This window comes from Methanosarcina sp. MSH10X1, assembly GCF_004099695.1.
Classification (GTDB): Archaea; Halobacteriota; Methanosarcinia; order Methanosarcinales; family Methanosarcinaceae; genus Methanosarcina.
Map to the genome: position 1 here is coordinate 230,686 of NZ_SCHL01000001.1, position 57,671 is coordinate 288,356.

The 57,671-nt window shown below is 40.0% G+C and carries 46 protein-coding genes, 1 pseudogene and 1 CRISPR repeat array (2 of these 48 only partly in view); of the genes and pseudogenes, 24 read left to right on the forward strand and 23 right to left on the reverse strand.

Going from position 1 to position 57,671, the window contains the following annotated elements; translation table 11 throughout:
* Window positions 1–801, forward strand: the 3' portion of a protein-coding gene (locus EQO05_RS00935) for a hypothetical protein (protein WP_128502876.1). The gene continues 165 nt to the left of window position 1, outside the view; the window shows 801 of its 966 coding nt (coding positions 166–966); its start codon lies beyond the left edge, outside the window; its stop codon occupies window positions 799–801.
* Between the two features lie 208 nt (window positions 802–1,009).
* On the opposite strand, the gene EQO05_RS00940 is transcribed toward EQO05_RS00935, so the two are convergent.
* Window positions 1,010–1,792, reverse strand: coding sequence for a hypothetical protein (locus EQO05_RS00940; RefSeq protein ID WP_128502878.1), 783 nt, complete (start codon window positions 1,790–1,792; stop codon window positions 1,010–1,012).
* A 374-nt stretch (window positions 1,793–2,166) separates the two neighbouring features.
* Here EQO05_RS00940 and EQO05_RS00945 point away from each other — a divergent pair, with 374 nt between their 5' ends.
* The gene (locus EQO05_RS00945; protein WP_128502880.1) at window positions 2,167–2,910 is read left to right on the forward strand and encodes a hypothetical protein; all 744 of its coding nucleotides are present in this window, start codon (window positions 2,167–2,169) and stop codon (window positions 2,908–2,910) included.
* Window positions 2,911–3,086: 176 nt separating this feature from the next.
* Here EQO05_RS00945 and EQO05_RS00950 read toward each other — a convergent pair whose 3' ends face one another.
* The 16 genes from EQO05_RS00950 to EQO05_RS01015 all read right to left on the reverse strand — a co-directional run bounded on the left by EQO05_RS00950 (window position 3,087) and on the right by EQO05_RS01015 (window position 19,409).
* Window positions 3,087–3,218 (reverse strand): AbrB/MazE/SpoVT family DNA-binding domain-containing protein, encoded by a 132-nt coding sequence (locus EQO05_RS00950; RefSeq protein ID WP_128502882.1) that lies wholly within the window; start codon window positions 3,216–3,218, stop codon window positions 3,087–3,089.
* 111 nt (window positions 3,219–3,329) lie between these two features.
* The gene (locus tag EQO05_RS00955) at window positions 3,330–3,584 is read right to left on the reverse strand and encodes a hypothetical protein (protein WP_128502884.1); all 255 of its coding nucleotides are present in this window, start codon (window positions 3,582–3,584) and stop codon (window positions 3,330–3,332) included.
* Between the two features lie 198 nt (window positions 3,585–3,782).
* Complete coding sequence (locus EQO05_RS00960) at window positions 3,783–4,397, reverse strand: hypothetical protein (RefSeq protein WP_128502886.1); 615 nt, start codon at window positions 4,395–4,397, stop codon at window positions 3,783–3,785.
* A 34-nt stretch (window positions 4,398–4,431) separates the two neighbouring features.
* Window positions 4,432–9,444, reverse strand: coding sequence for a hypothetical protein (locus EQO05_RS00965; protein ID WP_128502888.1), 5,013 nt, complete (start codon window positions 9,442–9,444; stop codon window positions 4,432–4,434).
* A gap of 164 nt (window positions 9,445–9,608) precedes the next feature.
* Window positions 9,609–9,884, reverse strand: coding sequence for a hypothetical protein (locus EQO05_RS00970; RefSeq protein ID WP_128502890.1), 276 nt, complete (start codon window positions 9,882–9,884; stop codon window positions 9,609–9,611).
* Window positions 9,885–10,077: 193 nt separating this feature from the next.
* Window positions 10,078–10,329: a hypothetical protein gene (locus tag EQO05_RS00975; protein ID WP_128502892.1), complete on the reverse strand. Its 252-nt coding sequence runs from the start codon at window positions 10,327–10,329 to the stop codon at window positions 10,078–10,080.
* Window positions 10,330–10,348: 19 nt separating this feature from the next.
* Window positions 10,349–10,921 (reverse strand): hypothetical protein, encoded by a 573-nt coding sequence (locus EQO05_RS00980; protein WP_128502893.1) that lies wholly within the window; start codon window positions 10,919–10,921, stop codon window positions 10,349–10,351.
* 30 nt (window positions 10,922–10,951) lie between these two features.
* Complete coding sequence (locus EQO05_RS00985) at window positions 10,952–11,176, reverse strand: hypothetical protein (protein WP_128502895.1); 225 nt, start codon at window positions 11,174–11,176, stop codon at window positions 10,952–10,954.
* 165 nt (window positions 11,177–11,341) lie between these two features.
* Window positions 11,342–11,632 (reverse strand): hypothetical protein, encoded by a 291-nt coding sequence (locus tag EQO05_RS00990; protein WP_128502897.1) that lies wholly within the window; start codon window positions 11,630–11,632, stop codon window positions 11,342–11,344.
* 73 nt (window positions 11,633–11,705) lie between these two features.
* Window positions 11,706–12,041 carry a hypothetical protein gene (locus EQO05_RS00995; protein WP_128502899.1) on the reverse strand — a complete coding sequence of 112 codons (336 nt, stop codon included), beginning with the start codon at window positions 12,039–12,041 and terminating at the stop codon, window positions 11,706–11,708.
* A 10-nt stretch (window positions 12,042–12,051) separates the two neighbouring features.
* Entirely contained in the window at window positions 12,052–12,225 is a 174-nt protein-coding gene (locus tag EQO05_RS15320; RefSeq protein WP_164888429.1) for a hypothetical protein, read from the reverse strand.
* 106 nt (window positions 12,226–12,331) lie between these two features.
* Entirely contained in the window at window positions 12,332–13,024 is a 693-nt protein-coding gene (locus tag EQO05_RS01000) for a hypothetical protein (RefSeq protein ID WP_128502901.1), read from the reverse strand.
* A gap of 699 nt (window positions 13,025–13,723) precedes the next feature.
* A complete protein-coding gene (locus EQO05_RS01005; RefSeq protein ID WP_128502903.1) occupies window positions 13,724–15,679 on the reverse strand; it encodes a DUF5906 domain-containing protein in 1,956 nt (651 codons plus the stop codon).
* Window positions 15,666–16,775: a bifunctional DNA primase/polymerase gene (locus EQO05_RS01010; protein WP_128502905.1), complete on the reverse strand. Its 1,110-nt coding sequence runs from the start codon at window positions 16,773–16,775 to the stop codon at window positions 15,666–15,668. Before EQO05_RS01010 ends, EQO05_RS01005 begins: the two co-directional genes overlap by 14 nt.
* Window positions 16,776–17,088: 313 nt before the next feature.
* On the reverse strand, window positions 17,089–17,250 hold the full coding sequence (locus EQO05_RS15325) for a hypothetical protein (RefSeq protein WP_164888430.1): 162 nt from the start codon (window positions 17,248–17,250) through the stop codon (window positions 17,089–17,091).
* Between the two features lie 323 nt (window positions 17,251–17,573).
* Window positions 17,574–18,007: direct repeats of the CRISPR family, unit length 37 nt; unit sequence GTTCTTATGGTAGTTGTAGGGTATGTAGCATAGCTAC.
* Between the two features lie 79 nt (window positions 18,008–18,086).
* A complete protein-coding gene (locus tag EQO05_RS01015; protein ID WP_128502907.1) occupies window positions 18,087–19,409 on the reverse strand; it encodes a tyrosine-type recombinase/integrase in 1,323 nt (440 codons plus the stop codon).
* Here EQO05_RS01015 and EQO05_RS01020 point away from each other — a divergent pair.
* The 4 genes from EQO05_RS01020 to EQO05_RS01035 all read left to right on the forward strand — a co-directional run bounded on the left by EQO05_RS01020 (window position 19,408) and on the right by EQO05_RS01035 (window position 22,144).
* Complete coding sequence (locus EQO05_RS01020) at window positions 19,408–20,136, forward strand: ion transporter (protein ID WP_128502909.1); 729 nt, start codon at window positions 19,408–19,410, stop codon at window positions 20,134–20,136. The genes EQO05_RS01015 and EQO05_RS01020 overlap by 2 nt on opposite strands.
* A 170-nt stretch (window positions 20,137–20,306) precedes the next feature.
* Complete coding sequence (locus EQO05_RS01025) at window positions 20,307–21,245, forward strand: D-aminoacyl-tRNA deacylase (RefSeq protein WP_128502911.1); 939 nt, start codon at window positions 20,307–20,309, stop codon at window positions 21,243–21,245.
* An 89-nt stretch (window positions 21,246–21,334) separates the two neighbouring features.
* Window positions 21,335–21,697, forward strand: coding sequence for a DUF3147 family protein (locus tag EQO05_RS01030; RefSeq protein ID WP_128502913.1), 363 nt, complete (start codon window positions 21,335–21,337; stop codon window positions 21,695–21,697).
* Window positions 21,698–21,748: 51 nt separating this feature from the next.
* Window positions 21,749–22,144: a DUF3147 family protein gene (locus tag EQO05_RS01035; RefSeq protein ID WP_128502915.1), complete on the forward strand. Its 396-nt coding sequence runs from the start codon at window positions 21,749–21,751 to the stop codon at window positions 22,142–22,144.
* Window positions 22,145–22,294: 150 nt separating this feature from the next.
* Here EQO05_RS01035 and EQO05_RS15330 read toward each other — a convergent pair whose 3' ends face one another.
* Entirely contained in the window at window positions 22,295–22,453 is a 159-nt protein-coding gene (locus EQO05_RS15330) for a hypothetical protein (protein ID WP_164888431.1), read from the reverse strand.
* Between the two features lie 260 nt (window positions 22,454–22,713).
* Here EQO05_RS15330 and EQO05_RS01040 point away from each other — a divergent pair, with 260 nt between their 5' ends.
* The 3 genes from EQO05_RS01040 (at window position 22,714) to EQO05_RS01050 (ending at window position 26,837) form a co-directional block, all read left to right on the forward strand.
* Window positions 22,714–23,133 (forward strand): MarR family winged helix-turn-helix transcriptional regulator, encoded by a 420-nt coding sequence (locus EQO05_RS01040; RefSeq protein ID WP_128502917.1) that lies wholly within the window; start codon window positions 22,714–22,716, stop codon window positions 23,131–23,133.
* 72 nt (window positions 23,134–23,205) lie between these two features.
* On the forward strand, window positions 23,206–25,593 hold the full coding sequence (gene lon, locus EQO05_RS01045) for an endopeptidase La (RefSeq protein WP_128503144.1): 2,388 nt from the start codon (window positions 23,206–23,208) through the stop codon (window positions 25,591–25,593).
* A gap of 569 nt (window positions 25,594–26,162) precedes the next feature.
* A complete protein-coding gene (locus tag EQO05_RS01050) occupies window positions 26,163–26,837 on the forward strand; it encodes a flavodoxin family protein (protein ID WP_128502919.1) in 675 nt (224 codons plus the stop codon).
* Window positions 26,838–26,897: 60 nt separating this feature from the next.
* On the opposite strand, the gene EQO05_RS01055 is transcribed toward EQO05_RS01050, so the two are convergent.
* Complete coding sequence (locus EQO05_RS01055) at window positions 26,898–27,848, reverse strand: hypothetical protein (RefSeq protein WP_128502920.1); 951 nt, start codon at window positions 27,846–27,848, stop codon at window positions 26,898–26,900.
* Window positions 27,849–28,145: 297 nt separating this feature from the next.
* Window positions 28,146–29,372: a multidrug effflux MFS transporter gene (locus EQO05_RS01060; RefSeq protein WP_128502922.1), complete on the reverse strand. Its 1,227-nt coding sequence runs from the start codon at window positions 29,370–29,372 to the stop codon at window positions 28,146–28,148.
* 249 nt (window positions 29,373–29,621) lie between these two features.
* Here EQO05_RS01060 and EQO05_RS01065 point away from each other — a divergent pair, with 249 nt between their 5' ends.
* Window positions 29,622–30,401: an alpha/beta fold hydrolase gene (locus EQO05_RS01065; RefSeq protein ID WP_128502924.1), complete on the forward strand. Its 780-nt coding sequence runs from the start codon at window positions 29,622–29,624 to the stop codon at window positions 30,399–30,401.
* Window positions 30,402–30,518: 117 nt separating this feature from the next.
* The gene (locus tag EQO05_RS01070; protein WP_240664256.1) at window positions 30,519–31,142 is read left to right on the forward strand and encodes a LysE family translocator; all 624 of its coding nucleotides are present in this window, start codon (window positions 30,519–30,521) and stop codon (window positions 31,140–31,142) included.
* Between the two features lie 51 nt (window positions 31,143–31,193).
* Here the strand turns inward: EQO05_RS01070 and EQO05_RS01075 are convergent, their stop codons facing one another.
* A complete protein-coding gene (locus EQO05_RS01075) occupies window positions 31,194–31,508 on the reverse strand; it encodes a DUF3303 domain-containing protein (protein ID WP_128502928.1) in 315 nt (104 codons plus the stop codon).
* A gap of 339 nt (window positions 31,509–31,847) precedes the next feature.
* On the opposite strand from EQO05_RS01075, the gene EQO05_RS01080 reads away from it, so the two are divergent.
* The 5 genes from EQO05_RS01080 (at window position 31,848) to EQO05_RS01095 (ending at window position 37,271) form a co-directional block, all read left to right on the forward strand.
* Window positions 31,848–32,441 (forward strand): undecaprenyl-diphosphatase, encoded by a 594-nt coding sequence (locus tag EQO05_RS01080; RefSeq protein WP_128503146.1) that lies wholly within the window; start codon window positions 31,848–31,850, stop codon window positions 32,439–32,441.
* Window positions 32,442–32,598: 157 nt separating this feature from the next.
* The gene (locus EQO05_RS01085; RefSeq protein WP_370273515.1) at window positions 32,599–32,979 is read left to right on the forward strand and encodes a VOC family protein; all 381 of its coding nucleotides are present in this window, start codon (window positions 32,599–32,601) and stop codon (window positions 32,977–32,979) included.
* 684 nt (window positions 32,980–33,663) lie between these two features.
* A complete protein-coding gene (locus EQO05_RS15335) occupies window positions 33,664–33,834 on the forward strand; it encodes a hypothetical protein (protein WP_164888432.1) in 171 nt (56 codons plus the stop codon).
* A gap of 391 nt (window positions 33,835–34,225) precedes the next feature.
* Window positions 34,226–34,624: a transcriptional regulator protein gene (locus tag EQO05_RS01090; RefSeq protein WP_128502930.1), complete on the forward strand. Its 399-nt coding sequence runs from the start codon at window positions 34,226–34,228 to the stop codon at window positions 34,622–34,624.
* 1,591 nt (window positions 34,625–36,215) lie between these two features.
* On the forward strand, window positions 36,216–37,271 hold the full coding sequence (locus tag EQO05_RS01095; RefSeq protein ID WP_128502932.1) for a carbohydrate kinase: 1,056 nt from the start codon (window positions 36,216–36,218) through the stop codon (window positions 37,269–37,271).
* Between the two features lie 27 nt (window positions 37,272–37,298).
* Here the strand turns inward: EQO05_RS01095 and EQO05_RS01100 are convergent, their stop codons facing one another.
* Both EQO05_RS01100 and htpX read right to left on the reverse strand, forming a co-directional pair.
* Window positions 37,299–37,898 (reverse strand): hypothetical protein, encoded by a 600-nt coding sequence (locus EQO05_RS01100; protein WP_128502934.1) that lies wholly within the window; start codon window positions 37,896–37,898, stop codon window positions 37,299–37,301.
* 54 nt (window positions 37,899–37,952) lie between these two features.
* The gene (htpX, locus tag EQO05_RS01105) at window positions 37,953–38,837 is read right to left on the reverse strand and encodes a zinc metalloprotease HtpX (RefSeq protein WP_128502936.1); all 885 of its coding nucleotides are present in this window, start codon (window positions 38,835–38,837) and stop codon (window positions 37,953–37,955) included.
* 870 nt (window positions 38,838–39,707) lie between these two features.
* Here htpX and EQO05_RS01110 point away from each other — a divergent pair.
* The 8 genes and pseudogenes from EQO05_RS01110 to EQO05_RS01155 form a co-directional block, all read left to right on the forward strand.
* Window positions 39,708–40,511: an ABC transporter ATP-binding protein gene (locus EQO05_RS01110; protein WP_128502938.1), complete on the forward strand. Its 804-nt coding sequence runs from the start codon at window positions 39,708–39,710 to the stop codon at window positions 40,509–40,511.
* Window positions 40,508–41,260: an ABC transporter permease gene (locus EQO05_RS01115; RefSeq protein WP_128502940.1), complete on the forward strand. Its 753-nt coding sequence runs from the start codon at window positions 40,508–40,510 to the stop codon at window positions 41,258–41,260. The genes EQO05_RS01110 and EQO05_RS01115 overlap by 4 nt, the downstream gene beginning before the upstream one ends.
* 328 nt (window positions 41,261–41,588) lie before the next feature.
* Window positions 41,589–42,215, forward strand: a complete 627-nt coding sequence (locus tag EQO05_RS01120) for a LysE family translocator (protein ID WP_128502942.1) — start codon at window positions 41,589–41,591, stop codon at window positions 42,213–42,215.
* A gap of 1,304 nt (window positions 42,216–43,519) precedes the next feature.
* Entirely contained in the window at window positions 43,520–46,777 is a 3,258-nt protein-coding gene (locus EQO05_RS16185) for an MEDS domain-containing protein (RefSeq protein ID WP_205793646.1), read from the forward strand.
* A gap of 448 nt (window positions 46,778–47,225) precedes the next feature.
* Window positions 47,226–48,620, forward strand: coding sequence for a PAS domain-containing protein (locus tag EQO05_RS01140; RefSeq protein ID WP_255420817.1), 1,395 nt, complete (start codon window positions 47,226–47,228; stop codon window positions 48,618–48,620).
* A 1,969-nt stretch (window positions 48,621–50,589) separates the two neighbouring features.
* Window positions 50,590–51,315 (forward strand): annotated as a pseudogene (locus EQO05_RS15875) (sensor histidine kinase); the annotation flags it as partial.
* A gap of 308 nt (window positions 51,316–51,623) precedes the next feature.
* Complete coding sequence (locus EQO05_RS01150; RefSeq protein WP_128502947.1) at window positions 51,624–55,439, forward strand: PAS domain S-box protein; 3,816 nt, start codon at window positions 51,624–51,626, stop codon at window positions 55,437–55,439.
* Between the two features lie 882 nt (window positions 55,440–56,321).
* Window positions 56,322–57,671: the 5' portion of a PAS domain S-box protein gene (locus tag EQO05_RS01155; RefSeq protein WP_128502949.1), read on the forward strand. 573 nt of this gene lie beyond the right edge of the window; only the first 1,350 of its 1,923 coding nucleotides appear in the window; the start codon lies at window positions 56,322–56,324; the stop codon falls past the right edge of the window.

Genomic DNA, 57,671 nt, shown 5'->3' on the forward strand with positions numbered 1-57,671 from the left:
TTTGATAAAATAAGGTCAAAAAAGAGTGAATACGTAGAAATAGCACTCGAAGACTTATCCAAAAACTTAGAAGATCCAAAAGCTCAGAATGAGTTACAGCAGGGAATCCTGAAGTTGTTGACTGAAGATCAAAACCTAGCAAAGGAAATTGAATCCATTGTAATAAATTTGAATATAGAGAAAATTAATCAATTCACAGTGGGAAACCATAATACACCAATTAATTTCGAGAAGTGTAAAATTGAAGGTAATGTTTTTGAGAATAATTCAATCTATACTGATAATTCAAAGCATACACATTTTTCAGGAAATTATTGTACTTACGAAGGTCGAAAAGAAAATGATAATATCTTATTGAATATCTTTCTGTTCATACTAGAAAAATTAGCTCCCTTATTTATTGATCGTTATGGTAAATCAAAATCTATGTTTTTAGGACTTTTCATTGTTATCTTAGGGGGTTTTGTTGCTTTTTCCTCAATTCTGTCTACAGATGTTCCCGATTTTTTAATTGTACAAAATAATACTGGATATTATTTAGAGTTTTTAAAATTGTTTTTTAGTTACATTCTTATTTTGATAGGATCTATAATATTCCTTTCTATATTTGCAAGTGATCACACAAAATGTAAGATGTGTGGACGTGGCTTTGGTTATAAAGAAATAAGAAGACCGTTGATTGAAGAAATGATATGTTCTGATGGTACAAGGAAAAAAACAACAAGATACTATAAGTGCCAATATTGCGGTGCTGAAAAGGTAGAGCCTACTGAGGAACTAATACCAACTAATACAAGGTGATAAAGTTTGCAAATGATTGTCTAAATTGTTGATAGTTTGACCTTAAGTTTAAACCTATAAAAAAATTATTTTAGAATAATTAACCTTTTAAAAGCTAAAAATTTCTCTAAACCTTGTCTTAATTAAAGAGAATAGGACTAATTGGAAGTAAAGCAGAGATATAAAGTTAAAGTTCCTAAAGAGAATGGGAGAATTATCCCCCACTTTTTTAACTCTCTGGATATCCCATCTTTCCAGGGTGGTTTGTAAAAGTATTTGTTTCGATGGCATTAACAATACTCGTGTATGTTGCATCAGTCCATATTGTGTTGCTTGCAGGGACTGACTCCATAATTTCAGATTCAAATAATATCTGCTTTTTTGGTTCATATCCATAGACTTTGATTATAGTGCCTCGCCCTTCTGCTGCAGGGGTTTGAATTACAAGACAGTATTCATCCCTGTCTGGGTTATAATCAATGTAATTCTTCAGAATTACCGCTGCATCACTGGGGCTTAGTCCAACTAAAGGTTGACCTGTGTACACATATAATTTTTCACCGAAATTATCATCCGGCTGCATCTCAAAGTATGCACCATCCCATTTGCTTAAAAAAGCTTCAAGGTTTTCTATGCATTGTTCTTCACTTATCTTAGTAGGGGTTAATGACTCATCAGGCTCTTCTGTCCAGCTAGATGGATATACGAATCCTTTTTCACTGACACCCTCAGTTAACATATAATACTCAAATTGCTTCCCATCCGAGAACGTAAAAAGGTGTAGTTCTTCTCCATCACCAGTCCGGTGATCCTGGGCATATTCCTTCATCCATTCATCTTTATCCTGAGTGTAAGGGGTTGAAACAGTATATTCTACCAAAGGCTTTCCATCAGGGGTTTCACTGATATTCATTTCGGCTGGTGCTGGCTTATCTGTTGTATCAGAGCTACTGATACAACCCATTCCCAAGGTAATAAAAACAATAACAACTAAACAAATATATTTCCTCAACGTGATTCCACCTCTTTATAATTTGTAAATTACTTTTAATGAATAACATAAAACCTATTGAATCAATACAGGTAAATTTCTTTTAAGTTAGTAATTTGTTCATTATTTTTAAACATTTATTTTTAATTCCGCTTATAGTTGCAATTTTAAAATTTACTTTTAATTTGAGAAAAGAGAGATAAATGAAAGCTAAAAACAATACAAAAAGATAAAAAGTAAAAGTTAGTATTACTAAAGAGAATACCTTCCAATATACTCTTCTGAAAAACTAGGTCGATGAATAAATTTTCGTGTTGTTTTACTTTTTGGTGTAATGTGAACGATGTACAATCTATAATTTCTAAAAACTAAGTTATTAATAAATCAAGATAGTTTTGCTTTATACGGTAGGTGCTAAACTGGAAGATTGTAAAAAAGGATATGGTGACTATATAAAAGAAATGCAATCTTTAAAGGGATTCAAACTTCTCAACGATATGAGTCTATTAAAGGTTACACATGATATATTTTCTGGGAATTTTATAAATCTTTGTTACGTAGTAGATATATATGAAAACGACCTTGAACTTGCATTTCTAACTAATCATCAAAAACGTGATGAAATTAGCTTAGAGATTCTTCGTTTATTTCACAACTATACTGCCAGTTCTTTCACACTCATACGCCACAGTAGCAACTTTAAAAATAAATTAGATAATGAAAATATAAATGCGTTTTATGATAAAGAAGTTAAAAGACTTAATGATATTGAAGTAGTAACTTTCATGAAAGATTTAAGGAATTATGTTCAACACCGTTCATTCCCAATTACTTCTCAACGTTTTTCTGTTAAAATGATTGAAGGAACTGGTAGATATGAGATGGAACAAAAAATTTCATTAAATCTCCAAGAGTTATTAACATGGGATGGGTGGATATCAAAATCAAAAAAGTATTTGAAGAGTTTAAAAGACAATATTGAAATTAAACCTCTTTGTAAAGAGTACTATGAAAATATTGTTAAATTTAATATATCTTTTTTCGATAATGTAAATAAAGAATATGAAAGTGATATTAAAGAACTTAAAAAATTTCAAGAGCATCTAAATGAATTATATCCTCCACCGAGTAGAGTATAGAAATAAACATTGTTTTTCACTAAATAGAGGGTATAATTCAGAATCTATATTTTAATCTTTCAAAACATAGCAACATATTTTAAATAGTTTTAAAGCTTGTACTCTATATGCGCCTTCGGCTGGGCGCAAGTTTTACCGTTGGAGAGGGACTGTGCCAAGCTTTCTCTCTCCCTACCTCAATTAAAATCTATTTTTGACATTAAAATTGAATTTTCAATAAGTTCAATGTCCACTGTATCGCCTTTGTGCCATTTCAAGGGTTTAACAAAATTTTCAGGAATGACAATGAAGAGGTCACCGTCAATCATTTTTACCTCTGTTTTATACGTTGACATAGTGAACAGATCCTTTGAAAAAGGTTAAAGGGTGGTTTTAATGGTAACAGAAAAGAGTGTGTTAAGGGGTTGCCCCCTATCTATTCAGTTGTTAAAACTCTTCAACTGTCTCATAATTATGACTGCGGCTGCAATGATAACTACGGCAGAAATTATACCGAGTGAAGAGTTCCACATACTTTCGACACTTGCAATAGTTCCGTAAAATGCGCTAGTGTTGCTAAGAAGTCCAACGCCAATGATATTATCGAGAATAACTCCACCCACGATGTAAAGAATCGCTACTGAGATTACTGCTACAGCGTAATCCTGAATTTCTACTAATGCTCCACCAGACATGTTTTTCAAAACTCCCTGTTGTTTTTATTTTTCCATACCATTTTTCTTGAGCTTTTTCGCTCTGTATATATAATCTGTCTCAAAACTATTTAAATCTTTGTTTTAATATGCACAATGCACGTAAAATACATAAAATAGATCAAAAATAGGAAGGACTGTATAGAAAAACGGAAAGAAAAGAGAAAAGGGATAAAACCCTTACTGGAACTGTGCTGGCTCGTAAGGTGTCACATACTCCTTTTGATTTCCTACATTCCCGCTTCCATCCTCATCACCGGACCCGAAGAATGAATATGTGTTGTCCTTTTGTCTGAGAATAGGATGAATAAGATACAGCAAGCTTGAGAGGAAGCCTGGAATAAGAAGGACTATGTAATACATCTTCATTAACAAAGCACGCATTTCCAAAGAGTCCCACTGTGAGCTAACACTCATTAGTGCTTCTGATCTGTAAATTTCATTGAATATTAGGTCAGCCGTCAGTCCATAGGTATAAACCATATAAACAGACATCAGCACACCTATAACCAACAGCGATTCGTATTCAAAGAATAAGGTTGCTGTGACATCTCCACCTTTAGCCCTCTCATAACACCAAATAATTAAACCTAGCACAAAGATAATTGGTAGTGTTTTCCACAAATTCAACATTAGATTAAAATTTTCAATTGTATCTGCGGATAATAAACCACTGTCTATTTGGTCATTTACTATTGAAATTGGCATATCAACGGTATAAGTGCACACCCCATAGAACAGCCCGAACGATAAAATACCAAATGCAATTACAATTATAGCTATACTATCAGCCACGTTTTTCACTCCCCAAAATGTTTAAAAGAGGGTTTTAAGCCCTCTGAACTCGTTTTACAGCTTTCTTTATTGTTTTTCTTATCGGTTTTGCTGTTGATTTTCCAAACATGGTTTCAAGGTTTCCGAAAGCGTTTTGAATCTTTCTCTGGTATTTTGCAGCTCCTTTCGGATCTTTTCCCTTTGTTATCTGTTTCTGTGGCTTCCTACCTGGAGGTACAACATGTTTCTGTACCACAACAGGGTCAACCTTAAAGCTCTGAGGTGTAGAAGTAATTCCGGTGATTACAGTAACTTCTTTTATAATGTTTTTAATCACAGGATCTACTTTTTCAGGTGTTATAGTTGCAGACTTTACAACTGTTACTGGAACCTCTGGTAGACTCTGACCGCTTCTAACCTTTTCATGTATGATTGTGTAAGGCTTTACACTTGGTACTTTAGTATCATGTGTTCTAGTTATCTCCTTTATTCTTGGTTTTGTAGGTACATCAGGAAGTGTTTTTAATGTAGTACCTATACTGTTTATTACCTGCTCAACTTGTTTAATACTCCTGAACCCTGCAATAGTTGAGGGTACTACAGGTAAACTCTTAACACGCTCTTTGTTATCAGTGATTTCGATTGGCAGATACAAGCTTCTGAAAACTTTTACAGATCTAGCCTTCTCTGAAACAGCTTTTGTTTTTGATCTTTGTTTGGTTTTTATAATTTTTGAACGAGTTTTCAGTTTCTCCTGCAATAACTTTTGCTTGAACCTAACCACTTCAACAGGTTTCTCAACTGTCTCAGTGCGCATAATGAGTTTAAGTGTACCTGATTTTGTACTAACAGATACATTGCTGGGTGCTTTTTTATCTGGCTTAGATTGTGTCGATTTTAAGTATTTTTGTTCAATGGACTGTAGGTAATCTTCTTCTAAGTCTTTCACTAATTGCTTTCCTTCATTTCTTTGTTTTCTGCGTGATTTTGCAGCGAATGTTTCAAACTGAGCGTCTCTGAAATGTGGAGTTTTACCGGATTTTTCATTTATAAGCTTACGGCGAGTACGAACACCTTTTAACTGTTTTGTCTGTGTTTTGCCTAGAGGCATGACTCTAAAGCCTATACCCTCGTCAATTTCTTCAGGTTTGATAGTAGGTTTAGTTGTAGGTTTTATCCTTTTAGTAGATTTTTTATTGTTTAACTTCATCCTACCTACATCTGATAGTGTAGCTTTAGAGCGTGGGTTTAATGCAGTTCTGCGAGCAGAAACAATATCTGTAATATCCTTTGATGACCTTTCAAAGTCTTTTATTTTCTGAGCTTCTTTCAACAACTGTTTAAGTTCTTCTCTTCTCTGTTGTCTAGTTGCCTCTTTCCCTTTAGGTGAGTTTTCAAAGGCTTGTCTGTGGGCTTTAATGTCTGTTATATCTGAAGGTGCTTTAACACTGTTTTTATCTTGCAAAGCTTTTTTCTTTGAGGTATAAGCTTTTTTAAATCGGCTGTATGAAGCACGTTTTTGACCTAATGACTTATCAGACACTTTCTTTATTCTTAGTAGTTTAGAAGCCTTTTCGGTAGAAATACCGTGACGCCCTCTAAAAGCTGCTGCTTTGGTAGTATAATAAGCCTCTGTTCTTACTTTCCCTTCAACTCTCGCTTTCTCTAAACCCTCTTCAATCTTTTCGGCTTCCCTACGCAGTTTAAGCTTTTTACGCAGTTCGGTTGAACTTACTTTACTATTACGCGAAGGCTCAAACTTTTCAGGAGATTTCGCTCTGTATTTAGGGGTCATAAACTCTTCAATAGAGTTTTTACCTTGTTTTGCGGTGGCTTTTGTTACTTTTGCTATATCAGAGACAGTTGGTTTTAAATCACCTGTAATATCTCTTGAGAAGTCATAACGTGTTGATGAAGCCTTGAAAACTTTTCTGGTTTTTGGGAATGAAAAACCAACTATATCTTCTGTAACAGGTGCTTTGCTGTGAGGTGGTGTGTATTTCAGTGTGCCAATGTAACCCTTATCAGGTTTTACGCCACTCATATACTCATTAGCAAAGATATTCATCTCACGAAGATCTGCAAGATCTTTGTTCATAGACTGAGTGTTAGCAATATCTTTTATCTCAGATCTTGATAAAGGTTTAAGGTTTTTCACAGTGCTTGCGTTCTTTTCTTTATTCTCAATCGCTCTGATCTGCTGCTTTATCTCCCTTATCTTAGGCTTATCACTGACTTTCCCTTTAGCTTCAAGCTTTGAAACCTGCCTTTTCAAAGAAACTACTTTATCTGTGACTGTTCTAGGTCTTGCTTTAGGTGCATTTCTAGCAACATTAGTTATGTCGAATTCAGAAGGTAAAGCATTTTCAAGCCCAGAGGGTTTATTTATTTTCACAGTTGAGGGAGTTGCTCTCATGGCTTTGACTTTGCTTATAGTGCCTTCCATTGCTTTTGAACCTGCCTTAAACCCTGGCGCAGCTATAGCGAAGTCTTTTAATGTTCTGAATCCCCCTGCTATCATTTGAACTTGTGCGGTTTCTTTTTCAATACCAGAGAGTGCGTTATAATCCTCACTGTTAAAGTACTGTATAGCAGAGGCTCCACCTATTGCCACAGGTGCGCCTATTAGAGCTACATCAACCCCATGTTTACCGACTACCTTACCTGCAACTTTAGTGAGTCTAGGGTTTACGATTGCTTTTAATCCTGCTGCACCTGCACCAAAGGCAGCACCACCAGCCATTATAACCCCTGTTTCTGCTGCGTACTTAAGGGGGTCATTACGAACATACTTATACTCGTCTTCTGTGAATTTTAAAAGTCCTGCAGTTACTGCATTATCTTTTACTGCTTTCTGGTGCTTCCTCTGAACATCTTTTAATGTGTATTCTCTGGTTTTCTTTCCTGGCTGAGTTACTTTAACACTAACATTTGAAAGATATTTATCCCTTGTTTTGGCTATTGTGTCAAGATCTGGAAGTATAGAACTAACTGCTTTAGATGCTTGAGTTCTAGCGTGGTTGCTACCTGCTTTTATATTCTCCCATGTGGATCTGTTTGCACGTACAGCAACGTTTTCAACTCCTCTAAGGTACTCTTCTGAGCCGTTAGGGTTAACTTTTAATGCTTCAGCTCTAGCTCTTGCCCTTATTGCGTCCTCATTCGTTCTAGCAACATCCTGAGCTATTTGATTTACAGTTTTAAAGTCCTGCACATCTTTAAAGGATGCTTGTTCAGCATTGATAACTGGCTGACCTTCTGCATTAAACCCTACTATGCCTGAAACACCAAAGCCTGTTAAAGCAGCTTTTCCATTTGCTTTAGCTAATTGAGAGGCTTTGAAGTACTCTTTTGCTGTACCTGAAGCTGCAAGAATCTTTATGTCTGTAACTTCGCCTTTTTTGTTTTTTATAATCTCTCTTGTCTGAACTGTAACTTTGTCCTCTCCTGTGCCTGCAGTCCCGCTTTTCATTTGCACAGGATCAATGACTTTTCTATTAAGTGCTTCAACAGGTTTATAGGCATTTCTGATTGCTTCAGCATCTTTCAAAGCTTTTGCAGCATCAATACGAGCTTGTTTTAAGTCTGCTTTTGAAGCATAAATCTTAACTGAACCTGTACTAGTTCCAGCATCTTTATTATATACAACTCTCTGAATTTCCTTCCCGTACTTATCATAAAGTTTATCAGGGTTTGCTCTAGCTATTGATACTGCTTTCATTTGCTGAATTTTCTTATTTCCAGAGCCTACAGGAGCTTTATTATAATTTCCTCCTGTCCTATACCATTCCTTAGAGTACTCTGCAGAAGGTGAAGCACCACAAGTAAGCGTAGTTTTAGGAGATTGCTTTAAATATGCTCTCTGCTTGTTTACTTGTTCAAGGTGTGCTTTATCTGATGCAGTCACAGGAGTCCATTCATATAAACCGTTTGAATTTATCCACCAATTACTCTTACTGTTAGCAACCTCTTCAGGTACAAGCGTGAAATTCTCAGAGCTTTTCCTGCTTGCCTGTGCTTTCTGCATCTGTTGAAGCTGTGTTTGTGTAATTGTCTGCTCTCTTCCCAAATCATCATGCACAATATAAGAAGCTACTAAAGAAGGATTCTGCCCCCCGGGACCTATAACAGATCTATTAATATTGGCTTTTTGCAACTCTGGTTTGCTGGCGGTTGTAACACTTTTACCCTCAAGAGCTTTGTTTACTTTTGTGAGATAACCATCTACAAAAGATTGGGCATTCGCCTGATTTACGCCTGTTAATGACGGTTTGGGAACTTCCACGCCGTAGCCTTTAGCCTGAACATAGATAGAATCAACTGCACCTGAGACAGATTTTTGAAGAAGTGCATTGTTTACGCTAGAGGCATACTGATCTATTAAAGTCTGAGCGTTTGCAGAGTTTACAGATACAGTAGGTACAGCTACAGAAACTCCCTGTGCTCTAGCTTGTGCAGATATTGAATTTATAGCATCATTATAATTTTTTACTGCAATCTGATTATTAGCATTTTTTAAGTAACCATCAATAAAATACTGTGCTCTTGCTTCTGTAAGACCTGCATATGCATTAGGTGATAGACCGGATAGTGTGACCCCCTGCTGTGCTGCCTGTGCTCTGATGTCATTTACTGCATCAGTAAGACCTTTCTGTAAAGCAAGCTGGCTAACTTTGTGTGTGTAATTGTCAAGAATTACTTTTGCTGTTGCTTCATCTTTTACAGTTTTGCCGTACACTGTAGGACGTGGAACACTAAGACCACTAGCAGAAGCACTTTTATAGACTGTATTAAGTTGTACGTCTACGTCAAAATATGAAAGATTCTGGTTAACATTCTTTGCATATTCCTGTAGCTTTGCCTGTGCCTCTGCCTGTGAAACATTATTACTCAGTTCAGGAGGTGCTATGTTAAGCCCTTCCTGTTGTGCAGCAGTCTGTAGTTCACTAAATGCCTGCTTGTATGCTCCCCTAACTCTTCCCTGCTGCATTAAGTACGCATTCCACTGTTGAGGATTCATAGAACCCTGTCTAGCACCTTTAGCAAACTCCCCATATCCCGTTGCCATTTTTTCACTCCCTAACGTTTTTTAGACTTCTTTATTTTTCCTTGAATAGAAACTTTCACAAATTGAGGTTTTGGCACTTCAATTTGTATAATTTTCATAGGTTTGAGCTTAATTTTTTGAATTTTAAGCATCAGTATCACCTTTGAGGGGTCTTAATGACCCCTTTAAGCCCTTGTTACAGAAACTTTGGCTCCTGGTGCTCTGCTTTGGAGCACTTGCTTTACTGCTGCCACAGGTGCAGAGAAAGCCTGAACATAGGAAAGCCTTCCCTTAAAAGCAACTCCCCTGCTGCTTTTTGTACATGCAGAAAAAACGATTTTCGGAGACTTAGCTTTAACACGTTTTTTCATCTGACTTGCTTCTTCCATAGTCCTGAAATGACCGAAAGGAAGTTCAATTACAATTTTATATTTCTGTTTTGTAGCTTTTTTCACTGCCATACTGGTCGACCTGTTTATTTTTATATGAAATACATACATATAATATATTCTTATATAAATATATATTCCATGTTATATATCTGTCTTCAAGGTATATAAGGGTATCTTTCACTATTGGTAGAAACTGTTAAAAGAGAAAAATTAAGAAAAATAAGGTAAAAAGAGAGAAAAAATTTTAAGTTGAGGCAGTCTTTTAATCCAATGGCTGTTGACGGTATGCATAAGATACTATAACCCAAGAAAGAGGCATTCCTATAAAAGGTACTGTGTACCAGATTATTTTACCTATCAAACCTGATAATTCCATATCAGCTAAATATAAGACAGATAGCCCAAGCCAACCAAAAGTACCAAACCAAACAAAAATATTTAAAGGGCTTACCATTTCAGGAAAGCTTGAGTCTTCTTCATACTGTTCTGTATTATCTGTTACATTATACTCCATACCTTAACCCCCATCACTATTATAACATTTTACTTAACTGTTCTTTCTCTTTCTTCATCCTAAACATTTTTCTAACTTCATTTTCACAAATACCCGTAGTGAGTGCTATCTCAGGCACAGAAGCACCTTTTTTATACATTTCCTGAAACTTTCTAACTTTGTGAACTGTCAAATCTGAAATGCCTTTAACATGTGAAATTTTCTCACGATTTAAAGCCATTTGCAACACTTCAAAAATACTTTTTTGTTTTGGTGTTGCAACCTTCATGCCATACTCCGTTTGAAGCCGCGTGATAGCGTCTTTACCTGTTTTTGTACTGTGATTCTTTGATGCCTTCAAATCCCTGTGGAAGTGCTGTTTTATCTTGCGAAAATCACAACATAATGTTGCGTTGTAACCCGTTTCCATCGAAATTTGCGAACCTGATTTTCCCGAAGCCACTCCGCGAGAGATTGCGCTGAAAACTTCACGCTGCCAGGAATCTAGGTTCAACTCTTCTGCAGGTTTACCCGCCAAGTGCTGCTTATAGGCAGCTATAACTGCTTGGGTATCCTCAGTTCCTATTTTAAAAGGAATTACCTTTGGTTCCATTTTTCCCAACTCCATTGAAAATAATAAAAATTAGATTAATTTAAATGCTGCTAATTCTTCTTCTGTGAATTCTGAATCATCTTCATCTTCTAAAGCAAATAGAAGATCTGCTTCTGCGAGTTCTTCGGGTGTCAGCTCGTAATCGTCTTCATCAACTTCTTTTGCAAGCATTTCGTCAATTTCAGCTAATTCTTCTTTGCTGAAAATGTAATCCTCTTCCTCATCATCTAAGCTGATTTCGTTTTTAAATTCCATGCTTTCACTCCCCCAAGCGTATTAAACGGAATAATTTTAATGTGACATCTTTACAGCATTTACAACAGCTATACCTGCAACCATTACGACAAACAGTATGCCATTTACAAGGTTATCATTTTCACCAATGTCTCGCATACAAACAAACCCCCAAGCATACGAAAATTAACAATCCCTGCCATTTTTGGCAACTATGTTAAGGCTCATTAAATATGAGTGAGTTTCAGCCAGTATTCTTATCTGAGAATTAATTTTTTCCATCTCAGCAATTTTTATTTTAAGCTTTTCTGGATCAGAGGTTACAGTTTCATTAATATCTGCAAGGTCAAGTACAAGTAATGAGATTACATTCTCATTTCTTTTAAGCTGATCCTCAATAGGATTAAACTCTGTTACATGCTGCTGTGTGTTCTTCAGTGCCGTTTTTACATTTCCTGTGATAAGTTCAGTTGTCATGTTTTTCTACTCCCCTTTCTGTTTTTAACTGATTCTTACCCCACTGTTTTTTAGTTCCCCACAAATGAAATATTTACCAATCAATCAATACTTTACCCATTTTACTGTCTATACACCTTTGTTTTAACAATTCTTTACGATTATTGAACGGACCAGGATTATCTTCTAAACCTTGGTGGTGCTCCTGACCATAGTACATCACATTAAGGAGGCTTACACTTGTATTATTGTGATAACCTATTATGTCCTCAAGTAGAATTCTAGCTACATGATGAGCGCAACCAGGGCAAAAATCACCTAGAGGAACGTAATTAATCCATTTACCAGTGAGTTCTTTGTCACAGACACAACACTTTGAGGTAACTGGCTTACCGTCTTTTGATTCATAATCCTCTGCATTTACTAGCATTTTTCACACCTTATCCTTGCTCAATCTTTTTTACATAAACTCTAATTTCATACTGTTCTTTGTCGTTTTTAGGAATGTAATCCCTTCCAACGTAGCAGTTACCTGTACCGCCTATTGTCCGGTCAGGTATCTCTATCCACTTATCAGCATCAAGGCAATGAAATCTATTTGGAGGTTCTGACATTTTTCTATCTCCATACAGTATATATGTTTTCAAAGTATTTAAAGCTTTGTATCAGAGTATATAAAAGGTTGAAACACTTAGTAAAATAAGCATGTTTTGAGGAATTTTAAAAGCACAAAGAAAGAGAGTAAGTTAAGGCAGAATTAAAGAAATGCAATACGTTGACACTCCGCGGGTACTCACAGAGAAAGAGAAAATATAAAGTAAGATGAGAATTCTTTGCTTTGTCCAGTGTAAATATAGAACGATGCCCTAACCCATACACGTACACACGCACGTACACACCTGTGATTAACTTCTTTTCTAACTCAGAAAGGACTTCAGCAGGTGCAGTTGCTTTAATTTCTTTTATTTTAAATATTGTATCAGAACCAACACCAGAAACTTTAGCAAGTTCTTCACGAGTATTAACTTTTTTAATCTCTGACTTCAGAGGGTTTGTTGAAATCAACAAACCCTCTTGAGTCTTTGAGTGATTCTCACCAAATAATTTACCTGACAGTCTCAAATTCTCTTCAGCCTTCCTCTTATAGAACCCTTCAAGCTGAAGCCCTAGCCCTCCCCTTACATATACGCACGTATAATACACACCTGTGATTAACTTCTTTTCTAACTCAGAAAGGACTTCAGCAGGTGCGGAGGCTTTGATTTCTTTTATTTTGTCAATGTTACCGTGAGAGATACCAGATACTTTAGATATTTCTTCACGAGTATCTACTTTTTTAATTTCCGGTTTTGAAAGGTTCGCCAAATTTGGCAAACCTTTTTCAGATTCTTTAAGTCTGCCTCCAAACTTCAAATTCTCCTCAGCCTTCCTCTTATAGAACCCTTCAAGCTGAAGCCCTAGCCATCCCCTTACATATACGCACGTACACGCGCATATAATGCGTACACGTAGACTGATTGTAGGATACTTAGGTTATATACACCAGATATATCATACCAATCTTGAGCTGGTACCATTTTGGTACCAGCTCTTTTAGTACTAATGATACATCTAGCTTATGTATCATTAGTACCCTATAAGCTGCGCTTTTTCCCTACACCTTGCCGTTTTAGACCTCTTAAGGTTGCCAGGGAGAAGGCTGAAAAGTTGCCCTGACTTAAGAAATTAATTTGAGATTAATAACCTGCTTTTTACTGTAGAAATTTAATTTAAAAAGTAACGCAAGCAGTAAAAACTGTCTAAACGAAATCACGACTTTCACGACTAAAAACTTTTTTCATACTAATAAGGAATAAAAAAAAATAGCATACTTTTCTGATAATGATATAGCTAGTTTTTTTTTCTTCTCTTATAATCTCAATTTTAATTTAGGTCGTGAAAGTCGTGATTTAGACTAATAAAAAAGTTAGTGACAGGTTACGTCTTGTGAAAGGTAATGTTAACATTCTAAAAACAAATCACGACTCAATCACGCCATTAACAGGTAGTGTTTGTAGAATTATCATGTTCAGAAAGAAAAGTTAACAATAAGAATAAAAAAAGTTTGCTGGTTTAGCAGCCAGCAACAGAAGGAAGGTTATTATTATCTTTGATTTTTTTAATTGTGTCTTCTATGTCCTGAGCCTTTTCTTCTCTAGCATATACTTTATACTCCGATCCAGATTTCCACATATAGTTTAGTATGAAGCAGTGGTTAACCCTGCCATCAGAGTTTTTAAAGGTTCTTTGAGCATCCCTAGAGCCTCCACAGACTTCCACTAAATCACCTAAAGCATTTATACTTGTAGGTATTATATTGTTGTCTACACGTCTATCATAGCAGTACTTTGTAATAGCTGCCATGAGGTCTTCTTTTATTATAGCTGTGCGTCCACCTAGAACCATGTTTTCTTCGACAAACTTACATAGAATGTTGCTCTCTCTAGTCCATTTTTCTCTTACTTCAGTCCATTTCTGTTCATACAGTAAGTGCTTCATGCATCTGATTTCTATTACCATTTGAATTATGCTATTGAAGAAAGCACTTATATTCTCTTCAGTCAGGGTTCTTTTCTTGAAATCATCATCTATTTCAAATACATGCTCAAATTCGATGTATAACCAACGTCCCCAAAATGCATCATCCACATAAATCCTGTTATCAAATCCAGCTGGTGTGTTAGTAGTGAAGATGTGAACAGAGGTTATGTTAACATCGTAAGGGTCTATACCTTTCTTTTCAATTTTCTGACTGAAACCTCCAGTAAGCTTTTTAAAGATCCCTGTTTCACTCATTTTAAAGTATCCAAGGTCATCATCAATATTAACAAGCTTACCCTCCATTCCTCCCCTAGAGAACTGATGTGAAGGTGTTAACTCGTTCAAAGCTACCTTACTCTTGTTGTTTTTACCTACTATTTCTTCAGTTATATCTAAAAAGGTAGTTTTTCCGCAGTTTTTACCACCCTTTAATAGATAGGCTTTTTTATATGGTCCATATCCCATAGCTTGCAGTAAGGATTGTGCTACAGCCTGCACTAACATTTTGTAATCCGGCGTATATTTTTTCAGTTCGTTTATTATTGTATCGTTCACAGCTTTTTCATTATACACTACAGGAAGCACATAGTTAAACTTCCATTTAGCAGGATCATGCTCTTCTTTTGTAATAGTTTTCTTTTCAAAGTCTATTACAACCACGCCATTTTTAACAGGGATTGCGTTATTATGCTTGTTAAAAGGATATTCCTCAACAGGATTTGTGTTTTTAATGATTGTCATAACATCTTTAAGATGTGTAGATATTCCGTTACTTCTTGTGCCTTTACATATTCCGTTTAATATTCTAGCTGCTTCGGCTTCAGCAATCACAGCATTATTTTTATAGCACCCCTCACTAAAGCAGAATATATTGCGGTTATGCATTATAACATGCACATTTTCAATAACACGATAGGCTATTTCATCTATATGTGGTATTATTATTATTTTGTCAGTAGCTTCCATTACCTCAGCAGTATATAAGCCGTCAAATTCTAGGTCGATTGCATCATACTTACCTTCTTTATTTTTGCTTACTGCTGCTTTTGTCTTTTTCGCTTTTTCTTTATCGTAAGCCCTTTTTTCGTATTTTACAAAGTCCTTAATATTTTTAATTTCATCGTTTTTAAAGCCAAACTTCTCTTTATCCTTTAAGGATTCTAAGATAAACTCGTCAATGAATTCTTTTTTCTCCTCAAGCATGTTTGCTTTTATAAATTTCTTAACATCTGCAATTCTAGGTTCAGGGTTTATCTCCTTCAGCATAATTTCATAATCTTCTATAGTCTTACCTCTGATTTCTTTGACAGTACTCTCAAGGGTTTCAATAATGTCTGCAAGATCATCCTCAGCAACCTTACAAGGAAGTTTAGCACATTCAGATCTAACAAAGAATTCTATTTCCCCAAGCTCTACATTATCACTTGCATACTTTACAATGTCTGCAAGACTGTCAAAGTTTTCTATTTTTCCGTTATTTTCTGCCAAAGTTTAACCCCTCCGTTTTTGCTACTGCAAGTGTTACACGATATTCTATAGAAGTTAATTTACATTCTTTACTTACTTTTTCTTTATTACAGATTTTTTTCTCTATAGCATAGTAAATTAAAGCTTTAAGTGGTATCGGGTCATTTTCAGGTAGTAGCCTGCTATTTTTAGCATACTGCCAGACCTTAAATACTGTTTCTCCGTCCTGAGAGTCAGCCCCGAAGTATTTACCGCCATGCTGCATTCCAGCACTTTCACATGTGTATAATCCAGCCAATACAGCGAGATAAGAGAAAGCATTATGAGTTACTTCATGTCTCCAACAGTGTAATAGCCCTTGTGACACACTGCAGTTTTTACCTGTTTCAGATCCGTGAATTTCACTAGGCATTGGTACACGTTTCCCGCCTGTATCGCAGATTCCTGCTACATCCGAAATAGTGAGATCCCATAAAGCGCTTTTAGACCCCTCATAAGAGTTTACAGGTTTTCTTGTTAGGTGCCTAATTGTAGCTTTCGTATCAACAATTGTTCTTGCCTTGTAAGCTTCCTTATAAACTTCAGGGAAATCTTCAAAGGTTATTTTGCTTACAGGTAATGTGTTGTTTAGTGAGTACCTTCCTGCATTATCTCTTTCTTCTTCAGGCATCTTTTTTATGGCTTCCTCATTACAAGGAACAAAAGAGCCAGGGGCAACAACATACTGCCAGACAGACCTAATTTCTCCTGCACTGTTTGCTGCAATATTTTTCTTAGCTTCCTTGTTTTCTGCAATAAAGTAGTTGTGTCTACCTATTCTTTTTCTTGATGTTGTTTGAAGTGTAGGTTTAATCTCAGGTACTTGACTCATATCGTCAACATCAATAATTACAAGTGGGTCTGTATCTGTTGCAGCAATTCCAATGTTATAACCTCTCTTCATAAGGAATAAGGCTTCATTGAATGTTTTCCTGTTCTTTTTCCAGCTTACTCTTTCCCAAGGATCTTTGCTATTTCTGTTTAAGGGGAAATAATAAGGCTGAAATTCAGGGATTCCTTTAGTAAGCAGTTTGTGAAACTTACTAAATTCTTCAGGGTTCGTGTTATAAGCTTCCATTTAACTCACCTTAATTAAAAATTGAGTGCAGAAGCTCCACCCTGCTATAATTCCTAGTCTTCCCCAATGCGGCAACTACTGTATAGCTACGGCTCACACGTCTGTTAAATCTGTTAAAAGAAGTCGCTGCGCTACGGACACACTCACCAAAAGGCTTATATCCGTTTACACCGTAAATAGTATTAAATACTTGAACGTCATTCATGTTTTTACACACCTTACTAAATTCTCTTGAGTTTGGTTTGGTTCCGGTTCGTGGGTTTGTCTCGCCTGAGAAACTAGGCAAACCTGTGAACTGCTGATCTGTTCTGTTTTAAACATCTGCTGGTATAGGTTCCCTGAAGACTGCATCAAGAACGCTGTATATTATTCCTGACTGAGTTTCATTTGTCTTCATGCGTTCAGCTTCGATCCTATAATACAGATCCTCGTCAATGTATGTTGTAAGCTGGACTTTATCCCCGCACTTTCTCATAAGATTTTTCACCTGTTACCTTATTAGTGACTTCGTCTAATTGTCACTACATAGTAATAGGTGTTAATACTATATAAAGCTATGTAACGCATAGCGTAGGCTGACTAAAAACAGACAATCTCGTAATTTGGCTATAAAGTACCCATTTGTGGGCGCGCAAATACCTATATGACCTGTGAGAATATAAACCTTACTGTCTTTATATAGCGATTTTATTTTGCGGCAAGTACCGCTAGCAGGGTGTAGGGGTTGACTGATACTAGAAAAGAGTGAATAAAGCTATTTTATAGCTTTTCTTTGAAAAACAAGGAAATTTTGACAGGGTTCTTATGGTAGTTGTAGGGTATGTAGCATAGCTACATATCTATCCTTTTGTGAGACATAAGGGAGTTGTATAGTTCTTATGGTAGTTGTAGGGTATGTAGCATAGCTACTCATCGGGTGGAGGTTTTCTCCACCTGATTGTACATGTTCTTATGGTAGTTGTAGGGTATGTAGCATAGCTACTAATCTGAAAAAGGTTTGCCAAATTTGGCGAACCTTTGTTCTTATGGTAGTTGTAGGGTATGTAGCATAGCTACGCAGTAAACCAACGGTACCAAAATGGTACCGTTGGTGGAGGGAGAACAAGAGAAAAAATAGCAAGTTCTTATGGTAGTTGTAGGGTATGTAGCATAGCTACACGGTTTTGCAGAAATCTGCGAACCCGTTGAATTTCCTGTTCTTATGGTAGTTGTAGGGTATGTAGCATAGCTACCTATCAATTTGATAGATATTGATAGATATTGATAATTAAAAAGAGAAAAACAGGAAGGAGAGAAGGAAGTTACAGGGTATTATTCATCTATTTTCATTATTTTTCCCATCTCTGCTTTAAACCTGCTTTGACTTTCATTTTTAGGCTTCATCTCTTTTACAAAGTCTATTATATCTTGCTTTATTGCCTCATTACGTTCTTCCTCTGGCATAGCCTGGATCTGCATTCTTCTTAACTCCATTTTAGCATTCATGAGTTCCAAGCCATCCACAAAATACTTCTCAGCAAGTGCTTTAAGCCTCTGGTTCTCGTCTTTTAAGTTGCGCCACTCTTGAGTATCAACAATATCAACTGCTCTAGTTAATGTCAGATAAGGACAGTACCTAGCATACAACTTCTTCTGGTCCTCCACAGAGAGCCTGAGATAAGCAGAAACCACTTTGTTTAACTTATGCCCCATCCATACCTCAACTGCTTGGTGGTCGCAACCTGCATTAATTAATGTGGAATAGAAATATCTTCTTAAATTGTGTGCCCTGACTAGTGTATAACTGTTTTTTGGAGAATTCATTTTAGCTTTAAGTGCAATACTTCTATAAATCTCCATGAATGTATTTCTCTTTAATTTACGTTCTTCCTCATTCTTGTTTGTCAGCCATGTATCAGGAATTCTGGATAGAATGAATAGATATCCATCATTAGAAAAGATGCGTTGTTTCTCTAGCTGTCTTTCTCTGTTTGGGTCATTGTCCTTAGTGACTCTCTTTTGTCTGAAGTCCAGATATGCTCTAACAGCCCTGGAAGCTTCAGGTGATAGGAAGGTTACAAAGTCCACTTGTGTTTTGCCTCTTCTAATCTCAATTGTTGTGATTTCGGTTTCTGGATCGTACACAAGGTCTTTTATTTTTAAGTTTCTTATTTCATTAGCTGAGAGTCCAGATGATACCCCAACCAACAGAACCGCCTTCTCCAGCGCGTCACACACGTTTAACGCGCTTATCAAGTCTTCCTTAGAGGGGATTTTAACGTTCTCTTCAAGTGGCGCGACTTCCTTTTCGCTTCTAGGAAGGTTAGGTAATTCAACATCTAATTTTTTATAAAAACTCTTAACCACAGCAAGCCTTAACTTAATCGTATTCTGAGAAATGTCACATTGATTAAGATATTCAATATAACTGAGCAGGTGCCTTCTTACTGTCCTTCTCTTTAACAGAATGCCTTTTTCAGCTTCGGTATCTGCTTCCTCTATCAACTCACTTGGTGCTTTCCCTAAGAAGTCGCAATAACCTTTTAATGATTGAAGATAACTATTTCTAGTCATTGGTTTAGGATTGATTAAGGTAAACCAGTCCTTAACTGCCTCATCTTTCTTTAACTCCTCTATCTCAAAAATTCTTCCCATGATACCCTATAACGCTCAACTTAGATATAACTATATTGTCGTTATGCTTGATAGCGTGAGGGAAATTGAGGCTTTACACGGTGATTTATTTTACTCTCTTGAATGGATTTTTACAATATTGTTTACATTGGAATATCTTTTGCGTCTGATCTGTGTCGGTCGACCAATCCGATATGCTACAAGCTTTTTTGGGATTATAGACCTTATAGCAATTCTCCCGACATACTTCAGTTTGATTTTTCCGGGCAGCGAGTACCTGCTGGTAATCCGAAGTTTAAGGTTACTCCGGATATTCAGGGTGCTTAAACTTGTAAAATATCTTGGTGAAGCTGACTTATTGATCAGAGCTTTACGCGCAAGCCGAAGAAAGATAACCCTGTTCCTTTTTACGGTTTTGAACCTGGTGGTAATACTGGGCTCCCTGATGTACGTTATTGAAGGTGGAGAAAGCGGATTTACAAGCATACCAAAGAGCATTTACTGGGCAATTATAACACTTACAACCGTGGGATACGGGGACATAGTTCCAGAGACTAATCTCGGGCAGGCAATGGCATCTATTGTCATGATAATAGGTTACAGCATCATAGCGGTTCCGACAGGGATTGTCACATCCGAAATAGCACGTGCAAGAACATACTATAGAGAAAGGATATGCCAAAATTGCGGTTTTGAGGGACACGACATCGACGCTGAGTTCTGCAAACACTGCGGGGCAAAACTGTAATCTGGAGCTTATACTGTCCCGGACGCTGTATTCTATAAACTGGCTATTCATCTCCAGGATGTTATTCCAGGTTTTTACGAAGATATGGGGTCGGCTTTATCTACTGTAAAGAAATGTATAGGGGATCAGTTCAGAAAAATCAGAATAAAAAGATCCGGATCGATACGAAAATGATAGAAGCGAGCAATCCAGAAATAAATAAAGAAGGAAAGTCTGGAATCCCTGAAAATCAGAAAGAAATTTCAGAAAACGCCCCGAAAATCACAATCATCTGTTCTGCTCCTGACCTTGCCAGCCAGAATATTAAAGCCCGTCTTTTGAGCCTTAAAGAATGGAAACTCCTCGAACTTCCAGAAAATTCCGGATTCTCTGCAGCCAGGGAATCACGGGATGGAAAATTCAGGCTTATTGAAATAGAAGAAATGCATGTCTTTCAGGACGGACTCGACAGAAAGCTCGAAAATGCGAGACTCCCAGCCTCCCTCATAATTTTCGCCTCAAAGCACCGCAGCAAAGAAGAAATTTCTTCCCTTACCGTGCACTGCACAGGAAATCCTTCGGGCGAGGCAAGGCTTGGAGGCTGCCCTAAATCCCTTGCAGTTTCCTCCCCGGCTGCCATGAAATCCGTTCTTACTGAAATGAAGCGCCTGGTTGAGCAAAAAAGCCTGAAGTATGATGTTACCCTTGAAGTGACCCACCACGGGCCTACGGAACTTTCCGTTCCGTCTCTGTATGCAGAAATCGGAAGCACCGAGGTGCAGTGGAAAGATCCTGATGCAGGCGAGGTTGCTGCAAAAGCGATCCTTGCAGTTTCCCTTGAAAAAGTGCCTGTTGCCCTGGGTTTTGGAGGAGGGCATTATGCCATGCGCCAGACAGGGCTTCTGCTTGAGACCGAAATCTCTTTCGGGCATAATTTCCCCAAGTATCAGCTGGAATTCGTAGATGAAGCCCTTATCAGGCAGGCTGCCGAAAAATCAAAGGCTGATTTTGCTTATTTTGACCGGAAATCGATGAAAAGCGAAGATAGGAACAGAATTTCCGAAATTCTTGAGAAACTGGGGCTCAGGGTCTTCAAAGAATCCGAAATCAGGGATAATTATGGGCAATAACCCTAAAGCGAGTGATAAAGCAGGCCCGATTCTTCAGAAAGGCTATATTACTGTACATCCCCGCGCTCCAGTACACGGAACAGGATATAATGTTGCGTGTTGAGATATTCCCGGTATTCCTCCGCTTTCTTTTTGGGGGGAGCGCAGTTGTGGTTTCCACACTCATTGCAAAAAATTTCGGAGGCAGGCTTGGTGGAATTTTTGCAGCTTTCCCTGCCGTATACCTTGCATCAGTTCTGGGCCTGAGCATGGATTATAATGGTAGCGAACTGCTTCTGGTTTCAGAACAGCTTTCGAAAGGTGCGCTTGTGGGAATGATAGCCGATGTTTGCTGCGCCCTTGCTGCAAGTTATTTTATTCTCCGGTCCGGATGGAAAAGAGGGCTGGTCTACGCGCTTCTCCTCTGGGCTGTGCTTGCCCCTACAATATACTTTACGTGGTTTAGATTCTGAAAAAATTGTAAATTTCCGAAAAGAATGAGTAAAAAAGTAAGGAGTTGTATCATGAAACTGAATTTCAGGGAGCTTGCTATCAGATTCGCCTTCGGGGGAACTGCTGTTGCTGCCTGTTTCATCCTGCTTCAGATCATCCCCTCAAAATCCTTTGCAGGAGTTTTTATCGCTTTTCCAGCCGTCATGGCATCTGCCGTAATAATGGCAGGTTACTTCGGAACCTCAGAGCAGGCGTCTGATATTGCCCTCGGTACCAGCGCAGGGATGATGGGCTGTACTATCTGCGTACTCACTGCCGTTTTCTGCATGGAGCACCTTAACCGTTGGGGTCTTTCACTTGTTATTGCCATCTCAGTCTGGTTTTTCAGCTCATATTCCGCAACCCGGCTGATTCAAAGTTTACTGGAAAAAATAAGAGGAAAAAGACACCAGAGAACAGGTTATTGAAATCTCAGGCTCCAGAAGAGGCCCTGAACAGGAAATCTTTTCCCGGGTTTCTGTTTACAGTATCCTTTGCGGAAGATTCCGTGATTCATTCCCCTCCTAACTATTCCGGAATCTTCTATCTATATTTATTTTGTTATTTGCCTGAGCTTATTATTTTAATTTCATTGGTTCTCCGCAGCACATTACATTGCCACTACAGCAAGTGTCTGTAGCGCAGGAGACGTCTCCGCACTCTTTTACGACCTCAAGCTCAAAACCGCATTTTTCGCAATGAAGAACCTGACCCATTTTCAAATCTCCACAGTTCATTTTCATACCACCTCAAATTGCTTAATAGAAAAAGTATGTAATTTTGGTTCAAACTGTTTTTGAAACAATGATTCTGAACATCAGTCTTAGAAACAGTTATGTATGGAAATAATCTATTGAAACCCTGATCCGAAAATAGCTGGATGAAAGCACCATTTATCAAGTTCAGGCAGAAAGTTGAGGAAAGAAGTTCAAGCTAAATTCGGGATAACCGAAAATTATATAATTAGGAAAACCCTAACTAACAGGACAGATCGAGAATGAGGGAGAAAAAAGAGCATTTGTTCATAGTTTTTGAAAACCTGATCAAAATTAAAAGCGAATGCTCTTCTCAAGTCTTCTCCGAATGTGGGCTATCGGACCTTACTCTTAAGCAGATCCGATATCTAAAGACCATTGACGAGTGCGGGGACATAACGTTTAGCAGGCTTGCTAAATTGACCAGCAATTCAAAGCCCACCATCACCGAGATGATTAATAAGTTTGTCAAAATGGAGTGTGTCTACAGGGAGAAATCCCAGGATGATGGGAGAATTTTTTACATTCGTCTGACAGAGAAAGGGCAGACGATAGCCCAGGCTGAGGAGCACGCTTTATTGCAGGTTATTGAGAGGATAGCAAATTCGCTGGATGAGACAGAGGTGGACATGCTTATCAGAATTTTGGGAAAGATAAGATAATTTTTTTTGTCTGCGAAAATAGTTAGGTTAATTGAAACTAAATATTTGAGATAATAATTGAGACGATTGACAATGTATTCAGAACAAACCGGAGAAAACCGAGAGAAACTGGTAGTGCCTCTTTTTGAGATCGTGGTTTACCCCAGGAGCCGGACAAAGCTCATGGCTGACAAAGTCACCGGCGAAATCCTATTAAATGAAATGAAAAATGCCGAATCCGTGAACGCTATCGGGCTGACAGTAAAGAGCGGCGTAAAGGCTTCGGACCTGTCCGAAGATAGTTTGTATAAAACCGGAAATTTGCTTAAAATCACATTTGTACAGCCCGCCGATGACGGATATCTCGTTGTCGCGAAGGCTATCGAGCGGGTAGAAGCGGTCTCTCTGTACAGGCGGGACGGGCTATTCTATGCCACTTATAAGCCTGTTTATGACGTGCCGGACTTCGATGAGGATACTGAAGTCGAAGTTATGGCAAAAATAAAAAATACAATTCACGAAATAAGCAAGAAGTTCCAGGGTTCCGAACAGTTTACCCGCCCGATTGAGAAGATGGATTCCATTGACCAGGTAATGGGATTTGTCATGCCGTACATACCTGCAAAACTTGCCGAAAAGCAGAGGCTCCTGGAACTAGCTTCCGTTCGCGAACGGTATCTTCTGTTCTTTCATATCCTGACAAAGCAGAAAGATAATATCAATCTCCAGATCGAAATGGCAAAGAAAGTTACCGACAAAATAAGCAAGTCGAATAGAGAGGCTATGCTCCGTGAGCAGCTGAAGGTGATTCAGGAAGAGCTCAATCAGGGAGATGACTCTGCTTCAGGCGATGCCGCGTATAGAGAGAAGATCGAGAACTCGAAGATGCCTGATGAGGTAAAGAAGAAGGCTCTGGCTGAACTAAAGAAACTCGAAACCGGAGGCAGCCACAATCCTGAAGCCAATGTTATAAGGAACTATCTTGACCTTATGCTTGACCTGCCCTGGGTAACCGAGGAGAAAAAGAGCATCGACATTGCCGAAGCCAGGCGTGTGCTTGAGAGCAACCACAACGGGCTCGAGAAGGTTAAGGAAAGAATAATCCAGCATCTGGCCGTAATGAAACTGAAACGTGAGAAACAGGGCTCGATTCTACTCCTTACTGGACCGCCAGGAACCGGGAAAACAAGCCTTGGAAAAAGCATTGCCGATGCGCTTGGCAGGAAATACGTCAGGGTCAGCCTCGGAGGTGTCAAAGACGAAGCCGAAATCCGCGGTCACAGGCGAACATATGTAGGAGCCCTGCCCGGAAGGATTATTCAGGGCATGCGAAAAGCAGGCACGAAAAATCCGGTTTTTATCCTTGATGAGGTCGATAAGCTTTCAGCTTCCTACTCAGGAGACCCGGCAAGCGCCCTTCTGGAAGTTCTTGACCCTGAACAGAACGGTACCTTTTCAGACCACTATCTGGAGGTTCCATACGACCTGTCGGATGTGCTGTTCATAGCTACTGCCAACTCTATGGCAAGCATCCCCTGGCCGCTCCTTGATAGGATGGAAACTATCGAGATCTCAGGCTACACGAAGAATGAGAAGTTTGCAATTGCAAGAGACCACCTGCTTTCCTATATCCTGGAGGAGCACGGTCTTGATGCGGAAAAACTCAAAATTGAAGATGAAGCCCTGAAAGCAATCATCGATAAGTACACCCGCGAAGCCGGAGTCCGTGGACTTAAAAAACAGCTTGCTAAGACTGCAAGATTCGTATCCGAAAAGATAGTGTCAGGCAAGACCGACCTTCCTTACGTGGTCAGGGCTGATATGCTTAAAGAAATCCTCGGAAAAGAGGTAATCCGGCAGGAAGAGGCTAGAAAAGAGAATGTGCCCGGTGTGGTTACAGGGCTTGCCTGGACGCCTGTGGGAGGAGATATCCTTTTCATAGAAGGTACATTTATGCCAGGCAACGGCAAGCTTACGCTTACAGGCCAGCTCGGGGATGTGATGAAAGAATCTGCAAAGATATCTCAGAGCCTTGTAAGGTCAAGGCTTGCAAACACTGCAAACAGCTTTGACTTTACTTCAAGCGACATCCACATCCATGTGCCTTCAGGTGCAACCCCGAAGGACGGCCCATCGGCAGGTGTGACCCTCTTTACTGCCCTCACATCCCTGATTACGGGCAAAGCCGTTGACCCGAAGATCGCCATGACAGGTGAGATTACACTGAGCGGCGCCGTATTGCCTGTCGGCGGCATAAAAGAGAAAGTCCTGGCAGCTCACAGGGCAGGCATAAAGAAGGTAATTCTGCCAAAAGAGAACGAAAGGGATCTTGAGGATGTGCCTGAAGATGCCAGAAACGAACTTAAGTTCGTACCCGTAGAGACTATCGAAGAAGTCCTGAAAGAAGCCCTGGATCTTGACCTGCCGAGGCCGGTAGCGTCATATTCGGGAAACAGCTTCGCGCCTGTGCACAATGCATAAGCGTTGAAAACGATGCATGAGCAACGAAACTGGAGTTTTCCTTAACAGGTGCAGAATAGGGGATAGCGGCTTACCAGAGCCGCAAAACCCTATCTTTCTTTTAATTATTTCAAGTCTAATTTTCTTCTTTAATTTTATCCAATTTCTTTTTTCCTTTTGATTCATCCAAAATTCCACCTGGTTTTTATCTAGGGATTTAAAAGCATTTCAGTCCTTTTTTCCAGTAACTTTGTTAAACAAGGTTGGGAACGCAATTTCCACTTAATTAACTAAAATTAATCCAATTATATTTTCATTAGATTCACGAAATGCGCCTTTTTTACGATTCTGGCCGTCTTTAGAGTCCGATATATAAGACTCATGCCGCACGAGAGGCAAAGAAGGTTATAACCACATGCTTGAAATTAAATCAAAAATTAGAAAATTAAAAATTCGTATTCAGGTTTAAAATCATATTTTAAGTCCCTGATATTCCACTACACCTTTTTTAGCTTCTCTTTTTCTTATTGACAGCAAGTATTATCCTGTTTGGAGATTTATATAAAACCGGAACTTTTGGAGGTAAAACCATGAAAGTAATGGCAATAAACGGAAGCCCCAGAAAGAACTGGAATACAGCGACCCTGCTGGAGAAAGCTCTTGAAGGTGCAGCATCAGAAGGCGCAGAAACAGAAATTATCCATCTCTATGACCTTGAGTTCAAAGGCTGCATAAGCTGCTTTGCCTGCAAGGTAAAAGGTGGAAAAAGCCTTGCAAGATGCTCTATCAAAGATGAACTGACCCCTGTGCTTGAAAAGCTGGAAGAAGCCGATGCGGTAATCCTCGGATCGCCAATTTACCTCGGGAACTTAACGGGAGAAATGAGATCTTTTATGGAACGCTATGTATTTCCATATATCACTTACTCAGTTGATGTTCAGACGTTTTATCCGAAGAATATTTCAGTTGGTTACATTTACACTATGAATATAAAGGAAGAAGACTTTGGAATATTTTGCCTTGATAAGGTTTTTGAGATGAATGAGTGGCTTGCAACAAGGATCTTCGGGCATAGCGAATCTCTATGGAGTACCGACACATACCAGTTTGATGATTATTCAAAGTATCTTTCGTCGATATTCAGTCCTGGGGAGAAGGCAAAAAGGCGAAAAGAAGTATTTCCGCAGGACTGCCAGAAAGCCTTTGAGATGGGAGCAAGATTTGTTAAACGGCAAAAGGCTCTGGAAGCAGAGAAGGAGAAGTAATAGAAATTAAAGGGAAAAATAATAAAATTTAAGGAAAAAATTACTTAAACTCAGGCAGTTTCACCATATCCGTGAAGAACTGGCAAAAAAGTTAAATCTGTCCACAGCTTCAGGAGAAAGTCCCAGATCCTTAAATATTTCCCTGAAAACTGCCCTGTACTCATCTTCAGGTATCGTTTCTCCACTGCTTCCAGGTGGCATTATGGTATCCAGTCTGACATCACCTGAAGCATCCAGTTCAACTATGTACCTGTTCCCATTATCATAAGTCATTATCCTCGCCTCCGGGATAAAATATCTTACCGAACCCAGCCGGTTTCCGTCCTTATAAAAAACTTCTTCTCTGTCCGAACCTGCTGTCGAGTACGCATAAATACCCATAGGTGACCCGTGACTGGAATAGTCACTGTTTTCCATGAGATAGGCATATACACCCGGAAAATCCGGAGATTCATTCACCTGTATTTCAGCGTTCCAGGTCTGGTTTTGTGCTGCTTTTTTCAGAGCCCCAAGATAATTTTCCGAAGCTTTTTCATCCAGACTGAAGAGAAGCCCGAATTTTTCAAGCATCCATGAGTCATCCGGAAGCTCCGAAATCTGTAAGGGAGATCCGGGGTCGGAGTGGCTGAAGTTCGAAATCGCCACACAGGTTCTGGCTTCCGATCCTTCTTCACAAATGAAAACCGTAAGCTCGGAGTAACTATTATAATTAAACCTTATATCCTGCACACGAGCAGCACCTCCGAAACTTTCCCGGACTTCCGGGACATCACCGGGATCAAAGCCTGAAAAACTTCCGGGCCAGGGCCAGGAGCCTTCCACCTCATAACCAGCTTTCTCCGCTTTCGTAAGTACGGAATTGTAATCAAAAGAACCGATATCAACTTTCTCCCAGGTATAGTACCGGGAACTGTCAATCAAACCTATTATTAAAAAAGGGACGTAGAAACGCAGTACAAAAAGGAGAGGAAGAAGTAATAATAGTATTAGTATGACCTTTTGCTTATTCATTAAACCCTCAACTCCAGTAAATATCAATAAGCTGTGACACTATCAGTGTTACGAATAATATGTCAAATCTTAAAAGTTAAGAGGATACCAGGTAGCTTGCTGTAATATTACAATATAGTATAAAAATAATAAATAAGTTTGGCTTATTTTGCAAACTGTCAGGTCAAAAATTTGAGATAATTCAGAACTCAGAGAAGTCTACTTGAAACTCCAAAATAGAAATTCTGATAAGGAATAGGAAACTGAAAATCGAGGAAACTGAAAATCGGAAAAAATAAAAAATCAGAAGTTTCCTGTTCAGACAGTTCCCTTAATTCCTTTTTTCTGTAAAATAAACCATGTAACAAGCACAAGGGCTCCGCAACCCAGTGCAATAGTTCCGAGCACAGGAATCTTATCCGCCCATTCAAGGGAGATAAACCACATGCCTGCAGCCCCGAGAGTGAAATAGGTGAAAATCAGCAGGGAAGAAGCCGAACCCGTATCCCTGTCGACCTGTTCCAGCACAAGGTTGTTGCTCGGGGGGCGGCTAATGCCCACCGAAAAGGTGATAAGGAACATTGACAGGGCAAAGCTCCATGGGCTGTGCTGTCCGGTTGTAAGAAGAAGGATCCCGCCCAGGAAGATTCCTGCAAAACCCATGGTTATCAGCTTCCCGGAACTAAGAACCCTTCTTAACCTTAGACAGGTAATGGAGCCGACCATAATCGCAAGCGCATTGAAAGCAAAGAAGTAGCTGTACTTTTGCTCGGTGAGCCCGAATCCGGTAACATAGATGGTAGAGGAGCCTGCAATAAAACTGTAAAGAGGAAAAAGGCTGATTGACATTACCAGAACCATTACCAGGTAGAGGGGATTGAGCATGAGCCGGCCGTATGCATGCATTACTCTGGAAAAAGGAGTATTCGATACCGAGGACAGAGTCTCGGGAAAGCGAAATACCCCTAGCAGCCCGACTCCTCCCATAAAGGCCTGAATAACAAAAATCCAGGGCCAGGAAAAGTCAACAAGGATCCAGCCCCCGATTACAGGGGCGAGCATGGGGGCAATTGCCATTATAACGGCTGTATAGGCCAGAACTCTCTCCCTTTCCTGCCCTGAGAAAATATCCCTGGTCATTGCCATTGAGAGAGAAGAGCTTGCGGCAGCTCCTGCTGCCTGGAGCATGCGAGAGAATATTAACATGGATGCGCTTGACGCCAGAGCACAGAGAAAACTTGCAGCTATGTATACTGCAAGCCCGAATAGCAGAGGTCTGCGGCGGCCAAACCTGTCGGAAATCGGACCATAGAATAGAAGGAAAAAACCATAGGTAACGAAGAAGCAAACCAGGGTCAGGTTGATCACTGAGAGGGGCTGATTCCAGGTTTCGGCAAGAGAAGGAAGAGCAGGGAGCATCATATCTGTTGACATTGCGGGAAAAGCCGTTAAAAGAGCTAGCAGCGGCACTGTTCCCTTCAGATTATCTCGCAGGTTTCCGTTCTGGTTACCTTTAAAGTTATGTTTTTCTTTTTGAAAATGCATGGCAGGGTCCTTTTACGTTTTACTTATTGAATTTAATAACAAACTAACACAGGATGAATTGATGATAACAGAATAAACCTGTATAAAAGGATAACTGGAGTAGATAGAATAGATAGCCAAAGAACAGAGGGGTTTATAAAAGTTGTCAGTATACCCGGATTGATAAAGTTAATGCATAATCAAAGAGGCTGAACTGCAAAAATCAAAAAAGCTATCTATTGAAATCAAAATAGTTTGAACCGGGTAAGCATGAAAAACCTGCGAAAATACGGAACCTCTCCTTTCAGGCTTGCCGTTATCCACGGCGGCCCGGGCGCTGCGGGAGAAATGGCGCCTGTTGCAGAAGAACTCTCTGTTTCTGGAGGCGTGCTCGAGCCGCTTCAAACTGCAGTAACCCTTGAAGGGCAGGTGGGGGAGATCAGAAAAGTTCTGGAAGAATACGGCAGCACGCCGGTTACGTTAATCGGTTTCTCCTGGGGAGCCATGCTCAGCTTTATCTTTACTGCCCGGTATCCGCAGTTCGTAAAAAAACTCATACTTATCGGGAGTGGTCCCTACGAAGAGAAATACGCTGCAAATATAACAAAAATCCGCATAAACAGGCTTGGAGGGCAGGATCGGAAAGATTTCCTCCACCTGACTGAAGCCCTCAGTGATCCTTCAGCTAAAAATCTAAATGAGATCCTGTGCAGTTTTGGGAAATTAATCTCGAAAGCCGATGCTTATGATCCCCTTCCGCATGAAGACGAGCTGCTTGAGTGCAGCTATGAGATTTTCAAAGGCGTGTGGGAAGAGGCAAATGAATTAAGAAGCCGCGGGAAACTGCTTGAACTGGGGAAAGAACTTCACTGCCCGGTGGTTGCAATTCATGGTAATTACGACTCCCATCCTTTTGAAGGAGTTCGAGAACCTCTTTCCCGGACTTTAAAGGATTTCAGGTTCATTTTGCTGGAGAAGTGCGGGCACAAACCGTGGATTGAGAGAGAGGCAAAGGAGAGCTTTTACAGGCTACTGAAGAAAGAGGTTTAAATAAAATTAGTTTTTGTAACTGGTTGTGCTCTCATCTGTAAATTGGTTATTAACAGGCTTAGATTATAAGCTAGAGCCTTTATTCCACTCAACTAAAAGGGAAAAGTGAGAAACCTGATGGAACAGTCTCAGCTAATTTATTTTATTGCAGCCTCTGCTGCACTTACGCTTCTTCCGGGTCCTGACATCTTATTCGTACTGACCCAGAGCATTTCTCAGGGCAGGAAAGCAGGGATTGCAACCGCATCCGGGCTCTGCACAGGCGTACTTGCCCACACCACCGCAGCCGCGCTTGGGATTTCAGCTCTGGTTTATAAATCAGCTCTTGCTTTTGAAATCGTGAAATACGCAGGTGCAGCCTATTTGCTCTACCTTGCCTGGCATGCCTTAAAGGAACGCGACGAATTGATATCATCTGCTCCAGTCCGGGAAGCCGATATCCCTGCCCTTTACAGGCGCGGAGTTTTTATGAATATCTTAAATCCTAAAGTCGCGCTCTTCTTTCTCGCCTTCCTGCCCCAGTTCGTAAACATAAATGCAGGAAATATCCCGGCACAAATGATATTTCTGGGAATAGTTTTCATGGTTCAGGCCTGGTTGATCTTTTCCACAATCTCCGCCTTTGCCGGAACAGTCGGCGAGAAAATAATACAAAAACCAGGAATCGGGAAATATATTAACTGGGGAAAAGCCGGAATTTTCGCATCCATTGGAATTAAACTTGCTCTATCTCACAAATAAGTAAAAGGTTATCATTCAACGTAACCGGATAGTCAGCATAACGATAGTGAGTTATAACTGACTATCCGAGTTATTTAATTTTTGCATCTGCTTTACTGCGAATTTCTTAAAGTCTTCTGCCTCTATCACAGGAAACACATCGATCTGGCATAAATCGGTAAACGGTAGATTGTAAGCCAGGTAATCTTTGACAGTTTCCACGTCAAATAGAGTAACCACACGCCCGCCACCTGCATCAAACCATTGATTAATGACTTTTAAGCCATCTTGGGAATATGTTTTTTCCACATGCTCCCATCGTTTAAACAGCTCCATGGTATTTTCAGGGTCAAATGTTGTTATATCTAACAATAGCATGCTCTTCATTCCTGATCTGACTATTGATTATACAGTTTAAATTATTTGGTTATGTTTATTATTGCATATAAAGCTTATAAACATTTTGTAGAAAGACCAGTGGGTAAATTAAAAGTAGATTATAAAAGTGAATTGGAAAGTAAATTAAAAGAGTTATCTTCCAATTTTGCTCCGAATCACCTGAGACCCGAAACAGAAAAAAGTTAACTCGCTGGAAAAACCTCATGCCTGTTGGTTTAAAGTGCCAGCCACACGGTTTCAAGTATTAGCCATCAGAGTAGACAACCAAAAGCCAGTTAATGGTAGAAGATAATGTAAGTCAAATTCTTATGCTCCGGAATGAACTTTATGATAACGGACCCGAACCTTACACTATTTCATATTATCAACGGTATGGCTGGAAAAAGCCCTGCTCTTGACAGTACTGTGATATTTGCAGCAAAATATGTCATTTATATTTTCGGTGCTTATCTAGCATACCTGTGGCTTGTGAAAAACCAGCATCTTCAAGAGATTTTGTTTACAGGATATGCAGCTCTGCTTGGTATGGGAATAAATGTTTTCATTACCCTGTTTTATTTTCACCCCAGGCCCTTCATGATCCCTACCGGAACCCTGCTTATCGCGCATGCATCCGAATCTTCATTCCCATCCGACCATGCGACTATAATGTTTTCGCTTTCACTCATGCTTCTGGCATTTAAAGAATTAAGGCGTACTGGCGTGGTGTTTTTAATGCTTTCATGCATTAGCGGGCTTGCTAGAGTTTATTCCGGGCTGCATTTTCCTATGGACATTGCAGGCTCTTTACTTGCGGCTTTACTTTCAATGGGTATATTGCTGGCCCTGAAAAAGTATCTGATTCCTTTTAACAGGATATTGATTTCTTACTTTGAGAATATTAAGGAGAAAGTCAAAAAAAATGGTTTAAAATCTTCATAATAAATTTCGGAAAAGCTTTTTCCATCAAAATACTCCGGAAAGAAGTTGTTTGTATCCTGAGGGTGAAGAATTTCTATCTGCAAAGTGCAAACTTTAAACTAATATATAGTACCATATAAATCATAAATTGAGAGAGGGGGTAATCATCACGCCAAGAGTGATCCACTTTGAAATATCTGCAGGGAACGTCGAGAGAGCTAAAAAGTTTTATGAAACTGTATTCAGCTGGAAGATAGAGAGATCAGAAGGTTCGATGGAGTACTGGAACATTATAACCGGCGAGCAGGAAGAGCCGGGAATCGATGGCGGCCTGATGAAAAGGCAGGGAGGGGAACCGGGAGCGGATGCTCCGATAAGCACCTACATCTGCACAATAGACATTCCGAACATAGATGAATACCTTAGAAGGATACAGAAGCACGGCGGTACAGTAACTATGGAAAAGAAGCCCATACGTGGCGTCGGCTGGTACGCTTACTGTCTCGATACCGAAAAAAACATATTCGGGGTAATGCAGTCTGACAAGGACGCCAGATAATCTCTTTTTACTACTTTTTCTTACTCATCCTGAAATCTTATCCGGTCTATCCTGATTCGATGCGTAAAAGCGTATTTTGTAAAAGCGTATTTTTCAGGAGCTCATTTTTGAAACTTAATAGATATCGCAGTTAAAAAGAGATTGTGAAATTTTATGAAACAGTGTAAAACTAAATATTGCCGTCTAAATGCAAAAGAAATATAAACTACAAAACATCATTTTTTAGGCTTGGATCGACTCTTTGAATAAGCTTCATTTTCTGGATTGAGCTGATTTGCTCGATTGTCCTATTTGCCTTCTCCTGTTCTCGACTCTTTGAATAAGCTTCATTTTCTGGATTGAGCTGATTTGCTCGGTTATCTCTATTCGATTTCTTACTCATGTTTCCTCCACACTAAATCATATAATTTCATTTTTTAAATATTATTGTAAAGAAGAATATAGACTTAAAAATATACAAAGTGTTTACTCTGCATACGAAAACTATACAAGATATAGGAAAAACAGGTTTATTAGAGACTTGAATCATTTCATTTTGTGTGGGAAAGTGTTTGTATCTCCTATAAACAAGGAAATTAGAGCTATTGAATACTTTCAATATTTTCTAACCATAATATGTAACGATTGATAGGTAAAAAAATCTTAATATGTATAGCCTGACATATTAAATGCTGGAGGTAAAAAATGATTTTTTCAAAAGGATATACTTTTACGAAAGTGAGAACTTCACACGGTTCTGACATGTACGTCTCACGATTTGGGAGACTGGTAAAAGTCACGCCATGCAACCCGAATGTATATCTGTCTGAAGCGTATACAAGTGACTTGATTCATCAGATCGAGTGCGATAATTAAAAGAAGATATTTTTTCCTATTCTTTTCTTCTGGATATTCAAACTTGTATTTATTAAGATGGAATCGAGTTTGGTGACTAATCAAAAATTGGTCACTGAAAATTAAATTACCAGAATTTCGACCAAACTTTTTATTCCCTGACGCTCCAATTGATTCATGATTGACGAGTGTTTGAATCTGTTTTTTTAAGTGAAAAAACATAAAATGTAATCAAAGTATCAAAAACTTGACAAGTTTTTTATACTTGTTTGTTTTATACAGTTATAATTATGGTATGAATATTTGATACTATGACTTCGCCCCAGCTCCCTTTTCTCCATTGTGGCAGAGCCGTAGTATTAATGGTTATTATTTTTCAACGATTCATAAAACTAAAATATCAGAGGTTATCATGAAAGATTCTGAAATAAAAGTACTGGACGAAAACGACCTTATTTTTATTGAAACGCTAAAAACTCTTGGGATGTCCAGAAATGTCGCTACAACCATGGCATATCTTATGAATGTAGACGAAGCTACGTCCCAGGAAATTGAAATCAGTACCGGATTAAGACAACCTGAAATTAGTCTTGCAATAAGGTTAATGCACAATCAGTCCTGGGTTAGTGTGCGCTCAGAAAAAAAGCCTGGGAAAGGGCGACCGATGCAAATTTATACTCTCGCAGCCCCCGTTGATAAGATAATAAGCTATTATGAGGACAAGATTTACAAAGAATCTCAGGCAACCATCTCAGCAATCAAGAGGCTGAAACTGATGAGTAAAACGGTGTCTCTCACTTCCTCAAAGTGAAGGATTTCGAACAAGGTTAATTCCATAATGGCTGACAATCCTTTTTGGGAATTCACTATTATGGAAAAAACATTTAATACAGACCGCCTGATTATGCATATTCTCACTTAGCTTTTCTATCTGCTTATCTTTAATGTGTCAGCTGATCCTTCGACAGGCAAGGTCTTAGTGCAGTCAAAATACCTATCCTTATCCCGAGCTTCACTTAAATGGTAGCTTAGTATCATGTTAAACTGACTGGAAGGATAATATTATCTTTCATCTCAGGAGCCTGAAAAGCTAAAGAAGAGCACAGAGCAGGAAGAGAGATGAAGAAGCTTAAGATGACATTGCCAGACGACAGGAGCAGCTTAATAAGATGGCACAACGAGTTAGAGAGGTAGAATCGGGGAAATGATGATAAAAAAAAAGAGAAATAAGAGCAATTTGGTAAATAAAGGAAAATTAATAATTCCATGCAAATACGGAGGACTTTGTATTAAGCACCCCAGTACTATGGCAGATGTGGTTTGCATAGGATGCGAGAGAGAAATAATAATGTGAAAAGAGATTTTTTAGAGTTGAATGAAATAGGCTTCTTTTTTCTGGGATCGAACAAACTGATAGTAAACTAATTTCATCCTATTTTAATTTTTTTCAGAAAGATTTCCAATGACCAGTACCTCATTGATTATTCTAAATCAAGATTAAGAGAAGCATTTTTGAGTTTTGTGATAGGCTAATAAAACCTCAATACTACAGCTTCTTTTAGTATTTTTAGAACTTCTATAGGAACTTAATTAATCGAGACATCTTTTAAAACTCGGCTGAAAAAGGATTGTTAACGATATGTGGGGGTTGGGCATCTGGATATTGGGGAGTTGGGGGGTATGGGGTGGTTATTAAAAAGAGTTAAAAACAAGTCTTTAATGACCTTCCAGATGCCCAGGACTCTAATATACTTCATCATATATAAATATCGAGGATATGACTGAGCACATCCCATCTGTAGATCTTATCTGCTCATTGGAAATTTCATTACTGACAGCTTATTTCACCCATCTCTTCCATATTTTATTCCAGTTTCAAGATGAACAGAACAATAAAACATTGAAAGCAGTTACAGGCTCTGTACAATTATCATTATTTCGGTTCTGGTTCTCACTCTCTGGAGCCATAGGAAACGTATTAAGCGATCCTTAAAACTTTCTCGCCTTATTAGTGCTTATAATTGCTTGCTTTTTATATTGAAATTCAGGCGAGGACAGAATAAAGGACTCTTTTTGCTATCTTCTCCTTTTTCAGTTCCAAACTGCCTACAGCTTCAGGGTACAGATCTTTTAACAGAATTTTATTGAAGCTTTAAGGGCAAATAATGAAGCCTCTGAGTATTTTCGGTGCTTTCCATTAACTTCATATCCTTTCTTTTCCAAAAAATCATAGTAATCGTAAATATCCCATTTAGTAAGTTCGGCGAAAGGTTTCGTGCACCACTTCGCAAAAGGTAGAAGTCTGCTGTAATGATGAACCAGAGTACGCTCTTTGACTTTACAGCCATGCTTTTTTCATGCATGTGCTTTTTCAAGTATCCGTAGTTCTCAGGGAGAATTTCATGCTCAGAAGCTTCAAACTTTCTGATCCAGTAATCAACAGTGAAACTACTGTCAGCCATGATATAGCATACAATACCAGAGCAGGCAAAAGCTCTCATTTCAGGCATATTAAGCCCATTAAAGCCCTCACCTTCGGGGAAGCCCTTTTTGATATTATCAAAGATTCAGCCCACCTTGGGGGAGCTCCGCTGAACCTTGCAGCCCATCTCGCAAAATTGGGAGCAAAACCCGCTGTGATCACGGCAGTGGGGAAGGATAAACTTGGCGAAATCCTGCTCGCAAGGGCTAGAGCAATGGGAATTGACACTTCATATATCCTTATTGATGAAAAAAAGCCCACAGGGACGGTTACTGTCGAACTTCAGGCTGAAGGAATCCCGGTTTTTACGATTAACGAAGGCGTTGCCTGGGATGCAATTACGCCGGATGAAGAGAAATTCAGGGCTCTTTCAGGAGAGGAATGGGACGTTTTCTGCTTTGGCACCCTTGCCCAGAGGACGGAAGAAAACCGCAAAACTCTGGAAAGGCTGCTTTCGGAAATAAGGTCAAAGCATTTCTTTTACGACATAAACCTGAGAACCGGATTTTACAAAAAAGAGTGGATACTGTTCTCCCTTGAACACACGACAATATTAAAAATGAACGAAGAAGAAGCCGATTGGCTCTCAAACCTGATTTCCGATATTGCAGACCCCTGCAAACCTTTCTGCTCCTACGAAGTCTTTTGCCGGTTCCTTACGGGAAAATACCCCGGAATATCCGTAATCTGTATAACAAAAGGTCCAAGGGGAGCTGCTGTTTACCATAAAGGCGTTTATGAGGAGGTAGAAGCTACTCCTGTAAGGGTTGCGGATACCGTAGGAGCGGGAGATGCCTTTTCCGCAGGTTTCCTTTATGCCTGCCTCTCAGGGCAAGGTGTCTCGAAAGCCGCGTCAATAGCCTCCATTCTTGGGACATATGTTGCATCAAAACCGGGTTCTGTGCCCGAATACTCAGAAGAGCTCAGGGAAAAACTCAAAGCCTGGGGATTGGATTTAAGCTCGGTTAGAAATTAAATATTTCAACTAATTGATACAGCAATATTAAAAAGGAATTCCCCAGAGAGGAAACCATTTTTCTACATTTTTTTCGACAGGCATTTCCCTCTCCATTTCTGCCCTTAGCCTGAACTCAAAGGGGTTGTCTCTCTGCTTGCCTGATAGCGGGACAAAGGGATAATAGGTTCCCTGCTTAAAATTGTAGATCCAGTAAACTGCTTTTCCGCCGCCGGATTTTCCGGCTTCGGGCTCGCTGTCAAACCTGTAAATGGCACAGAGAAGCTGTTCGCCAAAGCCGTGCTCTTCAAGGGTCTCACTTACAAGGTGAATGCTTGCAACAAGATCCTCAAAGTCCGGGTCTTTGAAAATAGCCCACAGGAAGTTAAATTCATCTTTCTCAAGCCTGAATTCGGTTTTTGTTTCCTTTGAGCTGTATTCCAGAAGTTCCTGAATCTCTTTTCGCGCAGATTCGTACGCGGAAGCCCCTATAGGCTTAAAGCAAATCCCTGCAGCTCCTGATGGTTTCAGGTTCAGGCTGCTTTCCAGAGTAATGCTTGCCGTGGAGATTGCAAAGAGCTTGTCGGTTTTTGCTTTCGGGAGCCTGCTCCTCCCGAGAACCGCATCCATAAAATCCCGGAAACCCATTTAATTTCTCCTTACTTACTCATACCTGAAGGTATTCTGTTGATTTATACCTGTTTAAGCCATGTCCTGCTGCATTTTTTCAAGTCTTGCTATTCTTTTTTCAACGGACGGATGGGTGGAGAAAATATCCATTATAGAAGAACCTGAGAGTGCAGGCACCGTGAAAAAGGCATTCATTCCTTCTACTGACCTGAGGTCCTGGCTCGGAACCCTCGCCATAACCCCGCTTATCTTCATGAGGGCAGATGCGAGAACAGACGGCTGACCGGTAATAACGGCTGCGCCCCGGTCTGCAGCATACTCTCGGTAGCGGGAAAGGGCACGAATCAGTATGAAACTGACAATCCAGACCGCAATTGAAACCAGCCAGATAAATATAATGCCTCCGCCATCCCGCCGCCGGTCTCCTCCCATACCTCCGAAATATAAGCTGTAGCGCATAAAGTAGAAAGCTAGAGTCGAGATGAAGCTGGCAATTGTCATCACAGCCATGTCCCTGTTCTTGACATGACTGAGTTCATGGGCAAGCACGGCTTCAAGTTCGGCTGGGGAGAGCTTATCCAGAATCCCTGTCGTAACTGCAACGACTGCTTTATTCTGGCTCCGGCCTGTCGCAAAGGCATTCGGGATCTGAGATTTGACAATTGCCACCTGAGGTTTCGGGAGATCAGCTATTGCGCAGAGCCTGGTGATCATTCCGTGCAGTTGCGGAGCTTCACTTTCAGAAACAACATGCGCTCCGGTTGACATAAGTACCAGTTTGTCCGAATAAAAATATTGTATAGCCATGAAAAACCCGACAAACAGAACCATAAAAACCGGAGGCGTTCCGTAGTACGAGAGAAACGCCAGGAAAAAAAGGTAAACTACTGCCAGAAGAAACATTGTGAAAATCATCCGTCCCTGAAGTCCCAAGTCCCGTTGCCACTTTCGTTTCATTGATTACAGCTCCTTAATTTGATTGAGAGAGTGAATAAAATTGCAGTTAAATGAAGTTAAATTGTAATTAAATCTGAGTTAAATTATAATTATGCATACGTTAATAAAAGCCAGGTCCCAGTAGATAAACTTACAGGTGGTTAACCTCCAGATCAAATATTTGCACTATACACAGGTAAATTGAAAGAGGAGTCTAAACAAAGGCAGCAAGAGCATGATATAGCCTGATTTTCACCTTGGAGACGAAGATTAGCTCAGCTATATATATCCAATAAAATATTTCCTCAAAGATTAAAATTCTTTCCCCTTACGAAATAACTCAGAATTCCTGCGGTTTCAAGAGATTGTTTAAGAGATTAGCTCAAGGATAGCGTTTATCAGATCGAATCGAAGGAAGAGATAAAATCCGGGAAGCTAACTTACCAGACAGAGTAAAAAGAAGGGGATAAACTGAAAAATTAATTTGCCAGATAGAATAAAAAACTTTAAAGAATAGCAAAAGGTTCAGACGCGAACAATACAACTGGAGATCTGGCGTATGAAAAATAGCAGAATATTTATAATTGATATGTAATTTCTCTGATAGACTTACAAACGGATAAGAAGTTTAAATTTATACAAATTGGTATAAGAATACGAAATAAAATTTATAAAACTGAATAATAGGGTTTATAAATTCTGCATTCATCTATGGAGAATACGATGAGACTCATCTGAAAAAAGATGCCTTTCCTGCAGAATCTCCCCGGGCGGCAGGAATTAGGAGACTGCTATCAGAAGTAAATTCTGTCATTAGACTCTCTTATTAAAATTGGCATCTCCTGTTAAAAATTAGTCTTTCCTTATTGAAAAAAAGTTACGGGTCCAGCCATGCAAAATATACTCTCAGTCCAATCCCTTACAAAAAAATTCGATGATTTTACGGCTGTGAAAGATATAAGCTTCAATGTTAAGACCGGTTCGATATTTGCTTTTCTCGGGCCAAACGGGGCAGGCAAATCCACAACCATTAAAATGCTCACAACCGTCCTTAAGCCCACATCAGGGGAAATAAGCATTAACGGTTTCGATGCACTCAAAGAACAGGACAGGGCTCGCGCATCTTTCGGGATAGTCTTCCAGGATCACAGCCTTGACGACGAGCTGACAGCTTACGAGAACATTGTTTATCATGCCGTAATCTACAAAGTCCCCAAAAAAGAGAGGGCTGAAAGAATCCGAAAAGCCCTGGAGATTGTCGGGCTCTGGGACAGGCGGGAAGATTATGTTAAAAAGTATTCAGGCGGAATGAAGCGCAGGCTTGAGATTGCGCGGGCGCTTGTCCATTATCCAAAAATCCTTTTTCTCGACGAACCGACAGTAGGGCTTGACCCTCAGACCCGAAACTCAATCTGGAACCACATCAAGAGCCTGAATCAGGAAAAAGGAATGACAATTTTTCTTACCACGCACTATATGGAAGAAGCCGAAGCAATTGCAGACCAGATCGCAATTATTGATCACGGAAAAATTATAGAATCCGGTACTGTTGAAGAAATAAAGAGACGGACAGAAACCGAATCTCTGGAAGAGGCTTTTCTGAAATTGACAGGGAGGGATATCAGGGATGAGAATAACGGGTCTGGAGTTAAAGCGCGAACGATAAGGGGCATGAGAAGGAGGAAGAGGAATTGATCGAGGTAATCTATGTCCTCTGGCTCAGGCAGATAAAACACTACTGGCGCTCCAAAGCCAGGTTGCTGGGTTCTCTCGGGCAGCCCCTGCTCTTCCTGGTGACATTCGGGTTCGGATTCGGCCCCATGTATACGCGGGCAAGCGGCGGGGCAAACTACATGGATTTCCTTGCGCCGGGAATTGTTTCCATGTCGATTCTGTTTACTGCTGTTTTTTCAGGGCTTGAGGTAATCTGGGACAGGCAGTTCGGCTTTCTCAAAGAAACACTCGTAGCCCCGATCTCAAGGACAGAAATAATGATTGGAAAAACCCTTGGAGGCGCAACCATAGCCATGATCCAGGGCCTGATCGTGCTGAGCCTGACTTATGTGCTCGGGTTCAGGATTCCTGATCTCGCAAGCCTCGGGCTCGGGCTGGTCTTTATGTTCCTGATAGCGGTCTTCTTTACGGGCCTCGGCCTTGCCATTGCCTCAAAAATGAAAGATATGCACGGTTTCCAGCTCATCATGAATTTCCTGATTATGCCCATCTTCTTTCTGTCCGGCGCCCTCTTCCCCCTTGAAAACCTGCCGTCGCCGATTTATTTCATAAGCAGGATCGATCCCCTGACCTACGGGGTGGACGGCTTAAGGGGAGCCCTTGTCGGAATGAGTACATATGGAGTCTATAATGACCTGGCAGTAATAGGTTTACTCTCAGTTCTCGTTTGCGCAATCGGGACAGTACTTTTCTCGAAGCTTGAGGCCTAAGCGTCTTTTTCGCTCAAGCCTTTTTTGAAAAGGCTTGTTATCTTTTCTCGAAGCTTGCAGCGTAAGCGCCTTCTTCCTTCCGAAATACGGGTTTGAAGCCCAAAGTTCCGCATGAATCAAAGTATTATATATAGCATTAATGTTTATTCTACATCGTTATCGTATTATTATATACCTTAAATCCGATAGCTATTAATCGTATCCGGAATTTACGGCTTACACGACATTACTCAGTATTTACAGCAGATCCTTTGAATTGACGTGTGAAAAGATTCTTTAAATTGACATGATTTTTTAAATTGGCATATGAAAAAATGAGGCATTGCAGATGCTGGATTTTAGCGAATTCTTATTCCTGGGAGCTTTTCTCGGTCTTGCAGCAGGTATGTCTCCGGGCCCCCTGCTGGCTGTAACCATTTCCGAAACTCTACAGCACGGCAAATGGGAAGGTATAAAGGTTGCAATATCTCCCCTGATTACGGATCTGCCAATAATTTTATTCATTTTATATTTTCTGTCGCATTTGACAAATTATAGTTCTATTATCGGTATTATTGCATTTTCCGGGGCTTCCTATCTCATATATTCAGGAGTGGAAGCCCTGAAAACCAGACCGGATAGTATTGAATTAAACGTAGAAAAAAAAGATGCCCTTAAAAAGGGAATTATTGTTAACTTCGGGAACCCACACCCATATATCTTCTGGATCTCGATAGGCGGGCCGATAATTTTTAAGAGCCTGCACGCTCACATTTCAGCTACAATTTTATTCATACTGGGTTTTTATAGCTTTCTCGTAGGCTCAAAAATCGTTATAACACTAATTGTAGAGAAATCAAAGTCTTTTATCAACAGCAAATATTATTTTTTGATCATTCATATGCTGGGAATTGCACAGATCGTATTCGGACTTGCTTTTATAAAAATGGGTCTTGAATCATTCAATGTAATATAATTTTAGTTTTTTGTTTTCAATTTCACAATAGATTAAGGTAGTAATTAAAAGATCTGAAACCTATTAACTCAAGCCTACTTCCGATCTACATAGGCAAACTGAGTAAGTAATACCTTCTGTTGAGTTCGAACGAAAAACAGGACTACTTAAACTGTCCTGTATCCTGACCCGTAAAAGATTATTAGTCATCTCTACTGTTATTGTCACATGCGGAACCGGACAGCGATCAGAGCCTAGGCAAAAAACTCGCAACACAGCTTCAGCTTGTTTTACAACAATAATTCAGAAGTATTCAAAATTAAGAAAAGAATCAATTGTCTGAAATCAATGCTCTGAAAATCAGTTTAGAAGTAGATGGTAGAGTCTGAGTCCCTATTCTCAGGTCCCTACCTGCGATCCAACACAAAGATTAAGAGGAAACCCTATTACTCTTAATCTGTACCTTTATAATGGCCCGGTTATATATATCATAAACGATACGAAACATTGGTTCTGAGTTGAATTTTTAATATAATTGAAGAATTATATTATATTAAAAATTATAACGATATTAAAACAAAATATACAGGACGATTTTTTGTTTAAAAACAATTTTTTGTATAATTAATTTAAAATAATTTGTTTCTATTATATTCTGGAGTTAGGAAGTCCAGTCTGAATATGGTTTGGGGAATCATCTTTCAATAAAAAAATCCTCAATCAAAAAATCCTCAATAAAACAATCATCTGAGCCGCTGATCTTTCCTCGGAAAGTATGCCTTGGGAGCATAACTTCGGAGAAACTGTACCGGGGATACAGTATCAGCATTTCCGGTTTTCTTCTTACATTATATTTCGATGCTTTCAATATACTCTTACATCTTCAGTTTTCAATATTTTCGACTTGTTCCAAATATATTTGTTATCAGTCTGCTAGTAGACTGATATATCCTAGTAGACTGATATATCCTAGTAGACTGATATATCCTCCAGTTAAAGATCTTCTAAATTAAAATTAAGACAAAAAGATATTTGTTCCGATTCTCCACCTGCAAGCTTCAGGGTTTTGTCGGAACGTATCTTAAAATTATTGCGATGATCCCTTCGACAAAACTTTTTGATATGCATAAACCTGAACGCAGATTTATAAAGGACTCCCTATATTAATTATATCAGTAACTCATTTATGAGTAAACAATTATATAAAGAAATAAAATCGGGTTTCCAAAAATACATTTAGGATTAGATAAAATAAAAGCTGTAGCCATAAATAAATTAAGACACTGAGACAAAACTTTCGACATCGTATTTTCACAGGAGAAAAAATGAATTCCAATAGAGCTTCCGGTGTTGATATTGTTGGAGATATACCCTGGGGAACACATTTCTGCCAGTTCTATCGGACAAATGAAGAACTAACGGACGTAGCCATCCCTTATTTTAAAGCAGGACTGGAAAATAATGAATTCTGCATCTGGATTACTTCAGGATCTCTAAATGGGGAAGAAGCAAAAGAAGCTCTGAGGAAGGCTATCCCTGATTTTGATGTTTATTTGAAAAGGAATCAGATCGAAATAATTCCTGATACTGATTGGCACTTAAAAGAAGGTACCTTTAATTCTAAAAAAGTTCAGGATTGCTGGACTGAAAAACTTAACAAGGCTCTGGACGATGGCTATGAAGGGCTAAGAACTATGGAGATCACTTGCTGGCTTGAAAAGGAAAATTTTGATTATTTCATTAATTATGAGAAAGAACTGGATTTTATTATAGGCAAGTATCCAGTAATAGCTCTGTGTACCTATCCCCTCGATAAACATAATACAATCGAAATTATCAATATTGCCGCAAACCATCAATTCGCTCTGGTCAAAGAAGGGAGAAAATGGAAGCAAATAGAAAATTCGGCGCGGAAAATTATTACCGGGCTCGATAGGAAAGATGTTATCTGCGAAACAACCGGATCAATCAATCAGACCATCCACTCTACCCTTGACTTTGATGAGATTGAAAACCTTAAAATGGAACTGGCTGAGCGCAAGCAAGTCGAAGATGCGTTAAAGGAGAACGAGAAACAGCTTGTAGGCAACCTGGACATCATGACGAGGTTGCAAAAACTCGGCACACTGTTCGTACGTGAAGGCAATCTTGAACCGGTCCTTGCCGAGATCGTAGACGCGGCGATCGCCATTTCAGGGGCTGACTTCGGCAATATCCAGCGACTGGACCCAGAATCATCCGGTCTTAAGATCGTGGCGCAGCGAGGGTTCCCGGAGTGGTGGCTGGACTTCTGGAACAACGTTTATGAAGGGAGGGGAACCTGTGGCACGGCACTCGAGCGCGGAGAAAGGGTTATTGTCGAAGATGTTGAACAGAGTCCTATCTTCGCCGGCTCTCCGGCCCTGGAAATCCAGCTTAAAGCCGGCGTGCGAGCGGTTCAGTCTACCCCGCTGGTGAGCAGGTCAGGAAGGCTTCTTGGCATGTTTTCAACGCATTACAAGACGCCACATCGACCGGATGACCGAGCTCTTCATCTGCTTGACCTTCTCGCCCGTAATGCGGCCGATATTATTGAGCGGGCGCAAATCGAGGAAGCACTACATCAGGCGACAGAACGCGAAAGATTTCTGGCTGACGTTGTGGAGAAGGCCAGCGTCCCCTTCGGCGTCGGCTCGCCGGATGGCAGGCTGCTTATGTTCAACCAGGCGTTTATTGACCTCACAGGCTACAGCCGCGAAGAACTGATCCAGAAGCAACTAACCTGGAACGAAGATCTTACCCCTCCCGAATGGCGCGAGCAGGAAGCTGAACGCCTGGCTGAGGCTCTCCACACCCGGCAACCCGCCCGCTATGAGAAGGAATACCTCCGCAAGGACAGCACACGTGTGCCCATTGAAGTCTTCGTGCAGCCGGTATTCGACACTGCGGGCAATCTGCTCCACTACCGCAGCTTTCTGACGGACTTCACTGAGAGAAAACGAGCTGATGAGGCGTTGCGGAAGAGTGAGGCGCGCTTCCGGGCTCTTGTGACAGCCAGTTCGGAAATGATATACCGCATGAGCCCTGATTGGAGATATATGAACCGGCTTTGTGGCCGGGGTTTTCTCACAGATACGGAAAAACTGAACCCTACCTGGCTTCAGGAATACATCCTCCCTGAAGATCAGCCGTACGTGATAGCCGTGATCAATGAAGCCATTCGGACGAAAAGCGTTTTCGAACTGGAGCACCGGGTCAGGCAAGCAGACGGCAGCATTGGATGGACACTCTCGCGTGCGATTCCTATTCTTGATGCAAATGGAGAAATAGTTGAATGGTTCGGTACCGCCACCAACATCACCGAGCGCAAGCAAGAAGAGCAAAAGATACTCAGATATAACTGGATTCTCAAAGGAATTAACAGGATCTTCGGCAGTGTAGTTAAGGCTGAAACAGAAGAGGCGTTGGGGAATGCCTGTCTATCGGTAGTGATAGAAATAACCGGCAGTCAAATTGGTTTCATTGGTCAGGTGGGTGCAGACGGGCTGTTACATGACATCGCAATAAGCGATACAGGATGGAAACAGTGCCTTATGTATGATAAGACCGGGCATCGACGTCCTCCTGGAGATTTTATCCTGCACGGACTGTATGGCTGTGTAATTGATACAGAAAAGAGTTTCTTCACCAATGACCCGCAGTCACATCCAAAAAGTATTGGTCTGCCTCAAGGTCATCCCCCGATTACGTCATTACTTGGCGTCCCCCTTGTTCAGAATGGGAAAGCGGTGGGCTTGATCGTAGTCGCAAATCGTGAAGGCGGCTATAGCCATGAGCAGCAGGAGGACCTTGAAGCAATTGCACCGGCTGTGACGCAGGCACTACAGAGAAAAAAGGCAGAAGAAACACTGGCAAAAGCAGATATTTTCCGCCAGAAGGAAATTCATCACAGAATAAAGAATAACCTTCAGGTAATTTCTTCCCTGCTGGACCTGCAGGCTGACCAGTTCAGAAATAGAGAATGCATTAAGGACTCGGAGGTTCTGGAAGCCTTCAGAGAAAGCCAGGACAGAGTAACATCTATGTCGCTTATTCACGAGGAACTGTATAAAGTCGAAGGGTTCGAAACGCTGAACTTTTCGCCATATATCGAGAAGCTCGCTGAGAACCTTTTCCAGACATACAGGCTTGGAAACCTGGATATTAACTTAGACGTGGATCTGGAAGAAGATGCATTCTTTAACATGGACACTGCTGTCCCACTGGGAATAATTGTTAATGAGCTCGTTTCCAACTCCCTCAAACATGCGTTTCCGGACAGGAACAAAGGAACAATTCAAATCAAGCTTCATAGAACCGAAAACCGGGAATGCATAAACAGCAGAGAAGAAAGCGAAAACAAAGGCTGTAAAAGTGCCAGTTTTACTCTGACCATCGCAGATGATGGGAAAGGTATACCTGAAAACCTTGAAATTGAGGATCTTGATAGCCTTGGGCTTCAGCTTGTAATTTCCCTTGTAGACCAGTTAGATGGAACAATTGAACTGAAAAAAAACAATGGGACAGAATTCATTATAAGGTTCACAGTGACAGAAAAAAGGTGAATAAGTATGTCAGCGCCAACCCTGACCCTGCACTGATTTGTTGAGCAAAGCATTTCCTAATCCATGATTCATGAATTTCGCCCTGCTTTTATGTCTCGTTCTTTTACTATCATTCTCAGCATTCAACTTTTCTCCTATGCTTGATGGTTTAAACATGAATTGGACAGTCAGGATATAATTTATACGCTCACATTAAATTCTCTTACATAAGCTCAACAGCTTTTAATATCTAAAATTTCTAAGATAGGGGCGGGGTAAACGAACTTTTCCAGTGTTTATTATTTTCATTATAGGACAAAAAGAAGCCATGATGGAGTGGGTGCTAATAGAACAAGTCACCGAGAGAGAACTTTCCTGCGAGAAGCTTCGAAAAAATGAAGAAATATACCGCATCGTCATAAGGCAAACTGAGCATCTTGTATACGATTAGGATATTATAAAAAGCAAAATCTGCTGGTTAGGGGCTACCAGAGAATTTATGGGGCATGACTTAAAAGATCTGGAAAGTACAGATATGGGGGTCTGGCTGGATCATATCCATCCTGAAGAACGGAATAAAATCTGGAAAACTTTTGAAAAGTATCTGGAAACAGGAGAAAACTTCCGGCTTGAATACAGGTTCAGGAAACATAATGAAAATTATATCCACATAGAAGAGAACGTGATCTGCCTGAAAGATGAAAACGGTAGTGTAAATCGAGTTCTTGGAATAATTAAAGACATTACTGAAAGAAAGCTTACTCAGGAAAGACTGGAAGACAGTGAGGAAAAATACCGTTCATTTATACAGAATTTTGATGGGATCGCGTTCCAGCTAGATGAGAACTTCTTCCCGGAGTTCATGCACGGGAAAGTAGAAGAAATTACCGGATATAGTGAAGAAAAGTTCTTATCCGGTCAGTTTTTGTGGATAGACATTATTCATTCTGCTGACAAACCTCTTGTTATTGAAGATATTAATAATATTCAAAAATCTCCATATAACTCATCAAGAGAGCTTGACTTTCGTATAATACATAGTAACGGCAGAACTAAATGGGTACACCAGTGTTACTATAAAATCCAGGGCAAAGACGGAAAACCCGAGAAGTATCAGGGAGTCATTTATGATATTACTGAAAAAAAGAATACAGAAGAAGCTCTTGAAAAAATAGAGGCTATCCGTAACAAAGAAATTCATCACAGGATCAAGAATAACTTACAGGTAATCTCATCCCTGCTGGATCTTCAGGCTGAAAAATTCAACGACAGAGAATGTATTAAAAATTCGGAAGTTCTCACGGCTTTCAGGGAAAGTCAGGACCGGGTAATGTCAATTGCCCTGATCCATGAAGAGTTGCACGAAGGTGAGGGAAGAGATACCCTGAACTTTTCGCCTTATCTTGAAAAACTCGTTGAAAATCTTTTCCAGACCTACAGACTTGGAGACAAAGAAATCAGCTTAATTATGAATCTTGAGGAAGATATTTTCTTTGATATGGATACTGCAGTGCCATTAGGTATGATTGTTAATGAACTTGTTTCAAATTCTCTGAAATATGCATTTCCAGACAGAAAGACCGGAGAAATCAGGATTAACCTGTTCAGAGAGGGAAAAGCCGGGAACTCGTCAGGTACTGATGAAAAAGATGGTGAAAAAGAACTTACTGAGAAATGTACTGGATATACGCTTATTATTTCAGATAACGGAATTGGCATTCCTGAAAAAATCGATTTTGAAAACCCGGATACGCTTGGACTGCAGCTTGTAACTATTCTTGTAGAGCAGTTAGATAGTGAGATCGAGTTAAAAAGAAATAAAGGTACCAGGTTCAAAATAAGGTTTAATGTAAAGCAAGACTGATCGACTCACGTCCGTCTGGAAAGCAGCTTATAGTACTGCCTTCTTCAGGAAAAGAGAAAGGTTTAGCGGACACTTCATACCGATAAAAACATGGATTTAAAAATAATAACGGTTTTAACAATCAGGAAAACTATAAGATAGGCGATATTAAATTGTAATATAAGTTATATTAAATTGTAAGATAAACTATATAAGCTAATATTTCTGAAAATCAGTTTAGAAGTAGATGGTAGGGTCTGAGTCCCTATTCTCAGGTCCCTACCTGCGATCCAACCCAAAGATTAAGAGGAAACCCTATTACTCTTAATCTGTACCTTTATAATGACCCGGTTATATATATCATAACCGATAAGAAACATTGGTTCTGAGTTGAATTTTTAATATAATTGAAGAATTATATTATATTTAAAATTATAACGATATTAGAAATTATAACGATATTAAAAAATATAACGATATTAAAAATAATTAATTTATAAAAGAGATATAAAATAGATAAATTCATAAAAAATTACAATAACCTTAAAATCCTTAAGATTTAACTATTTTTTACTTGAAACTAATTTTTGAGATCAATAATTTAAAGTAGATTATAATAATATTACTGCTGCACGGTCGGGGAACAACCGTATATTATCCCTCAAACGGAGAATTGTCTGGAGGTTACTGATCCTTTTTCGAATTAATAAGTTTGAGGAAGCATAAGTTTGAAGAAGCATAAATTTGAAGAAGCATAAGTTTGAAGAAGCATAAGTTTGAAGAAGCATAAATTTGAAGAAGCATAAGTTTGAAGAAGCATAAATTTGAAGAAGCATAAATTTGAAGAATAAGGTAAACGGATTCAGTGCTTCGGGATTTTTCCTGAAGCCATTATTTGCCGCTTTTATCGCTTTTATCGCTTTTATTATACTTTTCCAATCTATCTCATGTTAACAATTTTCATGATATAATTTTAAATTTGCAGATATATAAAGTGCAATTTTACACGTGAATTGTACAGAAATATATTTATCATATTATCCTTTATACGCACTCGATTATATAAAAGATGAGAAATAAAATGCGTTTTTAAGTAATTAATCAATGTCTGCGCGATAGTGTACACTAAGCTGAGAATTTGATAAATATGAAACCTGCTACATTTGATAAAGTTAAGGTTCTAAAAAGGGCTCTTTGACTTTTTACTTTGATATCAGAAAATAGTAAGTACAATCAGAGTTTCTGATGTTAACATTGCCTGGGATATACCCTGGGGAACGTATAAGTGAGCAAACTCTGCTACAGGCTTTGTGAGCTTTTTCTGTCTCATCAAAAATATGGTGAAGGATAAATGAATATAGCTGGACGTATCCAGAAATGGCTGACATTCGGGTTGAGCCCGGAACAGGAAGATCGCTTTCGGCAAGCCAACTTTGGTGGAGACATAGCCCAGGCCCGAATTTTTGTTCTTCTGATCTTACTGCCCTTTTTAGCTCTTCTGGTCAATGACTACAGTTTTCTTGGGCTTTCAAGTACATTCTATGCGCTATTAGCGCTTAGACTTGCTTTTACTGCGTACACAGTCCTGTTCCTTAAAAATCTGCGAGGATTTCCAAACTACCGTTCCTATGACCGGGCTGAATTCATCTGGGGTCTCTTTCTGGCGGTCTTCCACGTCACGATAAATTCGACTCGACCTGAAAATTTCGTTGCCCATACCGTCATAACGGTTCTTGTAGTTTTCATTACGATGCTTGCCATCCCGAATCGATTCACCAACCAGCTTATTCTGTCCTTAGTGTACACTAGCGGGCAGACATTGATTATTGCGCCCAATCCGTGGATATCGCCACAGGCTTCTTTTACGGTGCTTCTCAGTATGTTCATGGCTAATGCAATTGCTATCGCATCCGGCTGGCTGTTTAATTTCTGGCGCAGGCGGGAGTTCCTGACTCACGAGGAAATGCATAACGCAAAATTGGAAATTGAGACGCAGCTTACTGAGCGCAAGAAAGCTGAAGAAGTTCTGGCAAATATTGAGACCGCCCGTAAAAAGGAGATTCATCACAGGATAAAGAATAACTTACAGGTAATCTCATCCCTGCTGGATCTCCAGGCTGACCAGTTCAGAAGCAGGAATAACATTAAAAATTCGGAAGTTCTCACGGCTTTCAGGGAAAGCCAGGACCGGGTTTTATCCATGGCTCTGATTCATGAAGAGCTTTACAGGGGTGAAGGGCTCGAAACGCTTAACTTTTCGTCATATATCGAGGAGCTTGCTGGAAATCTTCTCCAGACCTACAGGCTTGGGAACCTGGATATTAATTTAGACATGGATCTGGAAAAAGATTCATTCTTTGACATGGACACTGCTGTCCCACTGGGAATAATTGTTAACGAGCTCATTTCCAACTCCCTCAAACATGCGTTTCCGGACAGGCATAATGGAACAATTCGAATTACACTCCATAGAGAAGGAAACCGAGAATGCATAAGCAGTATAGTGAAAAGCGAAGGCTGTAAGGGTACGGCTTTCGTTCTGAAAGTTTCCGATAACGGGGTGGGCATTCCTGAAAATCTTGATATTGAAGAACTCGATAGTCTTGGCATGCAGCTTGTGACTTCCCTTGCAGACCAGATCGATGGGAAACTTGAACTCAGAACTAATCATGGAACAGAGATCATTATAAGGTTCACATTGACAGATAAAAAATAACCGAGCCCCACTGTTAGCCCCACAGCAACTGGTTGAATAAAACCTTACCTATATACACGGCTCAGGACTGCCAGGCTGCTGAAGCCTGCAGCATATTGAACCCTGAGAAATGAGGATAAACCCTAGCAATAAATAATATAGACAAGATATTTATTACATTATTTTCCATACAAATGGACCATTATATAATAATCGAATTATAAAATTAACTTCGGGGAAATTCTTACGGTTAATGAAACTAAGGTTCGGACAGAGAAGTAAACATTGAGACAGAGATTTTGACTTTTTATCAAGCGGTCAGAGAGAATATGAGGTACGATAATATAGATAAGAAATTTCAGGAAAGCGAAAAGCTGTACCGCATGCTGTTCGATTACAGCATGGACGGTATCATCCTGACTGACCCGAGAGATGGGGGGAAAATCCTATCCGCTAATCCAGCCGCTTGCCGGATGCTCGGATGGGCCGAAGAAGAACTCATTGGTAAAGGGCGCGAAGTAATGTTTGATCTGGAAGACCCGGCGCTATCCAGTCTGCTTGATGAGCGTGCACGCTCCGGGTCAGTCAGAACCCAGCTCACTTACAGGCGCAAAGACGGGACCACCTTCCCTGGAGAGGTAAGCACTGCCTTTTTTACTGATGACAATGGAGAACCCAGGGCAGTCGCTATTATCCGGGATATAACCGAGCGCAAACATGCTGAGCAGGCTTTAAGCGAAAGCGAGATGCGCTTCCGCACAATGTTTGAGGCACATGGGGCACCCATGCTGCTCATCGAGCCCGGCAGCGGGAAGATTATCGACGCCAACGATGCGGCGGTCCGGTTCTACGAATACTCGCGCGAGCAGTTACGGGCGATGCACATCGACGAGATAAACCAATTGCCACCGGAGGAAGTCACCGCCGAGCGTTACAAGGCTGTGGAACGCGGCAGGAATGTGTTTATTTTCCGGCACCGGCTCGCCAGCAATGACATCCGCTGGGTGGAGGTTTACTCCTCGCCTGTGAAAATCAAGGGCCAGCCCATTCTTTTCTCAATCATCCACGACATCACAGAGCGTAAACAGGCTGAGGAAGCTCTCAGGAATAGTGAGGAGCGTTACCGTATGCTTTTCACTAACATGACCGAGGCTTTCTTCCTTGGAGAACCCATTTATGATAAGGATGGTAAGCCTTGCAGCTATCGTTTCCTTGAGGTAAACCCTGCTTTTGAGCTTCAAACGGGTCTAAACAGGAAACAGCTATTGGGCAAGACTATACATGAAGTTGTTAATAAACCGAATAGTCTGGCGATTGAGGAGTACGGCAAAATAACGCTCACAGGCAAGCCAACACACTTTGAAATTTTTAGCAAGGAACTGAATAGATATCTTGATGGTTATATTTTTAGCCCTGAGAATGGAAAGTTCGCGGTAATTTTCAGAGATATTACCGAGCGCAAAAAGCTCGAAGAACAGATCCGCCAGCGAGCCGAAGAACTGGAAATCGTGATGGATGTCGCACCTGTTGCTATCTGGATTGGTCACGACCTGCAAGGTCATAAAATTACAGGCAACAGGATGGCAAACGAGTACTATGAGGCTGAAACCGGAGAGAACGTTTCGGCGGATGCGGCACCTATGCGGCGCTTCTTCCATAATGGTAAAGAATTAACCGCAAACGAATTGCCAATGCAGCAAGCCTCCTTGAAAAATATTCGAGTACACAACATGGAAGTTGACGTGCTGTTACCTAGCGGGGAATGTAAAACGTTTCTTGGATCAGCCAGCCCGCTCCACGATACAGAAGGGCATGTACGTGGCAGTGTCGGCGCATTCACTGATATAACAGAGCGTAAAAAAGCTGAGGAGGCACTTCGGAAAAGTGAGGAACACTATAGGATGCTGTTTACGAATATGACCGAGGGTTTCTTACTTGCAGAAATAATCAGCGATGAGGACGGTAAGCCTCATGATTACCGCTACCTTGAGATAAATCCTGTTTATGAATACAGTACAGGCTTAAAAAAAGAGCAGGTACTGGGTAAGTCTATCCTGGATATCGTTCCCAATGTGAGTCCGATACTGATCAAAAAGCTCGGTGAAACAGCGGTCTCAGGTGAACCGACGTATTTTGAAATCTTTAGCCAGATAGTAGGCAAGTATTTTGACACCTATGTCTTCAGTCCCGGAAAAGGGATGGTTGCGGCAACTTTTAGAGATATTACAAAGAGAAAACAGGCTGAGGAGGCTCTCCGGGAGAGTGAGGAAAAGTACCGGACTATAGTAGAAACCGCCAGTGAAGGCATCTGGACAGCTGACCATGAAGCCAGAACTACTTATGCCAATGAGAAAATGGCTGCGATGCTTGGATATACTCAGGAAGAAATGATTGGCAGACCTGTCTGCGATTTTACCAGCGGAGAAGATAAAATAATCGCAAGGCGGAACATGGAAAAAAGGGAGAAGGGCATCGATGAAAGCTACGAAATCAAATTAATACGCAAGGATGGATCGCCTCTCTGGGCATTTGCCAATGGAAAAGCTCTCTTTGATAAAAAGGGTAAGTTTACAGGCTCTATAGCGCTAATCACTGATATTACCGCAAGAAAAGAAGCAGAAGCTAAATTGAAAGAAACCCTCGATAATTTAGAGAAATTGGTTAAAGAAAGGACAGCAGAACTTGAAAATGCTTATAATTCACTGAAAGAAAGTGAAAAAAGCCTTGCAGAAGCCCAGAGAATGGCACATCTCGGAAACTGGAACTGGAATATTATAACTGACAAAATATACTGGTCTGATGAGGCTTATCGTATTTTTGGACTTAAGCCGCAGGAATCCGGAATAAACCTCGGTACATTTTTAAACTATGTGCATCCGGACGATCGAGAATATGTGAATAACGCAGCTAAAAAAGCATTAAGTAGAGGGTCCTATAGCACAGATTTCAGAATAATCTTAGCTGACGGAGAAGAACGTATAATCCATGCACATGGAGAGGTATCTTTTAACGAGAAAAAAACCCCTGTCTGGGTGAGAGGAACGATTCAGGATATCACCGGGCAGAAAAAAACCGAAGAAAAGATTCGCCGCCTGGCGGACATTGTGGAGTCATCGAATGATGCTATTATAACCAAATCTCTTGAGGGCATTATTACAAGCTGGAATAAAGGAGCGGAGCAGGTTTACGGCTATTCGGCTGACGAAATTCTGGGAAAAAATATTTCAATACTTGAGCCTGCTAGTTTAAGAGGAGAAATAGAACGGTTAACTCAAAAGATTATAGATAACAAGGATATCAAGCATTATGATACTCTACGGCTAAAAAAGGACGGTACATTAATAAATGTCTCAGTAACTCTCTCTCCAATCCTTAATTCATCCGGGAAACTCGTGGCTATCTCAGCTATTGCCAGAGATATTACAGAACGCAAGAAGGCAGAGGAAGCCCTGGCAAAACTGGAAAAAATTCGCATAAAGGAAATCCATCACAGGATTAAGAATAATTTGCAGGTTATCTCATCTCTGCTTGATCTTCAATCCGAAGCTTTCTCTCATCTTGAGGTTTGTAAGGTTCCGGAAGTCATCGAGGCTTTTACAGAAAGCCAGAACCGGGTGATTTCTATGGCTCTCATTCACGAAGAGCTGTATAAGGGAGATAAAATCGATACCCTTGACTTTGCAGCTTACCTTCGGAAGCTGACCGAAGACCTTTTCAGTTCATACAACCTGGGAGATAAGGATATCAATTTCAAGCTTGACCTTGAGCAGGTAGATCTTGGAATGGATACCGCAATCCCTCTTGGAATTATTGTTAACGAGCTGGTTTCAAACGCTTTTAAGCATGCTTTTCCTGACCGCAGGGAAGGCGAGATCAAGATAAACCTGAGCAGAATTGAGCCCACAGTCGCTGGGAGAGAGATTCCTGACCCGGATAAACACTGCATGGAAAAAGATAGCTTCCGGTACAAACTCGGAGTATCGGATAATGGAAAAGGTATCCCTGAAGGAATTAACCTCGTAAATACCGATTCTCTAGGGCTCCAGCTTGTAAGTCTCCTTGTCGAACAGATAGATGGCTGTGTTGGACTTAAAATTGATAACGGAACAGAATTCACCATATGGTTTAACAATATGGAAACATAAGCCACTTTCTTTTTTTGTAGCGCCTGTGCATTCTATGCTATGGCTCCATTGGAAATAAAATCTGACGAACTAAAGAAGGATCCGGGGATCTGTAAACCGGAGTGCAGGAGTGAACTGGGCAGCCCTTTTGAACTGAAGGCATCGGGATAGTTCAGATCCTGAACCCAAAATACAGAGCATATAATAGATTGTTAGAAGCGGATTACAGGCTCATGCTTTACAGCCTTTGCAAGTTCCAGAAAAAGAGTTCCTCAAAATAAAAAATTAAAGTTTCAGCAAACAAAAAGAGGATATTCAAAAAGAGAATATTCAAAAGGATAATACTCAAAAAGAGGGTATTCAAAAAGAGGGTATTCAAAAAGATAATAGTCAAAAAGATAATATTATTTTGTTAAAAATCAGTTTAGAAGTAGATGGTAGAGTCTGAGTCCCTATTCTCAGGTCTCTACCTGCGATCCAACCCAAAGATTAAGAGGAAACCCTATTACTCTTAATCTATACCTTTATAATGACCCGGTTATATATATCATAACCGATAAGAAACATTGTTTCTGAGTTGAAACTTCATTATAATTGAAAAATTATATTATATCAAAAATTCCAATTTCATTAAATTACAAATTTATAAAAAGGTTGTATGATATGTTATTACAAATAATTCTTTGATGAGGGCTGCCCGGATATACAAATATGTAAGAAGCTCTCTCTACCAAATACAGAAAAAAATTTGTTATTTTTATTTTATAAATTTTTAGTTATAGAAATGAAATTATAAAACGTTTCCATGAAAAAGTTTTAAATGTTTTAACTCACAGAGTAGAATAGAGTAAATCCTGAAAGAAAATTTTAGCCTCTTGTTTTGTATTCATGATGAGATAAATTATGAAAAAAGATAGCATAGATAAAAAATTGCTGGAGAGCGAAAAACTGTATCGCATGCTATTCGACCATAGCATGGATGGTATTATGCTGACTGACCCGAGAGAGGGTGGAAAAATCCTGTCGGCTAATCCAGCAGTTTGTCATATGCTTGGGTGGACGGAAGAAGAACTTATCGGCAAAGGGTGGAGGGACATAATATTTGACCCGGAAGACCCTGCATTATCTACCCTGCTGGATGAACGTGCACGCTCCGGATCAGCAAAAGCCGAGATTACTTACAGGCGCAGGGATGGAACCACTTTTCCCGGGGAAGTAAGCACTGCCATCTTCTTCGATACCAATGGAGAGCCGCGGGTAGTTGCTATTACTCGAGACGTCACTGAGCGTAAACAGGCTGAAGCAGCACTCTGTGAAAGCGAATCACGTCGTAAGGTTGCTGAAGCCAGGGAAGCTGAAAGAAAGCGGCTTTTTGACGTGCTGGATAAGCTGCCAGCAATGATATCCCTGTTAACACCTGACCATCACGTTACCTTCACCAATCGCAGCTATCGTGAGAAGTTCGGCGAGCCCGGGGGCAGGCACTGTTATGAGTATTGTTTTGGGAACACCGGACCGTGTGAGTTCTGTGAGGCATATAAAGTACTTGAAACCGGTCAACCCCATAACTGGGAAGTCACCACCCCGGACGGAAGCGTGATTGATGTTTATAACATCCCGTTTACCGATATTGATGGTTCCCCTATGATCCTCGAGATGAACGTTGACGTTACCAGGCGTAAAAAAGCCGAAGAAATCCTTAAAAAAGCGCATAACAATTTAGAAGAAAAAGTTAAACAGCGTACAGAAGAACTTGAGAAGGCTTATTATTCTTTGAAAGAAAGTGAAAGAGGGCTTGCTGAAGCTCAAAAAATGGCTCATATTGGAAGCTGGGAGTTGGATCTTGTAACCGGCACACTGGATTGCTCTGATGAAATGTATCGGATTTTCGGACTTGATCCTGAAAAATTCGGCGCAACCTATGATGCATTGTTGAGTCATATACATCCAGAAGACCGGGACTGTGTTAATAATGCTGTTATGGAAGCTTTAAGTGGAAAAGCCTACAGTATTGATTACAGGATCATCCTGGCAAATGGAGAGGAACGTATAATCCATGAGCAAGGAAAAGTTATTTTTGATGAGAAAAATATTCCTGTTCGAATGTTTGGAACAGCTCAGGATGTCACTGAGCGTAAAAGGACAGAAGAAACCCTGGAAAAAATTGAGGAGACTCGCATAAAAGAAATTCATCACAGGATCAAAAATAATCTGCAGGTTATCTCATCTTTGCTCAGTCTTGAAGCTGAGAAA

Coding starts and splice junctions, on each gene's coding strand:
- EQO05_RS15325 (WP_164888430.1), bottom strand. CDS start 17,250: ATGAGAAAGTGCGGGGATAAAGTCCAGCTTACAACATACATTGACGAG.
- EQO05_RS01150 (WP_128502947.1), top strand. CDS start 51,624: ATGAGGTACGATAATATAGATAAGAAATTTCAGGAAAGCGAAAAGCTG.
- EQO05_RS01070 (WP_240664256.1), top strand. CDS start 30,519: ATGGAACAGTCTCAGCTAATTTATTTTATTGCAGCCTCTGCTGCACTT.
- EQO05_RS00970 (WP_128502890.1), bottom strand. CDS start 9,884: ATGGCAGTGAAAAAAGCTACAAAACAGAAATATAAAATTGTAATTGAA.
- EQO05_RS01015 (WP_128502907.1), bottom strand. CDS start 19,409: ATGGGAAGAATTTTTGAGATAGAGGAGTTAAAGAAAGATGAGGCAGTT.
- EQO05_RS00985 (WP_128502895.1), bottom strand. CDS start 11,176: ATGGAATTTAAAAACGAAATCAGCTTAGATGATGAGGAAGAGGATTAC.
- EQO05_RS00990 (WP_128502897.1), bottom strand. CDS start 11,632: ATGACAACTGAACTTATCACAGGAAATGTAAAAACGGCACTGAAGAAC.
- EQO05_RS00955 (WP_128502884.1), bottom strand. CDS start 3,584: ATGTCTGGTGGAGCATTAGTAGAAATTCAGGATTACGCTGTAGCAGTA.
- EQO05_RS01075 (WP_128502928.1), bottom strand. CDS start 31,508: ATGAAGAGCATGCTATTGTTAGATATAACAACATTTGACCCTGAAAAT.
- EQO05_RS01080 (WP_128503146.1), top strand. CDS start 31,848: ATGATAACGGACCCGAACCTTACACTATTTCATATTATCAACGGTATG.
- EQO05_RS01065 (WP_128502924.1), top strand. CDS start 29,622: ATGAAAAACCTGCGAAAATACGGAACCTCTCCTTTCAGGCTTGCCGTT.
- EQO05_RS01055 (WP_128502920.1), bottom strand. CDS start 27,848: ATGAATAAGCAAAAGGTCATACTAATACTATTATTACTTCTTCCTCTC.
- EQO05_RS01040 (WP_128502917.1), top strand. CDS start 22,714: ATGAGGGAGAAAAAAGAGCATTTGTTCATAGTTTTTGAAAACCTGATC.
- EQO05_RS01110 (WP_128502938.1), top strand. CDS start 39,708: ATGCAAAATATACTCTCAGTCCAATCCCTTACAAAAAAATTCGATGAT.
- EQO05_RS15335 (WP_164888432.1), top strand. CDS start 33,664: ATGATTTTTTCAAAAGGATATACTTTTACGAAAGTGAGAACTTCACAC.
- EQO05_RS01090 (WP_128502930.1), top strand. CDS start 34,226: ATGAAAGATTCTGAAATAAAAGTACTGGACGAAAACGACCTTATTTTT.
- lon (WP_128503144.1), top strand. CDS start 23,206: ATGTATTCAGAACAAACCGGAGAAAACCGAGAGAAACTGGTAGTGCCT.
- EQO05_RS01095 (WP_128502932.1), top strand. CDS start 36,216: ATGCTCAGAAGCTTCAAACTTTCTGATCCAGTAATCAACAGTGAAACT.
- EQO05_RS01010 (WP_128502905.1), bottom strand. CDS start 16,775: ATGGAAGCTTATAACACGAACCCTGAAGAATTTAGTAAGTTTCACAAA.
- htpX (WP_128502936.1), bottom strand. CDS start 38,837: ATGAAACGAAAGTGGCAACGGGACTTGGGACTTCAGGGACGGATGATT.
- EQO05_RS01020 (WP_128502909.1), top strand. CDS start 19,408: ATGATACCCTATAACGCTCAACTTAGATATAACTATATTGTCGTTATG.
- EQO05_RS00980 (WP_128502893.1), bottom strand. CDS start 10,921: ATGGAACCAAAGGTAATTCCTTTTAAAATAGGAACTGAGGATACCCAA.
- EQO05_RS01025 (WP_128502911.1), top strand. CDS start 20,307: ATGATAGAAGCGAGCAATCCAGAAATAAATAAAGAAGGAAAGTCTGGA.
- EQO05_RS00950 (WP_128502882.1), bottom strand. CDS start 3,218: ATGATTGACGGTGACCTCTTCATTGTCATTCCTGAAAATTTTGTTAAA.
- EQO05_RS01050 (WP_128502919.1), top strand. CDS start 26,163: ATGAAAGTAATGGCAATAAACGGAAGCCCCAGAAAGAACTGGAATACA.
- EQO05_RS01030 (WP_128502913.1), top strand. CDS start 21,335: ATGTTGCGTGTTGAGATATTCCCGGTATTCCTCCGCTTTCTTTTTGGG.
- EQO05_RS00995 (WP_128502899.1), bottom strand. CDS start 12,041: ATGCTAGTAAATGCAGAGGATTATGAATCAAAAGACGGTAAGCCAGTT.
- EQO05_RS16185 (WP_205793646.1), top strand. CDS start 43,520: ATGAATTCCAATAGAGCTTCCGGTGTTGATATTGTTGGAGATATACCC.
- EQO05_RS15330 (WP_164888431.1), bottom strand. CDS start 22,453: ATGAACTGTGGAGATTTGAAAATGGGTCAGGTTCTTCATTGCGAAAAA.
- EQO05_RS15320 (WP_164888429.1), bottom strand. CDS start 12,225: ATGTCAGAACCTCCAAATAGATTTCATTGCCTTGATGCTGATAAGTGG.
- EQO05_RS01060 (WP_128502922.1), bottom strand. CDS start 29,372: ATGCATTTTCAAAAAGAAAAACATAACTTTAAAGGTAACCAGAACGGA.
- EQO05_RS01035 (WP_128502915.1), top strand. CDS start 21,749: ATGAAACTGAATTTCAGGGAGCTTGCTATCAGATTCGCCTTCGGGGGA.
- EQO05_RS00975 (WP_128502892.1), bottom strand. CDS start 10,329: ATGGAGTATAATGTAACAGATAATACAGAACAGTATGAAGAAGACTCA.
- EQO05_RS01120 (WP_128502942.1), top strand. CDS start 41,589: ATGCTGGATTTTAGCGAATTCTTATTCCTGGGAGCTTTTCTCGGTCTT.
- EQO05_RS01100 (WP_128502934.1), bottom strand. CDS start 37,898: ATGGGTTTCCGGGATTTTATGGATGCGGTTCTCGGGAGGAGCAGGCTC.
- EQO05_RS00965 (WP_128502888.1), bottom strand. CDS start 9,444: ATGGCAACGGGATATGGGGAGTTTGCTAAAGGTGCTAGACAGGGTTCT.